Annotated in this window: 40 protein-coding genes and 1 pseudogene (1 of these 41 running past the window's edge); 11 read left to right on the plus strand and 30 right to left on the minus strand. The window is 46.5% G+C overall.

Annotated elements, in window-relative coordinates; genetic code table 11:
- Positions 1–487: 487 nt before the first annotated feature.
- Positions 488–931: a DMT family transporter gene (locus ACYQ2M_RS17800; RefSeq protein WP_459917723.1), complete on the plus strand. Its 444-nt coding sequence runs from the start codon at positions 488–490 to the stop codon at positions 929–931.
- A 229-nt stretch (positions 932–1,160) separates the two neighbouring features.
- On the opposite strand, the gene ACYQ2M_RS17805 is transcribed toward ACYQ2M_RS17800, so the two are convergent.
- Both ACYQ2M_RS17805 and ACYQ2M_RS17810 read right to left on the minus strand, forming a co-directional pair.
- Positions 1,161–1,976, minus strand: coding sequence for a glycosyltransferase (locus ACYQ2M_RS17805; RefSeq protein ID WP_459917724.1), 816 nt, complete (start codon positions 1,974–1,976; stop codon positions 1,161–1,163).
- Complete coding sequence (locus ACYQ2M_RS17810; RefSeq protein WP_459917725.1) at positions 1,976–3,856, minus strand: sulfurtransferase; 1,881 nt, start codon at positions 3,854–3,856, stop codon at positions 1,976–1,978. The genes ACYQ2M_RS17805 and ACYQ2M_RS17810 overlap by 1 nt, the downstream gene beginning before the upstream one ends.
- Before the next feature lie 175 nt (positions 3,857–4,031).
- Between ACYQ2M_RS17810 and ACYQ2M_RS17815 the strand changes: the two genes are divergently transcribed.
- On the plus strand, positions 4,032–5,324 hold the full coding sequence (locus ACYQ2M_RS17815) for an MptA/MptB family glycosyltransferase (protein ID WP_459917726.1): 1,293 nt from the start codon (positions 4,032–4,034) through the stop codon (positions 5,322–5,324).
- Positions 5,325–5,424: 100 nt separating this feature from the next.
- On the opposite strand, the gene ACYQ2M_RS17820 is transcribed toward ACYQ2M_RS17815, so the two are convergent.
- On the minus strand, positions 5,425–6,261 hold the full coding sequence (locus ACYQ2M_RS17820; protein ID WP_459917727.1) for a hypothetical protein: 837 nt from the start codon (positions 6,259–6,261) through the stop codon (positions 5,425–5,427).
- A gap of 307 nt (positions 6,262–6,568) precedes the next feature.
- Here ACYQ2M_RS17820 and ACYQ2M_RS17825 point away from each other — a divergent pair, with 307 nt between their 5' ends.
- A complete protein-coding gene (locus ACYQ2M_RS17825; protein ID WP_459917728.1) occupies positions 6,569–7,459 on the plus strand; it encodes a sulfurtransferase in 891 nt (296 codons plus the stop codon).
- 32 nt (positions 7,460–7,491) lie between these two features.
- Here ACYQ2M_RS17825 and ACYQ2M_RS17830 read toward each other — a convergent pair whose 3' ends face one another.
- A complete protein-coding gene (locus ACYQ2M_RS17830; protein WP_459917729.1) occupies positions 7,492–8,982 on the minus strand; it encodes a glycosyltransferase in 1,491 nt (496 codons plus the stop codon).
- Between the two features lie 144 nt (positions 8,983–9,126).
- A complete protein-coding gene (locus ACYQ2M_RS17835; RefSeq protein WP_459917730.1) occupies positions 9,127–9,846 on the minus strand; it encodes a TVP38/TMEM64 family protein in 720 nt (239 codons plus the stop codon).
- A gap of 262 nt (positions 9,847–10,108) precedes the next feature.
- Here ACYQ2M_RS17835 and ACYQ2M_RS17840 point away from each other — a divergent pair, with 262 nt between their 5' ends.
- Both ACYQ2M_RS17840 and ACYQ2M_RS17845 read left to right on the plus strand, forming a co-directional pair.
- Positions 10,109–10,339 carry a hypothetical protein gene (locus ACYQ2M_RS17840; protein WP_459917731.1) on the plus strand — a complete coding sequence of 77 codons (231 nt, stop codon included), beginning with the start codon at positions 10,109–10,111 and terminating at the stop codon, positions 10,337–10,339.
- A 70-nt stretch (positions 10,340–10,409) separates the two neighbouring features.
- Positions 10,410–10,970: pseudogene (locus tag ACYQ2M_RS17845) on the plus strand (DsbA family oxidoreductase); the annotation flags it as partial.
- A 53-nt stretch (positions 10,971–11,023) separates the two neighbouring features.
- Here ACYQ2M_RS17845 and ACYQ2M_RS17850 read toward each other — a convergent pair.
- The 13 genes from ACYQ2M_RS17850 to ACYQ2M_RS17910 all read right to left on the minus strand — a co-directional run bounded on the left by ACYQ2M_RS17850 (position 11,024) and on the right by ACYQ2M_RS17910 (position 30,380).
- Positions 11,024–13,288: an ATP-binding protein gene (locus tag ACYQ2M_RS17850; RefSeq protein ID WP_459917732.1), complete on the minus strand. Its 2,265-nt coding sequence runs from the start codon at positions 13,286–13,288 to the stop codon at positions 11,024–11,026.
- Positions 13,285–13,923, minus strand: a complete 639-nt coding sequence (locus ACYQ2M_RS17855; RefSeq protein WP_459917733.1) for a YfiR family protein — start codon at positions 13,921–13,923, stop codon at positions 13,285–13,287. Before ACYQ2M_RS17855 ends, ACYQ2M_RS17850 begins: the two co-directional genes overlap by 4 nt.
- 50 nt (positions 13,924–13,973) lie before the next feature.
- On the minus strand, positions 13,974–16,136 hold the full coding sequence (locus ACYQ2M_RS17860; RefSeq protein ID WP_459917734.1) for a TonB-dependent receptor plug domain-containing protein: 2,163 nt from the start codon (positions 16,134–16,136) through the stop codon (positions 13,974–13,976).
- 441 nt (positions 16,137–16,577) lie between these two features.
- Positions 16,578–16,901: a hypothetical protein gene (locus ACYQ2M_RS17865; protein ID WP_459917735.1), complete on the minus strand. Its 324-nt coding sequence runs from the start codon at positions 16,899–16,901 to the stop codon at positions 16,578–16,580.
- A 199-nt stretch (positions 16,902–17,100) separates the two neighbouring features.
- Complete coding sequence (locus ACYQ2M_RS17870) at positions 17,101–17,919, minus strand: cytidylate kinase family protein (protein WP_459917736.1); 819 nt, start codon at positions 17,917–17,919, stop codon at positions 17,101–17,103.
- Positions 17,920–18,057: 138 nt separating this feature from the next.
- Positions 18,058–20,664 (minus strand): molybdopterin-dependent oxidoreductase, encoded by a 2,607-nt coding sequence (locus tag ACYQ2M_RS17875; RefSeq protein WP_459917737.1) that lies wholly within the window; start codon positions 20,662–20,664, stop codon positions 18,058–18,060.
- Positions 20,665–21,082: 418 nt separating this feature from the next.
- Entirely contained in the window at positions 21,083–21,901 is an 819-nt protein-coding gene (locus ACYQ2M_RS17880) for a 4Fe-4S dicluster domain-containing protein (RefSeq protein ID WP_459917738.1), read from the minus strand.
- Positions 21,901–24,510 carry a molybdopterin-dependent oxidoreductase gene (locus tag ACYQ2M_RS17885; RefSeq protein ID WP_459917739.1) on the minus strand — a complete coding sequence of 870 codons (2,610 nt, stop codon included), beginning with the start codon at positions 24,508–24,510 and terminating at the stop codon, positions 21,901–21,903. Before ACYQ2M_RS17885 ends, ACYQ2M_RS17880 begins: the two co-directional genes overlap by 1 nt.
- 95 nt (positions 24,511–24,605) lie before the next feature.
- On the minus strand, positions 24,606–25,907 hold the full coding sequence (locus ACYQ2M_RS17890) for a TRAP transporter large permease (RefSeq protein WP_459917740.1): 1,302 nt from the start codon (positions 25,905–25,907) through the stop codon (positions 24,606–24,608).
- Positions 25,904–26,386: a TRAP transporter small permease gene (locus tag ACYQ2M_RS17895; RefSeq protein ID WP_459917741.1), complete on the minus strand. Its 483-nt coding sequence runs from the start codon at positions 26,384–26,386 to the stop codon at positions 25,904–25,906. The genes ACYQ2M_RS17890 and ACYQ2M_RS17895 overlap by 4 nt, the downstream gene beginning before the upstream one ends.
- 283 nt (positions 26,387–26,669) lie before the next feature.
- Positions 26,670–27,716: a TRAP transporter substrate-binding protein gene (locus ACYQ2M_RS17900; protein WP_459917742.1), complete on the minus strand. Its 1,047-nt coding sequence runs from the start codon at positions 27,714–27,716 to the stop codon at positions 26,670–26,672.
- An 86-nt stretch (positions 27,717–27,802) separates the two neighbouring features.
- On the minus strand, positions 27,803–28,135 hold the full coding sequence (locus tag ACYQ2M_RS17905) for a 4Fe-4S dicluster domain-containing protein (protein ID WP_459917743.1): 333 nt from the start codon (positions 28,133–28,135) through the stop codon (positions 27,803–27,805).
- Between the two features lie 10 nt (positions 28,136–28,145).
- Positions 28,146–30,380, minus strand: a complete 2,235-nt coding sequence (locus tag ACYQ2M_RS17910) for a molybdopterin-dependent oxidoreductase (RefSeq protein WP_459917744.1) — start codon at positions 30,378–30,380, stop codon at positions 28,146–28,148.
- Positions 30,381–31,109: 729 nt separating this feature from the next.
- On the opposite strand from ACYQ2M_RS17910, the gene ACYQ2M_RS17915 reads away from it, so the two are divergent.
- Entirely contained in the window at positions 31,110–32,687 is a 1,578-nt protein-coding gene (locus tag ACYQ2M_RS17915; protein WP_459917745.1) for a sigma-54-dependent Fis family transcriptional regulator, read from the plus strand.
- A gap of 476 nt (positions 32,688–33,163) precedes the next feature.
- On the opposite strand, the gene ACYQ2M_RS17920 is transcribed toward ACYQ2M_RS17915, so the two are convergent.
- From ACYQ2M_RS17920 to ACYQ2M_RS17930, 3 genes are all read right to left on the minus strand, one after another.
- Positions 33,164–33,394: a tautomerase family protein gene (locus ACYQ2M_RS17920; RefSeq protein WP_459917746.1), complete on the minus strand. Its 231-nt coding sequence runs from the start codon at positions 33,392–33,394 to the stop codon at positions 33,164–33,166.
- 484 nt (positions 33,395–33,878) lie between these two features.
- On the minus strand, positions 33,879–34,736 hold the full coding sequence (locus ACYQ2M_RS17925; protein ID WP_459917747.1) for a 4Fe-4S dicluster domain-containing protein: 858 nt from the start codon (positions 34,734–34,736) through the stop codon (positions 33,879–33,881).
- Between the two features lies 1 nt (position 34,737).
- A complete protein-coding gene (locus ACYQ2M_RS17930) occupies positions 34,738–37,785 on the minus strand; it encodes a molybdopterin-dependent oxidoreductase (RefSeq protein ID WP_459917748.1) in 3,048 nt (1,015 codons plus the stop codon).
- A gap of 229 nt (positions 37,786–38,014) precedes the next feature.
- Here ACYQ2M_RS17930 and ACYQ2M_RS17935 point away from each other — a divergent pair, with 229 nt between their 5' ends.
- From ACYQ2M_RS17935 to ACYQ2M_RS17950, 4 genes are all read left to right on the plus strand, one after another.
- Positions 38,015–39,574, plus strand: coding sequence for a sigma-54-dependent Fis family transcriptional regulator (locus tag ACYQ2M_RS17935; protein WP_459917749.1), 1,560 nt, complete (start codon positions 38,015–38,017; stop codon positions 39,572–39,574).
- A 171-nt stretch (positions 39,575–39,745) separates the two neighbouring features.
- Complete coding sequence (locus tag ACYQ2M_RS17940) at positions 39,746–41,608, plus strand: GNAT family N-acetyltransferase (RefSeq protein WP_459917750.1); 1,863 nt, start codon at positions 39,746–39,748, stop codon at positions 41,606–41,608.
- Between the two features lie 3 nt (positions 41,609–41,611).
- Positions 41,612–43,462, plus strand: a complete 1,851-nt coding sequence (locus ACYQ2M_RS17945; RefSeq protein ID WP_459917751.1) for a cache domain-containing protein — start codon at positions 41,612–41,614, stop codon at positions 43,460–43,462.
- 25 nt (positions 43,463–43,487) lie between these two features.
- Positions 43,488–44,864, plus strand: coding sequence for a sigma-54-dependent transcriptional regulator (locus ACYQ2M_RS17950; protein WP_459917752.1), 1,377 nt, complete (start codon positions 43,488–43,490; stop codon positions 44,862–44,864).
- Between the two features lie 180 nt (positions 44,865–45,044).
- On the opposite strand, the gene ACYQ2M_RS17955 is transcribed toward ACYQ2M_RS17950, so the two are convergent.
- The 9 genes from ACYQ2M_RS17955 to ACYQ2M_RS17995 all read right to left on the minus strand — a co-directional run bounded on the left by ACYQ2M_RS17955 (position 45,045) and on the right by ACYQ2M_RS17995 (position 55,758).
- The gene (locus tag ACYQ2M_RS17955) at positions 45,045–46,277 is read right to left on the minus strand and encodes an amino acid ABC transporter substrate-binding protein (RefSeq protein ID WP_459917753.1); all 1,233 of its coding nucleotides are present in this window, start codon (positions 46,275–46,277) and stop codon (positions 45,045–45,047) included.
- Between the two features lie 553 nt (positions 46,278–46,830).
- Complete coding sequence (locus tag ACYQ2M_RS17960) at positions 46,831–48,048, minus strand: iron-containing alcohol dehydrogenase (RefSeq protein WP_459917754.1); 1,218 nt, start codon at positions 48,046–48,048, stop codon at positions 46,831–46,833.
- Between the two features lie 50 nt (positions 48,049–48,098).
- On the minus strand, positions 48,099–49,577 hold the full coding sequence (gene mftF / locus ACYQ2M_RS17965; RefSeq protein WP_459917755.1) for a mycofactocin biosynthesis glycosyltransferase MftF: 1,479 nt from the start codon (positions 49,575–49,577) through the stop codon (positions 48,099–48,101).
- A 156-nt stretch (positions 49,578–49,733) separates the two neighbouring features.
- Positions 49,734–50,744, minus strand: a complete 1,011-nt coding sequence (gene mftC, locus ACYQ2M_RS17970) for a mycofactocin radical SAM maturase (protein ID WP_459917756.1) — start codon at positions 50,742–50,744, stop codon at positions 49,734–49,736.
- Positions 50,738–51,028 (minus strand): mycofactocin biosynthesis chaperone MftB, encoded by a 291-nt coding sequence (gene mftB, locus ACYQ2M_RS17975; RefSeq protein WP_459917757.1) that lies wholly within the window; start codon positions 51,026–51,028, stop codon positions 50,738–50,740. The genes mftC and mftB overlap by 7 nt, the downstream gene beginning before the upstream one ends.
- Positions 51,006–51,233 (minus strand): mycofactocin precursor MftA, encoded by a 228-nt coding sequence (mftA, locus tag ACYQ2M_RS17980; protein WP_459917758.1) that lies wholly within the window; start codon positions 51,231–51,233, stop codon positions 51,006–51,008. Before mftA ends, mftB begins: the two co-directional genes overlap by 23 nt.
- 470 nt (positions 51,234–51,703) lie before the next feature.
- A complete protein-coding gene (locus ACYQ2M_RS17985; protein ID WP_459917759.1) occupies positions 51,704–53,116 on the minus strand; it encodes an aldehyde dehydrogenase family protein in 1,413 nt (470 codons plus the stop codon).
- 152 nt (positions 53,117–53,268) lie between these two features.
- A complete protein-coding gene (locus tag ACYQ2M_RS17990) occupies positions 53,269–54,204 on the minus strand; it encodes a SphA family protein (RefSeq protein ID WP_459917760.1) in 936 nt (311 codons plus the stop codon).
- 258 nt (positions 54,205–54,462) lie between these two features.
- Complete coding sequence (locus ACYQ2M_RS17995) at positions 54,463–55,758, minus strand: MFS transporter (protein ID WP_459917761.1); 1,296 nt, start codon at positions 55,756–55,758, stop codon at positions 54,463–54,465.
- Between the two features lie 1,531 nt (positions 55,759–57,289).
- Here ACYQ2M_RS17995 and ACYQ2M_RS18000 point away from each other — a divergent pair.
- A protein-coding gene (locus ACYQ2M_RS18000) for an oxidoreductase (RefSeq protein WP_459917762.1) crosses the window boundary here: on the plus strand, positions 57,290–57,671 show its 5' end (the start). It continues 1,568 nt past the right edge of the window; 382 of the gene's 1,950 nt are visible here — the first part of the coding sequence; its start codon is at positions 57,290–57,292; its stop codon lies beyond the right edge, outside the window.

Raw genomic sequence — 57,671 nt, forward strand, 5'->3', positions numbered from 1 at the left:
TGATCATGTGATTGCCATGTTTGTGGCAATTGGAAAAGGCACGAAACAGGCATGGTCACGTCCGGGGCAACTCAGCCTCAATGATGTGGTCATCAAAAATGAGTTTGAGTCATAACTTAACAAGGCAAACACAGTTTTGCCGTTGATGAGAATAGATTTAGGGAGCCGGTATTCCGGTATTGTCAAAAATTTTTTTGAATAGCAGCCGGCGTTTAAAGGCTAAGCAGGCATTGTCACCCCGAGTTATTGAGAACGTACCTTTGCTTTTATCAACAGCCTGTGTTTAAAGGTAAATTTAAAATGGAAAATTGATCCCTCCCAAAGACTTAATGGGAAACGTATCGGACAGTTTTATTTGGGGGTTGTCATGAGATGGGCCCCCTCTCCATATGGCTCATCTTATGATAAACCCTTTTTATTTTTAGGGGCTTGCAAGGTAACTTGTAAACCCGGTTGGCTTAGGCTGAGTCGCATAAAGGATATTGCCATGAAAATGTTTTTATTATTATTCGCCCTGGTGGCCGGGATGCTGGTGCCGGTCCAGGCCGTGCTGAATACGAAAATGGGACGGGCCTTGGGAGATCCCGTGTTTGCGGCATTGATCTCCTTTTCCGTTGGTACCGTTTCTCTGTTTATCTATGCGCTTGTGGTCCAGATAGATCTGGGCATTATCCGGCAGGCCACGGGCCTTCCCTGGATGGTATGGGCCGCAGGTTGTCTGGGGGCTGTTTTTGTGGCCGCCACCATTATTTTGACCCCCAGGCTGGGGGCAGCTCTGACCTTTTCTCTGGTGGTGGCCGGGCAGTTGTTAATGGCGGTTATCATGGACCATTTTGGTACGTTCGGCATCCAGACGCAGCCGATGTCCTGGATGCGCCTGGCTGGCATTTGTCTGATTACCACCGGGGTGGTGTTGATACGAAAATTTTGATGTGGAAGTTTTTGGGCAGCAAGAAATATGGCTTAACTCACCCTAAAGCGTCAGTGGGCGCATTGTTGTGGACACAGAAGATCTATACAGCTTTTTGCCGATAAAGTCGCGGTTCATGGAGATGTACATGTACGAAAGACGCTGGTAATATCCCCGTTGCTGGCCCAGAATGAAATTGATCTGGGCCAGCTGTGAAAATATCTCGGTGAAGTTTTTTGGAGATTTGGCATTACAAAGACATTTTTGTTTTGCCGTAGTAGATACGATAGAACAAAGCGGGGTCGGTTTTGCCCCCAAGTCGCAGTATCAGGTACAGAAAAAAAAGGCCGATAATCAGGCAGGCGTTACCTGAGCCCTTTTTCTGCCAGCGTCGAGGTGACACCTGGGCTTTTCCGTTCAGGTAGACCCGCTGTCCAAGAGAGCGCAGTCGGATGGCAAGTTCCACGTCTTCCATGAGGGGAATGGCCGGGAACAGGTTCCTTTGCATCACCGGTTTTCGTCGGAAAAATTGTACCTGGTCTCCGAAACTGATGCCTGAGATTTTTACTCTTGCATGATTTAAAATTTCGATGATCCGACACCGGAAACGGGTGGAGCGATCGGAATCGTCGGTGTCGAACCGACAACCGACGGCCCCCCCGATGACTTTTTTCCTGGTACGCAGAATTTGGATAATTTTATAAAAAATTCTGGAGGGAACCCGGGTGTCGGCATGGATGATGACCGCCACATCCCCGGTGGCTTTTTCCAGGCCCGCCCTGATTTGACCACCCCTTCCACCCCCTGCCCAGAACGGGGCATCCATGACCAGGTACCGGGCACCTGCCTTTTGGGCTATGGTCAGGGTCTCATCCCAGGATCCGCCGTCCACCACGATGGCTTCTTTGACCCAGGGCGAAGCAAGTATCCGTTCAAGGCAGGGGCCAAGGTGGCTGGCCTCATTGAGTGTGGGGATAACCACAGAGATACTACGACAACTAAAGTCGGCAGGGAAGGCCTGATAAATAAACGCTTCAGATCTTCCCATGCCGGACAATTTTGGCATTAGAATTCACCATACTCAACGGGTCTGCCGGAGGGGTCCTGACACCAACCGGGGGTGAGACTGTCGGCACAGGCGTCTTCGTCGTTCGTGTACTCGGTGCTCCAACCTTCCCAACCATCGGAAAAGTTCTTCACATTGGAAAATCCCATGAGATGGGCATGGAGGAAGCTTAACGCAGACCGGTAACCGCTGCCACAATAGAAATAGACATCCCTGTCAAATTGGCCTGCTGTCATTCCTGAACTTATCCCAACAGACTCCCACAGATTTTTTACTTCAGTAAAGCTTCGGAGACTTCCGTCTGGATCGGTATATTCCAGGGTGTAGTCATCTGCGTCATGGGCCCATACGGCATTGGGTATGCGGCCTTTCTGGACCACGTAATTGTAGCCTGAAATTTCTCCTATGTATTCGGGGTAGCTGCGTACATCGGCGACCACAACGGTGTCTGTATCCTCGTATATTTGGGCCATCTCGGTCACGGTGGCCAGGTGTTCGGGGCAAACCGTTCCGGTGAATTCTGCAACGGGGACCGCTTCGTTGATCTGGGTTTCTCCGTCGTAGCCTGCATTGATCCAGGCGGAGTAACCGCCGTTCAGGTAACGGACATCCTTGACTCCGGCATAGGTCAATATCCACCACAGGCGTGCGGCAAAAATATTGGAATCGCTGTAAACGATGACGGTGGTATCTTCGGTTATCCCCATATCTGCCATGGCGGCATGCAGCTGGTCGTCGGGCAGCAGGAACCATCTCGGATAGTCATTTTCGTAAATATCGGAATTGGAATGGATAGCTCCGGGGATATGACCGTTCTTGTATGTATCTGCCCATTCCAGGGTGCCCCACTGGGTTTCAAAGATCATGTATTTGTGGTCCCTGTCATAATCATAACCCGCAGGTGCCGCAGTGGTGCTGCCCGGGGCATGATATTCCATCACCTGTTTTATCCAGGCTGGATAGACCAGTTTCTGGTACTGGGGCAGCGTTTCCATGGGAAAGGCTGCAGGGTCAGATCCAGCCCATTCACTGATGGAGCCGTCGTAATTGCTGGCCTTGTCATACCCCAGGAGGCGGAACAGGAAATAGGCAAAGCCACTGCGGATACCAATGGTGCAGTATGCAGTTACTTCCTTGTCTTGGGTAATCCCCCTGGATTCGAACAGGTCTTTCAGATTTTCATAGGGCAGAACAGTCTTGTCCTCGCTGAAATACCAGGCGTAAGGGATCTGAACTGCACCGGTAATATGACCGCCTCTGGCTTCTCCATACCTTTGCCATCCGTTAAATTCCTCGTCCTCCCGGGTGTCCACCATGGCAAAATCACTGTTGTTCATATGCGCTGCAATGTACTCCTTGCCAGAGGTAATGCCTGTATTTAACTGGGCTGTAAATACAGAAGCGGGCCGTGTATTTGCCTCTATCTGGGCGGTGTTACCGTCAGCCAGCCATTTGTCCCAGCCGCCGTTGAGTATTCTGACCGATGGGCATCCCAGGACTTCCAGCATCCAGAACAGACGTCCGGCACCGCCAAAGGAAGCGGTGGTGTCATCATAGATGATCATGGATAAGGTCCGGGTCAGTCCCATCTGGCCCAGGGCCTGTTCAATCTGCTCCGTGGGAAGGAGATTGCTGTCCGTGCCCAGGAACTGCTGCCAGGGAATGCTGATGGCTCCGGTTATATGGCCCTGGTAATAGGCATCGGTGGACCTGGTGTCAAGGATGACGACTCCGGCCTGGCTCAGATCGTCTGAGTTCGCCAGCAGATTTGCATTTGGATAACTTTTCTGGGTGACACTGGAACTGTTGCAGGCCATGAACAGTGCTGATAATATAAGCACCACAGCTCCTGCCAGGACCATCCGTTGTTTTTTGTTCATCAGGATTCTCCTTCCATGATAATGTTATAGTTTTTTTTACAATAATAATTGTGTCTTGGTCATCACATGGGCCGTCCATTGACAGGCCCCGGGTATTTTGCTAACAGCACCACCTACCATGATGACAATAGAGATAAGACAACAAGGCCGTTGCGGGTGGATAGGAATCCGATTAATGATACCGGTGACCATCGGTCTCCTGTACGCCATGCTGGCCATGGAACCGGATCTCTCCATGTCTGTTGCCATGCTTGTGGGTATCAGTGGGGTCATTGTCATCCTCCTTGCACTGGATCAGTATTTGATCGATCAGGGGATACATTGCTGGGCTCCGGGCCTTGTACTTGGTTTTGCCCTGGTTTTCAGGCTTATGTTTATCTGGCGTGCTCCGGTCTTGTCTGATGACATCTATCGTTATCTGTTTGACGGTCTCATGGTGCTCCATGGAGTCAACCCCTACAGCGCAGCCCCGGATACAGCTCGACTTTTCACCCCGGCATTGGTTGATCTCCTGCCCCTGGTTAACCATTCTCATCTGGTGACCCTGTATCCGCCAGTTGCCCAGTTCGTGTTTGGCGCAGGCGCGGCCCTCGGCATCTTGATCGGCCCCCTGGTGGGCATGAAATTGGTGCTTTCGGCCATGGACATGGGGTCGTGCATTCTCCTGATCGTTCTGCTCAAAGAGTTGGGCCTGCCGATATCAAGGGTGGCTCTCTATGCCTGGAATCCCCTGCCCATTCTGGAAATCGCTGGATCAGGCCACGTTGACGGTGCTGCCGTCTTTTTTGTCCTTGGTGCCCTTATCCTGGCAATCCAGCCTGGGAAGGGCGTTTTTTCCGGGGTATTCATGGCCTTGGCCGTTCTGACCAAGTGGGTACCCTTGATGTTTGTTCCCTTCTGGCTGCTCCTGCTAGCCGGTAAGACACGGGCAATGGCCCTGGGGATATTTGGTACTTCCGGATGTCTGATGGCAGCCCTGTTCTGGCCTGATCTGACCAACGGCATGACAACCCTGGGTCAGTATCTCCGTCACTGGGAGTTTTCAGGACTCCTGTTCCGGGCATTCCGGAATCTGACCGGTTCTGGTGAGATGGCCCGGATCTGGCTTATGGTGCTGTTTGCCAGCACTTCAGGTGTGCTGCTTTTAAAGCATTTCTGCCGGCCCAGGAATCCGGAATATACAGTTGTCTGCCTGGCAACTCTGGGCGGCGCATACCTGGTTCTATCCCCCACGGTCTATCCATGGTATGCCCTTTACCTGGCTGTCTTTCTACCCATGGTCCCGAACCCTGCAGGTTTAGTTTTTGCATGGTCGGTGATGCTCTCCTACCGGGTTCTCCTGGTCCGGAACCTCACCGGTTTGTGGGTAGAGGATGATCTCACACCGTTGATGATTGTGGTGGCTCCGGCAGTGATGTTGATTGGTAACTCGCTGGTGAATGCCATCAACTCTGGTCGAAAAAAATGAATGGGTGGCGGTATAATGCCATTTTCATTGTGTCCGCCAGGACATGTGAATTATTGGGAAGATATGCTGGAAATTGCCGTTCCAAGCATGGCATCGTCTGTTAATAAGAGACGATCATGGATAGGCTGAAATTCTCGCCTGCAGCCGTGTTTTTTCCGTAGATGTCCTTTCTGTATCCCAGCTCCAGGCTGAATGGCTTGGATAATTTGACCCCCAGGGCCAGATCCAATTTTCCAAGGTCATAGTCAAGGGTTGTGGTTGGATTACCCGTTGGATCAACCTGGAGATCAGCGTTATCCATGCCGGTAATGCCGTCAAGTTTCACCCGGCTGTAAATGATCGGGGTGATATCCATACCCAGTTCCACCAGGTAGCGAAATTCATCAGCCGGTTCTTGGGCTCTGAAGCGATATCCGGCCTCAATATTAAAGTAACCCGGTATGAAGGGATACAATGATCGGCCGTATAGAATTCTCAATTCCGTATCGTACTGACCGTTGCCCATGGGAACGGCATCCGTGTCATCATAGAATTCCGGGACTTTGATGAGACCCTGGATAGACATCACGCCAAAGTCCCCGGACAAGAAGCGGTATTTCAAGCCCAGGTCCAGATCGGAAAATCCCCGGGTCCTGGCAATCTGGAGATCGTCTTCGGATTTCAGCTGTTTGACGGCCACCGATCCCAGGATTGTCAGATTATCTAAAAGACCGTATTCCATGTAGTAGGTGATGTTGGTGTCTGAAAATTCACCATGATCAGGAAAGGATTGCCTGCTTCCTGAATCATTGAATGCCTTGTCTGCGGTATATGCATTGCCCGATAATTTGTGATATACGACTCCTTTGTCTGCGGTCCAGGCCCCTGCATAACAGGAGCCTGCTGCCAGACCCACGATTATCAGGGCTAACAATAGCCATTTCCCTGTGATTTTCATGAACTTCCCCCATGATTTTGTATTTAAATAATTGAATAAAAAAAGCTGAAATATACGGACAAATCAACCCTGGGTCCAATCGTTTGTTCATATTCATAGTTCTCATGGTATTTTAAATTTCGATATGCATACCTTTCTGGTGGGTATCGTGTTATGTCCGGCATTGTCTGTTGCGATTGGGTTCCTGGATTTAATGGAAACTATCAATTGGACGTCGCGTCTTGTTTGGGATAAAATTATTGATTTAGCTCTGGTAGCAGCTGGGGAAAATCAAGGTAGTAAATCAAGGCAGGAGAAGTAACCAGGCATGAAAACAAAAACGAGTGAACCGGTCAGCATGGGCTGGATCGGGAGGGGTACAGGACTGTTCCTGCCCCTTTTCATCATGATAGCAGTTGCGCTGACCAGCTCGGAGGTGTGTCACGGGGTGGAGCTGCAACGTATTGACGTCCAGACCTTGAGCCAGAACAGGGCCGATTGGATCCTCCTGGATGCACGGCCCATGACGGTTTGGAAAAAGGCTCATATCCCAGGGGCATACTCTTTTTCCTGGGAGACTCATACCCGGACAGATGCACAGAAGATCCCGTACCGGGTTCAAGAACCGGAGATTCTGGCTAAGGCCCTTGGCAGCCTCGGCGTCAGCGTTGATACACCGGTAGCCGTCTATGGTGATGCCGATACGAGTTGGGGTGGGGAAGGCTGGACCTGCTGGACCCTGGCATGGTTGGGTCACCAGGGACCAATTGCCATTGTGGACGGGGGGGTACAGGCATGGACCGGTGCAGGTTTTGCCTTGCTCACCGGCCGGGAGTCTCCGAACCGGGCAAAGGTCGTTTACCTGACCCGTCCAATCTCAACTATGATGGTCTCTGCCCAGGGGCTCCATCAACGTTCCGGAGCCATTCAGCTGGTGGATACCCGTTCCACCCTGGAATGGTTCCGGGGTCGGATCCCCGGAGCCGTACATATTCCATGGGAAGAATTTTTTACCGGCAGGACCCGACAGCCCCTGGAACGGGAATCAGTCTTGGCCCTGTTTACGAAGCATGGAATAACACTGGATAAGCCGGTGATCTACTATTGTTCCGGCGGTATCCGCTCTGCCTACGCATGGATGGTCCATGAGTTGGCCGGTCTACCCGGGGCCTTCAATTTCGAGGGGGGATTTGAAGAATGGAAGATTGTCTATCCTTGATTCCTGGGGTCATTGACCAGTCATTTTCGGTGTCAGCGGGCGTTACTGATCCGCCTATCGTTTAGCAGCCCTTTCACGAGTTCAACCCCGTCATGGGCAATCACGAAAGCAAATCCCAGGGGGAAAAAGCACAGAAAGGGAATGGCTGGCCAGGTTCCCCGCTGCCAGGCAAAAGAAACCGGAACCAGGGAATACAACAATAATGGAAGATTGATTCCCAGGTTCAACAGCACATGGCTGTGGTAGACAGGATGGCAGGTACCAACTTGATTAGCCGTTATCCCGAACTTGGGTGTTCTCCGGAATACACCACCTTTGAATAACAGGCCCTTGATAACCGCCAGGGAAAAATAGGGGGCCAGCCCGATACTCAAGGCAGGAAGCAGGAAGATTGTCCCTATATGTCGTCCCAGACCTTTCCATAATCCAAAAATCATGTAGTAGGCTATAACGGCAACCCCCGTGAGCAGAAACAGGGGCAGGTCAAACCAGAGAATTTCATGTATACCGATTCCGACCCTGTGCATGAGCATTGGGTAAAGGGTTAGCGTTGCAAGAAATCCAAAGATCCAGCAGAAATTTGCCAGAAGATGAGCGGCCGCTTCGATTTTGATGCGGAGGGGCAGGGCTGAGCACACTATTCCGGGAAGCAGCTTTACCCCAGTTTGTATGGCCCCTTTAACCCAGCGCTCCTGCTGGCGCCGGAAATCTGACAGAGTTACCGGAAGTTCAGATGGTACAACGATGTGGTCCACATACACGAATCTCCACCCGGCAATCTGGGCTCGGTAGCTGAGATCCAGATCCTCGGTAACAGTGTCCGATGACCATCCCCCGGAATTGTCAATGGCACTTTTCCGCCATATCCCCGCAGTCCCGTTGAAATTGAAAAACAGGCCCCGTGAATGGCGGACGGCATGTTCAATGGAAAAATGGGCGGAAAGCAGCAGGGACTGGAGGCGGGTCACCCAGGAATACCCGGTATTGAGAAATCCCCACCGGGCCTGGACCAGACCGATGTCCGGTCTGCTAAAATACACAATGGTCTGTTTCAGGAAATCGGGTTTGGGAAAAAAGTCCGCATCAAAGACAGCAATAAATTCTCCGGTTGCCTGTCTCAGACCTTCACCCAGTGCGCCAGCCTTGTAACCGGTACGTTGGGTTCGGTGAACGGTATATATATTTTTTCCCAGACCGGACCAGTAAGCCACCCGTTCTTTCACAATCTGGCGTGTGCCGTCCGTAGAATCATCAAGGACCTGGATTTGGAGCCTATCCTCTGGCCAGTCAAAGACCGCAACTGCGTCAATGATACGTGCTGCGACCAGGGACTCGTTGTATAGGGGAATTTGGACTGTGACTAAGGGCAGGGATGGGTGCCATGATCGGTCTGGATTGATCGTTACCCTGGTGCGGTTGTACCAACACCAGATCATCCAGATACGATGGAACCCGTATAGGGCAAGGCCGCCAATGGAAATAAAATGCACTGCTGTTAATAGGTTAAAAAACATCTGTATCATTGTCCATCCATCTGAAACCTGTATTGAAAATCGCTTCTGTCATGCCATGTCTGAAAGGGGTACCGACCGATCAAGAGGCCTGTTCGGTGCCATCAATTTCCTGTTGGGTCGTCATGTCAGGGATACGGTCAGGGGCAACAGGATTCATAAGCGGTTCCAGGGCTTTTGGGGGGACTGACTGCGGTAAAAGGCAAGTAATTTTTTTATGACCAGCGGGAACAGCCCAAGCAGGGCCAGAGAAACGAGAAATCCGGGGGAAACAATGTTGTCCATGGATTCGATTTGGGACAGCTGACTGCCCGCATTGACAACGATGGCCGTGCCCGGTAGCATCCCCAGTTGAGAGACCCAGTAAAATGTCCATAATCGTATGGGCATAAGTCCCATGGCCATGTTAATAAGGAAAAAAGGAATCACCGGGATGAGACGTAGGGAAAAGAGGTAAAAAACGCCCTCTTTGCGGATGCCTTGATTGATCGTCGTAAGGGCTGCTCCGAATCTGTTTTGAATCCAGTCCCGCAACAGATAGCGTGAGAGCAGACAAGCCAGAACAGCACCGAGACTGCTTGCAAAGGAAATGATGATCGTGCCGGTCAGGGGGCCGAACAGTGCCCCGGCAGCCAACCCCAATACCGCTGCGCCGGGTAGGTTCAGGGCAATTGCCGGGATATAAAAAGCAACAAAGGCAGCGATGACTCTAACCGGATGTTGAACATAAATTTCCTGGTAGCGTATCCGGGAGGCCTTGATAAAGTCCAATGTTAAATAGTGGTGCATCCCTGTGGAAAAAAATAGGATGATCGATCCGATGATCAGGATGACAATAATCCATTTTCCGGTCATTGGTCTTTTGTCTAAACCCATTATCGAATACCTGTTTCCTTGGTCGTGTTTTCGTTTGCAGGCACGTCACAGCCTGAACAGACTGAGTACAATACAAGGGATGAACTCACTATGGCAAATTGTTAGTTTTTATAACTGTGATGAACAAGATAGAAATGCTAAATACCTTCCTATTCATCTGGGAACAGGATAATAAAGGGAGGTGCTTGCTTACATTTTTTATTCGTCGGACAAAAAGACCATCAAAGCCCTTGTCTCTGATGGCATAAAAAGGATTCAGCCCATGAGCATTTTTGGAAAGAACGGATTCGTTAGAAAACAAGAGGTTGCTTTTGCAAAGAAGCTTCTTGCCTGGAAATATGAAAAATCTGGTATGGCTTTGCCAGATGAGAAGACCATATCCGTTCATGCCAGACAAATTGTTGATGATGCGCATATTATAGCAAAAAAAACCGGCGGCAATGTCTTGGAGATTTTGAAAGACGCTGTGCAGGATATTAAAAAGAAAATATAAAAGGAGATTACACATGGCACCATCCCTGGCGCTTGAAATATTTTCTGACTATGTCTGACCCTGGTGTTACTTCATCACCGGGAGTGTTGAAAGACTGAAAAATGAGTACGGTATCCATGTCAAATGGCGGGCTTTTCCCCTGCATCCAGACACCCCACAACAGGGCCGTACCCTGGATGAATTGTTCCAGAAAAAGGGTTTACAGGTGAATGTGGATGAAATGATGGCCCATCTGAAACGCACCGCCGCAAAATTCGGGCTTGAGCTGGGTGACAGAAAGATGACTTATAACAGTCGCCTTGCCCAGGAGATCGGCCTGTGGGCAGAAACAAAAAAAAGAGGGCATCAGTTCCACATGGAAGCCTTCAAGGCCTATTTTGCACAGGGACGAAACATTGCTGACCAAGACGTGCTGTCAGACCTGATAAATCGGTCCGGCCTGGATCCGGAAGAGGGGATGCAAATCATTGAAACCAGAGCGTTTTCAGATGCTGTGGATGCGGACTGGGCGCTTTCAAAGGCAAAGAACATTACCGCTGTCCCAACGTTTTTCATGGGAACAGACCGGCTTGTGGGGGCTCAGCCCTATGAGGCGCTCAAAAAGTTGGTTATGATCAATCACCAAAATTGAGACGGGTGTTCTGCGATGATCAAGTCCCAATGTTGCCTTTGAGGAATCTGTCGTCAATTGTCAAGAACGTTTTGAACCGCCAGTGAAATGGTTTTCGGGGTGACGGGCTTCTGGATAAAGTGGGTATTAAGGTCTGTAAGACCGCTGCGAATAAGGGCATTTTCAGTGTAGCCGGACATTAAAAGCACCCTCAGTCCCGGAGCCAGTCTTTGAAGCGCCTTTGCCAGTTCAATACCATTTTGTTCTGGCATGACAACATCGGTGAGCAGCAGGTTTATGGCTCCCTTGAAGGTATTAAAAACCGTTTCTCCCTGTTTCCCGTTTTGGGCTTCAATAATGGTATATCCCAGGGATGAAAGGGTTTTATTGATCATGTTACGAACCATGTCATCATCTTCCACCAGAAGAATGGTTTCCGTACATTTTCGATTTTCCATGGGCTTCTTGAACATCGCCATGCTTTCTTTATCAGATGTTTCATACACCCGGGGCAGATATATTTTAAAGGCGGTGCCCTGTGAGGGTTCACTGTATACATCAATATCCCCGTTGTTTTGTTTGATGATGCCATACACCGTGGAGAGCCCCAACCCCGTGCCTCTTCCCTGACCTTTTGTTGTATAAAAAGGTTCAAAGATATGTTCAAGAATCTCCTTTGACATCCCCTCGCCGGTATCAGAAACGGTGATGCGGATATAGTTCCCAGGCGTAATATCAAAATGGTAATTCAACGTCGCATCTTCCAGGCTTATTTCCTCTGTTTCAATGGTCAATTGTCCACCCTGGGGCATGGCATCCCTGGCGTTTATGCTCAAGTTCAGAATAATTTGTTCCAGCTGGGATCTGTCTGCTCTGATCAGAAAATTTTCTCCCCCGTGAATAACACGGATGTGTATATCTTCACCCAAAAGGCGACCGATCATTTTAATGATATTGTCGATTTCTTTCTTAAGATTGAGGGTTTTCTTTTGAACGATCTGTTTTCTGCTGAAGGCCAGCAATTGCTGGGTTAACCTGGCTGCTCTATGTCCGGATTCCAGGATGGTGGCAATGTTTTCATAAAGGGGATTTGTTTCATCAATGTCCGGCAAGGAGAGTTCCGCATAACCAATGATGACACTGAGAATATTGTTAAAATCATGGGCCACGCCACCGGCAAGTCGCCCCACGGATTCCATTTTTTGGGCCTGGTGTAATTGGTTTTCCAGCCGGGTCTGCTGCTTTTCAGCCTCAACCCGCTGGGTGATGTCCCGGTCAATCCCCCGATATCCGATCAGTTCATCTTGATTGTCGTAAACGGGGTGAGCCGATGTTTCCAGATAAATATCATCACCGTTCTTATGAATATTGATGCTCATCTCGTTGGTGCTGCTTTTTTTTGAAGAGACAAGGGCTTTGAAACGTTTTTCTGCCCCAGGTTTCAAATCGTCGTGGACAAAATCCGTAAAAAGTTTATGGACCACCTCTTCAGGGGTATAACCTAAAATTTTTGTCACGGCCGGACTGGAATAGGTAAATTTACCATCCAGGTCACATTCCCATACCCAGTCATTGATATTTTCAACCATCTCACGAAATTTTGTTTCACTCTGCCTGAGTTTTGCAATGGCCTCATCCCGTTGTTTCTTTCGCTGCGAAACATGGTCCAGCATATTGTTGAAACCAGTGCAAAGATAGCCGATTTCATCATTTTTCCCCTGGGGGGCACGGATGGAATAATCCGTTTGGGTGGTAATGGTTCGTGTGATGTCTGCAAGCTGGGTAATGGGGCCAGATATCTGTTTTTGAACACAGATGGCCAGAAAGACGGCAAGGGCCAGAATTAACAGGGTTCCGGGGAAAAGCGTCAAGTAGAAGGATCGGGTTTTCTGGATCATCTCATTGGTGAGCGCTTTAATCACAATGGTACCGTAATTTTTCCCCTGATACACCACAGGAACAGCAATGTGAAAGGTGTTCCCCATGAAATATCCATCATTATAATCCGGGGCTTCAGTTGGGGGGATCTCGTTGTTGCGGTTAAAAAAGGAAAATATGCTGCCGAATTTATCATACAGAGATGCCGACTGGATATATGCCACATGTGCCATTTTGTTCAGAATATCTGTGGCACCCGGCCGGTCTTCAAAAATCAGGGGAGAAACGCAATATTCACCTACGACTTTGGCATTTATTAGTATATTTTGTACTAGTTCTTTTTTTAAGCTCTGGTATTGCAACCATCCGCTCAACATATAGACGGGAACGATGGTCAATATGGCCACCAGCAGAATAATGGCAATGAGTTTTGTTCGAATGGAAACAAAAAGAGAACTCATTGGCTCTTTTCCTCCATGGTTTTCACGATACGGGCCACTTTGAGCAGTAAATAACTGATGTTCAGGTTAGATGCCGAAGCGGCTTCATTGTTGATTTCAAACCGAATTTGTTCATTCTCAACATACATGTTTATGTGAACGCCCCAGCTTGCATAGCCTGTATTGTCCGAAATTGTGAGAATCGGAAAGTTTCGTGAATAATTCACAATATTTGACAGAGATTGACGGTTTGTTTTTCCGATGAAAAGCATGTGACATCCGGCAATTTCAAACAGGTTATTCAGCAACCGAACTTCAACGGGTTTTCCTTTGATGGGTTGCCGGGAAAAAACGGTCTGGAGGATATCATCAAAGGGGTTGGGACCGATAACGCCGATGATAAAATGCTGATTTTTATCTTTTTCAATGAAAGGTTTCGGCCATTGAATGAAGCGGGTAAAACGCTCCATAAACACCGATTTTAAAAGGTATTCGTTCTGTTTTGATGGCTGTGCCAGGGAGGGTGTCACGGAAAAATAATTATCTCCGTGAATGGGTACAAGGCTGTGGGCTGCCATCAATATAAACAGTAAATATCTGACTTTTATCTGCAATAATCGAATGGGTGTTGACAATTGACAGGGTAAACATGCCATAAGACCGCCCATATTCAGGCGTCTGCCGGGGGAGTAATGGTTAAAAAAAATCAAAACCGAAATTCCAGTTTCATGCCCAGGGAAACCGGCTCTTCAATGAATGAGGCCTGGCGGGGATATTGTCGGGACAGATCTTCATAAAATTGTATGGCATAGCGAACATGATTCCAACTGACCAGATTCATGGCATACAAGGTTAATTCTGCAGGGGGATTACAGGGAAGTCTCCAGGAAAAAGAGGTGTTCAATGTAAAAGAGGGTTTGCCGTAACCGTGATCCGTCAAGGCATCATAAATATCATTCATCTCTTCTTTTGAGGCGTCATTGCCATATGCATTGTGCACATTTTTGAACATGTCCAGCAGGTCAATTTGATTTTGTCCCCAGGAAAATCGTCCATTGATGTGTGATTTCAGGGTGGATGACCACATATGATGCCAGAAGAATTTAATGGTGTGGCTGGGAAAATTGTTAATGCGGTTTTCTGCATAATTATCAACAGGCATGGGGGCACCATCAGGATTTGTCAAATCTGCAGGAATGATAATCTCGGGATCATAATCCAGTTGATGGGTCCAGGCGTATGTGAGACCTGTGGTATTTTTTTCCCCTTTAATGGTCAGCCCTGCTTCAATGCCGCACAGTTTGAGACTTCCCACCACATCAGCCCCTGATTCCGTCCAGGAGACTTCGTCCAGTATATTATAATAAAAATTGGTATTTAAATTCATATTTCCAAAATTATGCTCGTACATGAGTTCATAGTTGAGCAGGGTTTCCGGGTCCGGTGGTTCCTGGCCATTGTAATGCATGGTGTAAAGTTCAGGGAAATTGGGAATACGAACGGATCTTTGCCAGACAAGGCGTACAATGTCTTTATCCGTTATGCTGGAGATAATGGCCAACCGGGGGGAATAATACCAATTTGTATAGTCATTTTTATCTGCTCTGCCGGAGAGAAGTACATGGAAATAGGGGTGGAAGGCCAGATTGGCTTCGGTCAGAATGGAATAGGAATTGGATTTGAGATGGGGCATCACCGTTGAGACCTCGTCTCCGTATGTCTGGTAAAACTTTGAATCATCCGTGAGAACGGCAAAGCGGATGGGATTTCTCATGTTAAGAACAAAGGTATTATCCTCCTCTCCCCATTCCGGCAGCCAGTACTCATGGGAGTAGATGCCGCCCAGGGCAAAACGAAATTTTTCATTGAGTTCATAATGCAGCATTGCTTTTGCATTTATTTCATTCTCGGAAAAGGAGTTGTTGTATTGGGTGATATCTTTCTGGGGCTGATTTATCCCCTGGTAACCGGCAATTTCCCTGAAAGAGATGGAGTCAAAACCAATGCGGGTTTCCAGAGAAAGGCGATCTGAAAAGGAGTGGGTTTTCTCCAGTTCAATCACAGCACTGCGGGTGCGTGAGCCTGCAAATTTGTCGCCGTCGGCATAAGCGGTTTCCTCGGACAGTCTTTGCCAGCTGTAAGAGGAATATCTGCACCATAGATGCCAGTTGTTCAAAAAAGAGAGGTTGAGATGGAGTTTGACCTGGGGTGCGTCGATGAAATCAGACAGGTAGGACGGTTCATTGGATCCCAATCCTTTGTTTCCCCAATGGTCTGACATAAAGCCGAATCCATACCCATGGGCGCGATCCACGTATAACCACTTCGTGTTATTTTCTCCATCGGAACGGCTGTAACTGCCGTATAGATAGCATTGAAATTTATCGTTTTCATATCCCTGGGAGGCATAGACGGTTTGATATCGGTAACGGGCATTTGCTTCAATGCCTGCCTGGCTTCCCTTGCTGGTTCTGGCAGTGTGGGTGATAATATTGATAACGCCCCCGATGGCACCGGAACCGTAGGTGACAGAGCCGGGGCCCCGGATGATTTCAATTTCTTTGATATCGTTCATGTCCCGGTTGAAAATTTCCACCAGGGCCCCATCCTGGGTTTTAAAATTCATATTTTTACCGTTGACCAGCAACAGATAGTGATAGTTCTGGTCCCCCAGAACGCCCCTGAAACCAAACCGGGGACCATTCATATGGTTCACAAAGGTGGCACCAGGCACATACACTTCAATGAGATCCATGATGTTTCTGGCCGGTGTTCGTCTGATGTCTTCGGTGGTTATGAGTGTTCTTGCAACCGGTGCCTTTGCTGCGGACATACCTGTGATGGTTCCGGCCTGGATTCGGACGTTCATTAAATCTTCCAGGGGCAGAGAAAACAAGTGTTCCGAATCATGTGTTGTGGGGGGGGGATGTGAGAAATGATTCGAATGGTCTGGTAACGGGGCGGCATTCAGCCGTGCTGGCCTGAAATTGGATAAACATACCATTCCAGATGCCAGGATCACAAAAAAGAAGCTCTTTGGAGATATCTTTTTCCATTTATGTCTTTTCATGATCTTCGCCGATTGTATTACCGCTTTTATAATGATGTGTGTGAAAAAAGTTGGTCGGTGCGTTTGAATCTGCGTTCTGTTGGTGTTAAAAATTGAGGAATCCACCACAGAATGTGTTGGAAAAGTGATCTTGAATTTTTTACGAACCCATCATAAATAAAAGAAGTTATGAAATTATTTCATTAGATACATGATATATACAATGGGCTCAAAAATGCAAGCATATTTAATTTTTTGCGGTTAAATATGCTGATTGTAACGAATCTGCCGGGTAATCTTTACCTTGCGTTTGACCCGGCCCATATCATTTTTGATATAAATCCATTCCCCGTCGTAAATCTGGAAAATACCGGTGGGTGTTTCAAATCCCGGTTGACCCGTTCTTCCCCATAAAGGTCTACCCGTTCTTCGGTGGAATAGAGGTAGGAGGAGACCATGGGAGGGCCGGGCAATGACATTTCCGCCGGGAACATCTATGTTGCCGGTGATGGTCCAGAGGCAGATAAGGGCGTGGGCCACCGATGTCCCGCCCTGTTCCCTGGGCAAAAATGACTGCTTCGGCACCGAAATTTTCCTTGATTTCCTTCATTCTCGATTCACAATAGTTGCTTAGAGATGGGTGGGCGAAGTTGGAACCAAGTCCGAAATTTCTAATTTGGCCTTTAATGTTTTTGGGGTCTGTGGGATACCCTTCACATTTGCCGTTGAGAAATACCTCGGGGATGCGCAGGCGAGGGATAAGATCTGGAAAATCCACCTTGGACTATGAACGCCAGATGGAACCAATCCCTGCTTCATTTTTTACTTGTTTTACGCCGTCTACGCTTTGGGTGATAGCAGTGAGTTCCTTTAATTGTTCTTCGGAACGGGCTACACCAGTTATGGTAACAAGACCATCTTTAGCAATGGTCTCAACATTAGCCGTACTTGTCAGCTTGTTTTTTGTCAACACAGACCAGACCAGGCTACCAAGAAACTCATCTTTAAAGGCCATTTGGGACAATTGAGTGGCTCTAAAATCTTCAGAATTGATGATTTTCAAGACGGCTTCTTCCGCGCTTTTTACACTGATCCTTCCCATGTGCAGGACTAAATCATATAAAAATGGATCCCGCCAATCAAAACCGAACATGCACTGGGTCCATTTTGTTATTTTTTTATCCCCCTTGCTTATCAATTCAACGATCTGATCATGGGGCAGGGATAACTGTTTCATGGCTTCCTTTATCCGATATTCTTTATCAGCAATAACCAGTATGCGGAGTACATGTGGTATGCGTTTGATCAACGCCTGCCCGGCAAAACCATGGTAAATAAGATTGTCTTGTTCATTGCATCGTTTGAGGAATGTGGCCCTGATCAGATTATAATGAGCACCCTGCTTGTCACGATCCTGTTGCCATATCCTTGGAGGCTCTTCCATGGTTTCAATAAGTTTGGTTTCAGGAAAATCAAAATCTTCGGAAGCTGCTAAGATGAGATCTCTCCTCCTAAGGCATGGATATCCAAGACGGCTGGCAATACTTTCGGCTATTTTTTCCCCGTTGCTAAAGGATGTCCTGGAAAAGGTTATAATTGTCATCTTTTCTCCTTGTCAATGATCCGAACCGGCATTCAGCTGTTATCGGTATTTGTCAGGTGTAACTGATATCATCGCGTATAGTACTGAAGTACATTTCATAACCTAGGAGATGGTCAAGAAGCACCACCTGTGGTTTGACTAAACAGTATCCTTCACAACCCAAGCATCAAGTCGGAGACCGGCGGACGCTTCATATTTTCTTTCAAATGATTCTGGATAATCTTTCCGCCATTGATCCATCTCTTCTCCACTTAATAGTTCAACCTCTACAAGATAACCGCTTGTGGCCTGTCCGACACAGTTTTCTGATATTATTCCATCCGGAGAGATGGTGTTGATGGCTCCTCCGCGATCAATCTCACCGATCTTGATGGCATCTGCCCGGGCCCCATGATCAATGTATGCAACCCCGGGACGAAGACGTTCAGTGACAAAGGCACCCGCAAGCACAATGCCACGCTCATTGAAAATTTTGATAATATCGCCATGTTTAATGCCTCGTTTTGCGGCTTCTGAGGGATGGAGCCACAATGGCTCGTATTTATAACCATCGTAGCCCGTTACTTTACAAGTCCCAACCTCTCGGGTCCAGGTTATGTCATCACATTGGGAGTGAACCCGCCAGCGACCATGGTTGGACATGAGAAGCAAAGGGTATATTTTTGCCCGATTGCTGGAAATACGTTCATCGTGCATAACACTTTTTTCTACCCACCTGGGAATTGGAGAGCGTTCTTTGTCATCTGGAAAATGGAGGGCCAGCGCCTTAGAATAAAATTCTAATTTTCCACTGGGAGTGCCCAGTCGATGTTTTTCAGGGTCTTCGTAAAATTTTCGAAAGCCCGGTGGGTCATCTTTCCAATCCTTGGCGGTATTGTACATCCAATATTTTTTTTCTTTTAATTGTTCCCATTTAACAATTTTATCTCCCCCCATGTGGTGCCAGATTCTCTTTTGCATAGCTTTTACGGACAGGCCCTGGGTCATTTCCTCGGCAAGTCCGACTTTCCTGGCCACTTCACAGACAATGTCAAAGTCACTTTTGGACTCTCCAATGGATTCAATGGCTTTGTCTTGAATCATAATATTGGGCTGTGGAATTCCCTGCCGAACGTTGGTAACAATATCATCGACCTCCATCATGGTATTGGCCGGTAAAATGATATCTGCATAGAGACAGTCATTTTCCAGCCATGGGTGCTGGGCCACGATGGTTTCTATCTTAGGATTTCTCATGGCCATTTCCGTTTCATTACCACCGTTCCAGCAGGTAATGCGACACGGTGTGTCTGTCCAGATCATATGAATTTCACTTCCGCCTTCCTCTTTGGGGATGGGGTAAGTGTATTTGTTGAACTGATCCTGAACCATCCCCTCAATGGAACCGGTACCATGAAATGTAATGGGCTCATCCGATTCAATGGCTTTGTGAACAAGGCATTTGGGTAATCCCTGTTTCTGCCAGGCCGTAATGGATGACATAACCGGAATGGAGAGACGCTCCTCAATATCAGGATTCCAGATTCCCCCCGTTAAATTATCCCTTCGTGGCATTCCGAAATAGGTCAGTTGCAGCTGATGAACTCCGGGTGCGCCAAGTCCCTGCATACCGAGGAGGATGACCTCCAGACGCGCATTTTCATGGGAAAACGGGCCCCTGATAAATCCGCCGCCAAAGTAATGCGCAATGGAGCTTATTTTTTTTGCAAACTCCCTTGCAAGGGCCTTTATGGTCCATTGGGGAACCCCGCATTTTTTAGTGGCCCAGTCCGGACTTTTGGGCACACTGTCCTCCTTTCCCAAGACATAATCGGAAAATTTATCCATACCCACCACATGTGTTTTCACATACGCTTTGTCATAAAGCCCTTCTGTTATCCACACATGGGCAATGGCCAGCTGAAGCGCTGCATCGGTATTGGGCAGTATGGGTATCCATTTGTCAGCATGCACTGCCGCACCATAGTTCAGGTCCGGGCAGATATAAATCTGTTTCATGCCAATTTTAGACCAGAAATAACAGAGACGGCTGGCAAACTGTCCGGTAAACCCCCAGGGTGTAGTTTCAGGATCACACCCCCAGAAAAGCATCATTTCTGTATGTTCCGTGGCATCATTCACCGTATTGGCAGCGGGCCACATATTTCCCTGGACACCTTGTCCCCAAACGTGTTTAGCGCCCCAGTACCAGCCTTCCCAGCTGTCCGGATTTCGCACCTGCAGGGTAAATCCACCCATATATTCCAGAAGTGTCCCGGGGTGACCATGGGGAGTATGAATGCTCTTGCACTCGCCATGACCATCCCCTTGCATCAAGATTCCGTGAATACCATATTGTTGATGAATGCGTTTGATTTCAGCGGCAATCAGTTCGGCTGCATCATCCCATGAAATCCTTTTATATTTACTTTTTCCCCTGTTTTGAGGGTTTCGTTTTCCTTTGGGATCCCAATCCACCCGTTTTAGGGGATAGAGTATCCGGTTCGGGGAATAGACGCGTTTTTTGTATGCCAGTGAAAAGGGTCCCGGAAGGGATTTCCAGCCAGGTTCAATGGATTTTCCATTTTTTTCCATTTTCCACTGACGAACCTCTTCCTTTTTATATTTCCATCCATAGCGCATAGGCCGGATGCGAATAATCTTGCCGTCTTTTACATCCACCATCCCTTCTGCACCACCACCAAAAAAACCACCCAAGCCAAGGCTTCGGAGAACTGTTTTGTCTTTAATTTTTATCTCTGACATAATTTAAAAAACTCCTGGAGAGTTGGAAGTGGATTGAAATTCAGGCTTAAGCATAGCGTGCAATCTGTTACCATGGGGTTAATTTTACGATATAAAAAAATGACTGAGTCCCCAAAAAGGCAGATGTTGTGACCAAACCTCGTTAGTTGCATTATCATTGGAGATCTTCGTATGCATAATTTGGCGTTGATACGCCAATAACACAAGGCTGACTCCATCGGTATCGCATACAGTTCGGAATCATGGACAAAAGACCCCAATGCATAATATTAGTCTTTCATTATTTGTTGTGGGCAGACCCAGGCGACGAAATAAGGTCTGCCCGTGTCGGTTTATATGAAATACTCCGCAAATCAGGGGCGTATTTCAAGCTTCGTTGTGGGCAGAGCCGGATCAGAATACGGTCTGCCCGTGGCAGTTATATGGACATGGGAATATCACCCAGGCAGATGTCCTTCCGTGTCCAAATATCATGGATGTTGTGTGTTTTAGCATCTTTTTCCAGGGTCAACGAGTAATTGCAATTATCTCTAAGGCCGTGGAACCAGAAGTCACCCCAGTTGTCCGTTACTTGAGTAAAGGATTCTCCGGTATCATTCTCAGTCAATGTACATAAGGCACCTATGATCACCTCTTTTTTTAAGGGATCATACAAAGTTCCGGCCACAAATTTTTTGGGCAGGTTCTTGTAAAAGACCCTTGATTGGGTTCCCGATCCGGGGTTTAATGTTTCAGCCTCCTTGATAAAATCCTGAAAATCGGCTTCTTCGCCGAATTTAAGGGCTTCTGTGGGGCACTGATCCACACACCGGGGTACGGTCCATTCGGGATCATTGTCCAGGAGATGGGCACAACCGGTGCATTTTTGGGCCAGGTTGAGGTTTTCATTAAAAAATATGGCATCATGGGGACAGGCATCCCGGCACAACTTGCAACCGGTACATTTTTCGGGGTTTATGATCACAAGACCGTCATCTCGTTTTTCTATGGCCTTGGATTGGCACTGTTCAATACAGGGTGCATCATCACAGTGATGGCACATCTTTGGAATATAGGAAACCATGACCTTGGGAACCTGACCCCGTACCTGCTCCTCAATACCGATCCAGAATTGTCCTGTATCAGGCTGGGGCTTTGCATAGGGGGTCCAGTCATTGGCCACATGCTCATCCTTACAGGCAATTTGGCAGCAGTAACATCCATTACAGATTGATAAATCAAGATAAAACGCTTTCATTATTTATTTCCTTCCACAATCCAGGCGTCAAAACAGAGGCCAGCGCCTGGATCATATTTTCTCTCGAACGCTTCTGGATAATCTCTTCTCCACTGGTCAAATTCATTGCCGGTTACCCGTTCCACCTGGACCAGATATCCGCTGACCACATTGCCCACACAATTATCCGACGTAATCTTTTCCGGGGTGATGGTATTAATGGCCCCACCACGATCTATGGCACCTGTTTTTATGGGGTCATGACGGGCACCATGGTCAATGTAACAGACATCAGGGATAACACGTTCCGTAACATAGGCTCCTGCCAGAACAATGCCACGTTCATTGAATATTTTTACAATATCACCCTGTTTTATACCCCGTTTTTTGGCTTCTGAAGGATGAAGCCATAAGGGTTCATATTTATACCCATCCGGTCCCACCACCTTACAGGTGGGGGCTTCCCTGGTCCAGGGAATGTCATCACACTGGGCATGCACGCGCCATCTACCATGGTTGGACATCAGCAGTAACGGGTAAACCTTGGCGCGATCACTGCTCAGACGATCATCATGATTGTGACTTTTTTCTATCCATTTAGGAATGGGCGGACGCTCTTTATCATGGGGAAATGTTTTGGCCAGTGCTGCGGAATAAAATTCAAGTTTACCCGTATCCGTGGGTAAAGGAGAACGCTCAGGATCATTGTAGAATTTTCGTAAGCCGGGCCTATCCTCTTCCCAATCCTCAGCCGTATTGTAACACCAGTATTTTTTCTCCAGAAGCTGATCCCAGCTGACCAGATCTTCACCGCCCATGTATTCCCAGATTTTTTTCTGAAGATCCGGGACTGTCATATCATCGGTAAGCTCCTTCTCATACCCCATCTTTTTACCCACTTCCAGAACAATCTCCGCATCGCTTTTGGACTCTCCAATGGGTTCAATGGCTTTGTCGGCAATCATAATATTGGGTTGCATGATTCCCTGCCGAATGTTGGTGAGAATATCATCAACTTCCATGAAGGTATTGGCAGGCAGAATAATATCAGCGTACAGGCAGTCATTCTCCATCCATGGATGCTGTGCCACAATGGTTTCTATTTTGGGATTACGCATGGACAATTGCGTTTTATGGCCATCGTTCCAGCAGGTTATCCGGCAGGGAGAATCGCTCCATATCATGTGAATCTCACTGCCACCGTCCTCTTTGGGAAGGGGAAATGTATAGCTATTAAACTGATCCATCACCAAAGCATTCTGCGCGCCGGTCCCATGAAACACAATGGGTTCATCGGAATCAATGGCCCTTTGAATTAATGTTTTAGGAATAATCTGCTCCTGCCAGGCCGTTACTGAACTCAAAACCGGCATGGAGAGGCGCTCCTCAATCTCTGGGTTCCAGAAAAAGGTACCAGCCAGGCCTTCGGCCCGGGGCATTCCATGGTAGGTCAATTGATGTTGATGAACCCCGGGGCCGCCAAGCCCCTGCATGCCCAGTAAAATACACTCAAGTCTTGCAGGTTCGTGGGAAAATGCACCTCGAATAAAGCCTCCTCCGAAATAATGGGCGATGGAGGTGATTTTTGCCGCAAATTCCCGGGCCAGGGCTTTTATTGTCCATTCTGGGACACCACATTTTTTTGACGCCCACTCTGGAGTTTTGGGAACACCATCTTCTTTCCCCAGAACGTAATCAGAAATTTTGTCCATGCCCACTGCATGAGTTTCAACATATTTTTTATCGTAGGTCTCTTCGATAATCCACAGATATATAATGGCAAGCTGCAGAGCAGAATCAGTGTTGGGCAATATTGGAATCCATTTATCTGCATGAATGGCACATCCATAGTTGACATCGGGACAGATATAAATTTGTTTTATACCCACCTCTTTCCAGAAGTAACAGAGTCGACTGGCAAACTGTCCGGTAAATCCCCACGGGGTGGTCTCAGGGTCGCATCCCCAGAAAAGTACCTGTTCAGCATTCTCCGTGGTATCTTTAATAATGTTCGCCGCTGGATACATGGCACCCTGTGCACCCTGACCCCAAACATGTTTGGCCCCCCAGTACCAGCCTTCCCAGCTGTCCGGGTTACGTACTTGAAGTGTGAACCCACCCAGGTGATCCAGCAAGACCCCTGCATGGCCGTGGGGAGTGTTAATGGTTTTACATTCACCATGACCATCCCCCTGCAGTAGAACTGCGTTATGACCATATTGTTCATGAATGCGATTAAGTTCCCCGACAATAATGTCAGTGGCTTCATCCCATGAGATGCGAACGTATTTACTTTTACCACGGTTTTGAGGATTACGATCTCCATTGGGATCCCAGTCGACCCGTTTGATGGGATATTTAACACGGTTGGGTGAGTATACTCTTTTTTTATATGACAATGAAAAAGGACCTGGAAGTGATTTCCAGGTGGGCTCAATGGATTTTCCATTGCGTGTCATTTTCCATTGCCGTACCTCTTCTTTTTTATACTTCCATCCATATTGCATGGGACGAACTCTGACGATCTTGCCGTCTTTGACATCAACCATGCCCTCGGCACCGCCACCAAAATATCCAGCAAGGCCAAGCGATCTTAAAACGGTCTTGTCTTTTGTGACAATTTTTTTCATTAGTATAAACACCTTTAATCTATCTGTAATACTGCTATTGCCAACCCCCTGTTTCCAGAATGGCCGACGTTATGATAAAACCCTGTGATTTCATGTTAAGATGACATTAACCCCGGTAGAAAAAGTGTGATTTGAGGAAACGTAATTAGAAAAATAATTTCACAGATGTCAGCAATTAAAAAAGGTTTGAGGCCCCGAAAGATGGTTCCCATGGGCACCCCTGTAATGCCCTTGATAATATAGACATTCAAACCCACAGGAGGTGTAATCAAGCCCATTTCAGTCACCCTTACGACAAGGATACCAAACCAGATGGGATCAAACCCTAAGTTTAAAATCATGGGGAAAAAAACCGGAATCGTCAGTAAAACGATGGCCATGGAGTCCATGATTGTGCCAAGCAGACCCACCACAACTAATATTATCAACAAAATAAAGTAGCGATTCACCGGTAGTTCGCCCACCATTGTGGCCAATTCAAAGGGAAGACGACTCACTGAGAAAAAATAGCCTAATATCATGGCCCCCAACACAATAAGAAACAGCATCCCCGTTGTTGAGGCGGTATTCTTAAGGCTTAATTTAAAAACAGTCCACGTCATTTTACGACGCAATCCAGCAAAACAGAAGGTTCCGAATGCACCTACACCGGCAGCTTCGGTGGGGGTAAAAACACCGGTGTAAATTCCACCAATCACCACGAGAAATAAAACAATCACCTCCCATGTTTTTAAAAGGGACTGCATTTTCTCTTTCAACGTGGCACGTGGGCCTGGAGGTCCTAATTCTGGGTTTTTACGGGTAATAATTACTATGGCAATAATATAAAACACCGCTTCCAGAACACCTGGCACAAAGCCCGCCAAGAACAGCTTTCCAATGGATTGTTCAGTGATAATGCCGTAAATAATCAAAATTACGCTGGGTGGGATTAAAATCCCGATGCTGCCGCCGGCTGCAATGGAACCCGTTGCAAGGCCAGGATCATACTTATACTTTTCCATTTCAGGCATGGCCACTTTGCCAAGGGTGGCTGCAGTGGCAAGGCTGGAACCACTGATGGCCGCAAAGCATGCACAGGCAGCCACCGTGGCCATTGCCAGACCGCCTCTGAAATGTCCCAGCCATTTATGCACCGTACGATAAAGATCTTCGCTCATGCCAGCGGCAAAGGCAAATGAACCCATAAGAATAAACAGTGGTATAACGCTCATGCCTTGATTCGCAAAGCTTGTGTAGGGGACGGTTCGCAGCAATCCTAAAGCCGGATCTATGCCAACAATATAAGCAAAGCCAAGAAAGCCCACTATTCCCATGCTGAGGCCGATCTGCATGCGAATAAATATAAGAAAAATTAAGATACAGATGCCCAGAATACCGACCATTGTTGGACTCATTTTTTTAAATCCTCCGATAAAGCTTGAGATAAATGCAAAAGAAGAATCAGGGCAAATGTTAAAATACCAATGGCAAGGGGAACTGCAAAGGGATATGCGGGTATTAACAAAACGGCTGAAGTCATTTCAGAAACATAACACTCGCCGATGTAAAGAAAGTTTTGCCAGGCAATTAAACTGACAAATATAATGGAAACAGCGGTGGTAAAGAGATCAAAAAAACGTTGTACACCCAAGGGAAAACGCTCCAGAATTAATTCAACGGATACATGAGCTTTTTCATATGCACAATAAACAATACTGAAAGGAACAATAATGGCCATCATGTACTCAACCAGCTCAAAGGCTCCGGCCAGGGGGCGGTTAAACAGATAACGAAGCCCCACATCCAAAGCGGTGAGAAACATCATCATCGCCAGCACAGTTGAACAGATCGCAATCATTATCCCTGTAGCGGTTTTACTAATTTTGGTCAGCATGACCCTCCTTATGAGAAATGGTTACTGATATGATAAGGAAAAACAGCCAATGATCATCAATGAAGATCATTGGTTTGATTTTGTGGTACACCGGCTCAGGTATCACTTGATTTCAGAAGCGCAGCAGGGCTGGTGGTCTGCGTGTGTAAACGCTGGATTCAATTGAGCGGTATTGTGGACTTCTATGATTCTCCGCCATTCTTTATTTGACAGTTTACACTTCCTGGGGCAATCACCCTTACCCCAGAAGTGTAAATTTTTTAGCAAATATGAAGGATACTCGTTATTCCTGGCTTAATTTAACAGCCGTGTCGAGAATTTCTCTGGCATTGGAAACTCCTTTTTGTTCCATTTTTGTAACCCATTTGTCCCATATGGGTTTGCCAGCCACATCAAGCCATTTTTGACGTTCATCATCTGACAGATCTATAATCTCAACACTTTGTCCCTGCTCCTTGATTTTTTCCATAACCCCTTCCCGGGCCGTATCAAAAAAATTGTGTCCCCAGAATTTTGATCCTTCCAACCCACTGACACCCATTATGGCCTCCTGAATATCCTTGGGGAGGCTGTTCCATTTACTCTTGTTCATGGCTATGGAGAAATAGACAGCTGGAAAAGGGGTTTGGGTATAGTATTTTGCTACTTCATAGAGTCTGAAGCCATGGATTGCTTCCCAGGGTGCTCCCATTCCGTCAATGACCCCTTTCTGCATGGAAATGTAATTATCCGGCATGGGAATCAACATGGGAGTTCCCCCCAGGGCTTTTAACATTTCAGTTGGCGGCCCACCGCTCATGCGAATTTTCATGCCCTTCATGTCTTCCAGGGTTTTAACGGGTTTATTGGTGGTAATGAGAATGTAGGGATGGCTTGCAAAAAGCAGCAATATTTTATTGTCAGAAAATTCTTTTTGAATGGAAGGAAATTTTTCATACAATTTCCAAAACACTTCACTGCCTTTTTCAGCTGTTTTAAATGGCAGTGCCGGAAGACTGATAACATCGGCAATGGGCGTCATGCCAGGCCAGTAGCCATGAAAGCACCATCCCAGATCAGCAATACCAAGCTTTGTTGCATTCCAGGCATCTTTACCCTTGGTAAGTGTCTGGCTATAATATGTCTGAATTTTCACCCGGCCGTTTGTGGCTTTTTCCACCTGTCTGGCCCAGGGGGCAATGGCGTTCATGCCGCTCCAACTGGTTTCCGGATTCTGATTGGCAAAACTTAACGTAATCGGTTTGGACAAGCATGGACTGGCAAAGGATATAAAGAGACATAAAACAGATAACACACATAAGGATTTGACTTTATTCACAACTACCTCCATTCATCTGATTGTTTTCGGATTATGTGTTTTCATTACGATCCGGCATTTACCCGAATCGCAATGGGGTGATTAGTTGTAATTTATTATCAGTGTGGAGCGTACAAAACAGTTCGAGGCGTTGTTTCCATTTGTTTGGCCAATTCGTTCAGAGGTCCAAATGACATGCAGAAAGCCTGGCAATGTTTTACGCAAGCTGGCACTTCTCCTTCCTGACATCGTTTTGCACAAAGATCACAGAGTTCTGTCACAAACGGCAAGAAGTCGATTGCCACAGGCCTTGTATCCACGGGATAGACATATTCAGTGACTTTAATACCGCATTTCCCAGCTGGATAATCGTGTTCCTGCTGACAGGCGACTTCACATGTGTGACATCCGGTGCAGTATTCATAATTTATCAACAATCCATTTTTAACCATGAGTTATCTCCTATTCAGCGATTTTTGTTAGCTTGCAAAGGGTTGTTTTATACTGACCACCACCAAAACCTGAATTGCTGTCCTGTGGCCCGGGAATAATTTTGTTGATCTGATAGTCCCATACCCCAAAAAGTTCTGGTTCACTGCCTTTCATTTCCGGCATCCACCAGCCGTGAAGGGTCTGGATCATCTTAGGATGCACCCTCAAAGAGATACGCACCTTGCGTTTGACTTTACCCAGATCGTTTTCCAGATAAATCCACTCACCGTCATAGACATTGTACTCCTTGGCAGTCTCCGGATGAATTTCAACATAGGGATGTGGGTTTTTTTCACGCAGCCAGGGAATCATGCGATGTTCAGAGTGAAAATAGAGATGAGATCGTGCGCCGGTAATCATAATTAAAGGATATTTTTTGTACAATTCAGGCACCTGTGTGGGGCTTTGGGCAGGTTCTCTGAAAAAGGGAAGTGGGTCAATGCCCCAGCTTTCAAAGGCCTTGGAATAGAGCTCAATCTTACCGGTTTCTGTGTTGAATCCAGGTTTACCATCCCCACGCAGTAGGCCTTTTTCATGTCGGTGATACGGCCTGCTGGAGTGTCCTTTGGGCGGCATTGCCTGGGAACCTGACTTCACCAGTTCATCAAAGGTTACGCCAGCAACTGACAGGCGGTCATTGATCAACTCTTTCACCGTTTTATATTTACAATTGGGATTCAGGCGGTTGGCCATTTCAAGATTAATTTCCCAATCGGACTTGCATTCACCCACTTGAATGGTCTTGTGCATTACACCAAGGGGTACCCACCAGGATCTGAAACTGTCCTTTTCCGCAAAGGTGGCCGCTGGTAATACAATATCGGCAAGAGCCATGGTCGTGGGATTATGAAACAGGTCCACAACCACAACAAAATCCAACTTCTTCAGTGCATCATAGTGCAACCTGGCCCGTGCAGCCTGGCCGCCGAGAACATTGGCCGTTTGAATCCAGGCACCTTTGATGGGATAGGGTTTTCCACTATCAATCTGATCAATGACCATATCTGGCTGAGCCCATCCTCGAAAGCCTTTCACCATGGGATAGTCATTACACCCGATGCGCAATTTATTGAGTTTATCCACAAGTTCCTGCCCGTAAAGCCCCACCAGCTCTTCGGTGGAGTAGGGATAGGTGGTTACCCCGTGGGAAGGCCTGGCAATGACGTTACCACCTGGTATATCAACATTTCCGGTGATGGACCATAGATGAGTAATTGCCTGGGCAACGCTGGTCGCCTCCGGATTCATGTCAATGGGTACACCCCATTGAAGGGAGGCCGGGCTGCTGGTGGCATATAGTCGAGCAGCTTTAACGATAAGATCTTCAGGTACCCAGGTTATTTCAGATACCTTGGACGGAGGATACTCCAGAACTCTCTCTTTGAGTTCGTCAAATCCATAGGTCCATTTTTCTACAAACGCCTTGTCATACAGCTCTTCGTTGATGATGATGTTGAGCATGCCAAGGGCCATAGCTCCGTCGGTTCCCGGGCGAATCTGCAAATGGTACTTCGCCCGTGAAGAAGTCCAGGTATGTCTTGGATCCACTGAAATAATCTGGCTTCCTTTTTTCATGCAATCCACAATCCAGTGGCCAAAAAAACCATCCGAACAGGTGGGGGGTGGGTTTTGTCCCCATACGAGAATCACCTTGGGAACTTCCCATTCCGGATCATCATATCTTTTTTCTGAAAATTGAGATGCATCCATGACGGCAAAATCTCCCATGGTCGCCTTCATCCCCCCAAGCCTGGGAGTGTAGCACGACTGCCCGGAGAGCCCCAGTTGTACCCAGTTGGGACTGCCGTAATTATACGCCATGAAGGAGATGGGTCCACCCACATCTCTACCTGTACCCTGGGCAAAAACAACGGATTCCGCACCGTGTTTGGCACGAATATCTTTTAGTCGTGTTTCACAAGTATCAAAAGCTTCGTCCCATGAGATCGGTTCAAATTTTCCTTCCCCTCTCTTACCCACCCGTTTCAGGGGAGTGGTAATTCTATCCGGGTGATATGCATACTGTTTGAGTGCCAACACCCTGGGACATGAGCGCCCCTGATTAAAAGAAGCATTTTCATCTCCTTCAATATTGACAAGCTTTCCATCCTTGACATAGAGTTTTTGTCCACAGGCACCATGACATCCTGCACCAGCCGACCATACTGTCGTTGGAAAAATCTGTACATCGCTGCTATTGCGCATTATCGTTCTCCTTATGTTATTATTATTCCTTTGATCCACCGTTTATTAAACAGCTCACATTTTGTTAGATAGTGGGTTAGATCAGCATAAATTCTATTTTTTCAATTTGGTTCATGCCCTTGAACGGATAGGACAATATGACTCCATGAATTTTGGGATGTATGTCTGACGTATTGGCCAGTCCGTCTTCCAAAGGATCGTTTCAGGTGATATAAAATTTTGAACTCCTGAGAATAAAATAGATGTTTCGGACGTTTTTTCACAATAGAGAGCTCAAAATTTATGCCAGTATTGAAATTACATGTAATTAATTATATTCAAAATTGATGCCAGTATTGAAATTACATGTAATTAATTATATTGTGCTGATATCAAAGGGGAATAAAGGTTTGACAAAAGCTATTGTATAAGATAAGAGTTGGGGTGCTTATCCCATATTTCGGGTTTCGCACGATATATCGGAGTCGCTTTGTCGAAAAAAATACCCACCAATTCGAGAAGGCTCATGTTGCATTTTGGGGTCTTTTGTCTATTATGCCGAAATGTTTGCTATGTCGATGGGGTCAGGCTTGTGTTATTGGCGTGACCAAGGCCAATTTATACATACAAAGATCTTCAATGATAATGCACATAAACATAACGCAAGCCTGAGCCTATCCATATAAGACCCTGAAATACAACATGAGCCTTCGTGACAAGGTGGGTGAACGTTAAATTGGAATGGGGACGATGATGATAAAGGAGATAAACAGAGTTGGTGCAGTTGAGGAACGGCTTAGATTTGAAACAATGCTTGCTGAACTATCCACAAGATTTATCAATTTAGAAGCCACTAAAATTGACACTGAAATTGTATGCAGCTTGAAACAGATTGTTGAGATTTTGCGAATTGACAGAAGTAGTGTCGCTGAATTCAACAGTGACAAAACCAAACTGAGAGTCACCCATGCCTATGCCGCACCGGGCGTTCCCAGAATGCCGGACATTGTTATCAACAAGCAGTTGCCATGGTATAAAAAAATGCTTTACAACGGAAGAGCCCTGGTAATTGACTCACCGGATGACCTGCCCGATGAAGCGTGGGCGGAAAAGGCCCATTTCTCACAAAATAAAATCAAATCATCAGTACTTATTCCACTGGCCGTTGCGGGTACTTTTTTAGGAGTGCTGGGATTTGTATCTGTGCTCTCCCACCAGCAATGGAATGATAAGCTTTTGCAGAGATTCAATTTGCTTGGTCAGGTTTTTGCGAATGCGTTAATGCGGAAAAGAGCAGAAGAAAAACTATACAGAGCTTTTGCTGAAATCAACCAGTTAAAAGAGCATCTGGAGGCTGAAAATACATTTTTAAAAGAAGAGATAAACCTTCAGCATGCCCACGGGGAATTCATCGGGCAGGGTCCCTCCATTAACAAGGTGCTGGCACAGGTGGAACAGGTGGCAGTAACGGATTCCACCGTACTGATATTAGGAGAAACCGGGACCGGTAAAGAGTTATTGGCCCAGGCCATTCACAATCTCAGTCGGTGTAAGAATCGTACCATGATAACGCTCAATTGTGCAGCGCTGCCGTCCAATCTGGTTGAAAGTGAACTGTTTGGACATGAAAAAGGTGCCTATACCGGCGCACAATCAAAACGAATCGGCCGTTTTGAATTGGCCCATGGTTCATCTTTGTTTCTTGACGAAATAGGGGAGTTACCCCTGGATCTACAATCAAAATTACTTCGTGTCCTTCAACAAAAACAGTTTGAGAGGCTTGGTGGCCATGAAAGCATCATATCGGACGTGCGGATTATTGCAGCTACCAATAGAAACCTTATGCGTGCCGTTGAAACCGGTGAATTCAGAATGGATCTTTACTATCGATTAAACGTATTTCCCATTACCATTCCGCCACTTCGGGAAAGACGTGAAGATATTCCTTCTCTGATCTGGTTTTTTGTGAAGTATTTTTGTGAAAAAATGGGAAAAAAAATTGATTATATAAGTAATCATACAATGAAAATTCTGCAGGCCCATCATTGGCCAGGCAATGTTAGAGAGTTAAAAAACATCATAGAACGTGCCGTTATTATTTCACCGGGAAACAAACTAAAAGTTGAAATAATACAAAATCCAATACCCTCAGATGGTGCCAATATGACACTTAATGATGTCCAAAAAGAGCATATAGTTAAAGTTTTAAAACGAACCAATTGGCGAGTCAGAGGGCAAAAAGGTGCTGCAGAAATTTTAGATATGAAACCATCTACTCTTGAGTCAAGAATGATGAAATTGGGGATAAAAAGGCCCTCTAAATATTGACGCTTATTTCCGATAAGCCCCTGCTCAATCTTCCAATGGGAGGCACCCGATTAATAGCATACCATTTATTGATACTCAAGGAGACAGCATTTTTTAGAAACACACGGTTTCCATTTCTGACTATCAACCCCCGGCAGCCGTATTGGAAAGATTACATTTGTTGATTCTCTGGATATCACTGCTTCCACAGGTTGAACACCTCACAGCCTTTTCTTCCTTTGGGCCATGGGGAACCTTGATGGAGAAAACGTTTAAACATGTTTGGCATTTATATTCCCAATGCAACTCTTTTGAGTGGATATTCTCTTTAATATTTTGGGGTGAACAGTACTTGTTGTAGCACTTGCTGCATAGTTCATGTCCATTTAATATGTCGTGTTCACTATTACGTTCGATGGTAATGTGGCATTTGTTGCACTGCATTGTCTATTTATCCTTTGGCGAAAAAAGTTGATTTTAAGATCAAAAGGATAACACTAAAGATCCTTAGTAAATATATTTAATAATTCCAGTGAGCCCGCCTCCCCTCCAAAGGACCAATTTTTATCTTGAATTTCTTCAATAACTACCCATATATTCTGTTTTAACTCATTTTTTCTGTCCTCTCCTATTACACTGGTCATAACATCGGTTATGCCAGATTGAATTTTTACTTTCTGCTCGTCCGTTAATAAATCTTTAATCACTTTTACCGATACAAAGGCCATATATAATCCTTCCGTGATAAAACAAAATACGGTTTAAGAGACTTCTCATGAATAAAAATATCCATTTTTTGGCATCCTTCATATGACCCAAAAAGTAATTTGCACTTTTGGGAAACAATAGTTTTTGCTATCTCCCCGAATTGCGGGCTTCTAAAAATAAGTTTATGAGTATGAACGTTTGTTCTTGGAAAAACAAAAGTTGAAGTCATCTATTATAAAATTTTTACACGATATTTCGTGTTGTCTCCTGAATATCATAGCGATAATATTTTGAACACTTTTTTATGATGAAAACGGTACACTTTACGAGTGTTGATTTGGATGTTTAGCTTAAAAATTATTAGCTCTCGATCATAATTTGTTGGCATTCATGAAATTTTTTAAAATACTACCCGGCGTTTAAAGGAAAAGCAAGCTTTACTACACTGAAATGTTGAGAGGTTGTAAGCCTTATAGTTAGGCTGTTTGTACATTGGCAGCTGTTTTATAAAAAACCGATCTCAATCCAGGTGGTTTCAGCAAAACCACTTTTGCCCATCATGTAGCTTATCTCTTTTAATGGCTCATCCTCCCGGGCTATCACTATGGTATAAGAACCGCTGTTAAGTGGAATATTCTCAAAACGATAGTCTCCAAATCCATCGGTGGTGGTCTGGGCCATTTTTTTTTCGTCTTTAAAAAGGCTCACAGTGAGATCCGGTACGCATTCTTCAATTCCTTTTTCCCGGGTGGCCACGCTGCCAGCAATGAACCCTTTATAAAAGAGATGGCTGTTTTTGTAATAGACCACACCTCCAGTTCCATTGGTGGTACCTGCCGGATTCTCCAGAGCATTGTCTGCAATAAAGGCTGCCATCTCTTCCGCCTCCAGGCAATGAAAGGTCAGTGCTTCTGTGGGACAGGCCTGAACACACCGGGGTGCCTTCCACCCATCATCCAGAAGATGGGCGCACAGAGTGCATTTCTGGGGGATCTGATTCTCCTCGTTCCAGAAGATGGCGCCATGGGGGCAGGTTTTTACCAGGTCCTTTTTCCCCCTGGCCCGGCGGGGATCAATGATAACGATGCCGTCCTCTCTTTTGATGACTTCTCCATTGTGGCTGTGCTGCACACAGGGGGCATCTGCACAATGATAACAGGGCTTTGGCAGGTAGGCCACACTGATATTAGGAAAGGTTCCCTGCTCTTTTCTCAGTATATTCATCCAGCGATGACCGTGGCTGGGCTGGGCCATGGTAACGCCTTCCCAATCGTTGTCCACGTGTTCATCCTTGCAGGCAAGAAAGCAGTTGTTGCAGTTTTCACATTTTTCAATGTCGATGACCATGCACCATTGTTTCATTTTATTTATCCTCTCCATGGGTTGAGCCGTGGGTGTGCGATTTTTCTGATATTTTTTTCTCCCAGAGCCTCACCTCAATAAGGCAGGAGTTGGGTGCCGATGAGTGGGATTTCTTAATGATTCCTTTTCCCGGCGTCAACAGGTTTATGCAGCCGCCGATGTCCGTGGAGTTTCCTGGTTCTCCCAATGGGTTGTACTGGGCAGATCCTTCACAGGAGTGCACTACTCCAGGCGGTATCCGTTCCGTTACCTGGGCCGCGCACACCACGCTGCCCCGGTCGTTGAACATTTCCACCAGCTGGTGGTTTTTAATGCCCCGGTACCGGGCATCCAGGGAGTTGATGCGAACAATCCAGTAATAGTGTCCATCAATGAGGACCCGATGATCTTTTACATCATTGATGTGCCCGTCCTTGGCGTCAAACATGGTGTGAAAACTGTACCGGGGATGGGGGGAGATCATCTGCAGCGGATATTTTTTTAAAATTTCGGTGGAGCGAGGTCCTTCCCAGGAGGTGATATATTTTGAGATGACGGGCCGTTCGGGATCATCCGGTGCAAACCGTTTAAGGCTTGAACATTCAAATTCCAGTTTTCCCGTCTGGGTCTGGAGGCCTTCTCTCCATTTGCCGCTGTAATCCGCCGGTAACGGGGAGAGTTCCGGTACATCCTTTTTCCGCCCTTCGGCAAACCAGCGGTAGGATACCGGTGCCCTGAGTTCTTCCTTGGGGGGCGGCACCACATAATAGCCTTTTTTAAGAAATTTTTTCCAGGTCATGACAGTGGGCATGTCGCTGGCATCAAAAAGTCGTTTGCACCATTCAAGCTCGGTTTTACCTTCGGAAAAGGGTGCTCCAAGATCCATGCGTTGGGCCAGCTCCAGAAAAATCTGATAATCGGATTTGGATTCCCCTAATGGTTCAATGCATTTGTGCTGGAAGGTTATCACCCGGTGGTTCCACTGGGTAAACTGCTGGTGGCTGTAACCACCGGAATTGGCGGTTTCTCCGATGTCGTACCGTTCAAAATTGGTACAGGCAGGAAGGATGATATCAGCAAATTTGGCTTCCCCTTCAAACCAGATGGACTGGTTCACCACAAATTCCAGGTTGTCACTTTTATAGGCCCTGGCATACCGATTGGATTCGGGCATGGTACCAAAATGAGACCCACCGTATTTATAGTACATCTTAACAGGCGAGTAGCCTGGTGCCGGGTATTTGAAATTTCTAAATTGGCCTTCAATGTTTTTGGGGTCTGTGGGATACCCTTCGCATTTGCCGTTGAGAAATACCTCGGGGATGCGCAGGCGGGGGATGAGCTGGGCCACGGTGTTCATGGTGGGCAGCTGGGGCATTCTTTGGTACAGATTCATGCTCAGAGCTGTTCCGTAAAGGTCTCCGGAAAGACCACCTTCGGCATATCCCGGGAAAAAGAAATTGGTGTCCACCGGGGTGCCCTGCTGGAGGCATCCCAGATTTACACCGGGTTTGCCAAGGCCCTGCATGGCCATGAGACACACCATGGATCTTGCCCATTCAATGCCGGTGGCACTTCTGCAGGCTCCCCCGAATCCCACAAGTCCCCCCGGGGAGAGATAGGTTTTCTTATTTCCCCATTGTCTTGCAAGGGCCCTGACATCCTTGGCCGGGACATGGGTTTCGTTTTCCTGCCATTCCGGGGTTTTTTCAATGCCGTCCTCTTTTCCCATAATATAATTTTGCCAGATTTCAAATCCATTGGTGCGGGTGGCCACATATTCTTTGTCGTAAAGATCTTCGGTGATCCATACATGGGCAATGGCAAGGCCCATGGCATTGCCCGTATCCGGCAAGGGGGCAAGCCATTTGCCGCCCAACAGGGCCGCGGTGTGGTTGTAATAAGGATCAATGTGTACCATTTTAATGCCCAGCTCTTTGGCCCATTGACGTCGGATGGTGCCTTCAAAGGCGCCGTACACCCCACTGGTGCTTTCGGGATCACTGGACCAGAAAACAATCATCTCTGCTTCTTTCAGACAATCTTCGATGGTACCATAGGTGTCGGAACCTCCGTTTCTCATGCTGTTGCCCCAATGGTGCATGGCTCCCCAGTACCATCCTTCCCAGGAGTCGGGGTTGTGGGCCACGGGACTGTAACCGATGGTGTTCATGAAACGGTTGCGGCTGCTCAACCAGTATCCTAGGTTCCCCCAGGTGTGGTGGGAGCCGCTGCCGTTCATGATGGAACCGGGTCCGTAGGTTTGCTTGACTCTCTGGATTTCTCCGGCCACAATATCAAGGGCCTCATCCCAGCTGATGCGCTGGTATCCTGATATGCCTCTGTTCTGACAGTTTCGATCTCCATGGGGGTTAAAATCCACCCGTTTCATGGGGTAAAGCAGGCGATCCGGGGAATAAATAAGGGATTTCAGTGCAAAGACGTAGGGGCTCAAGGTGCCTTTGCGGGGGGGCGTGAACTCTTTACCCCGCGCGGATATGGTCCAGGGCTTTGCATCTTCTTCATCAAATTCAATGGGAATGATGCGGATGATTTTATCGTCTTTTACATGGACGAATACCGGGCCGCCGTTGGTGTTGCTGGTGTAGCGCATGACCCCGTTTTTAAGGGGGGTTCCAAAATCCTTGGGCGAATCAAACTTTTCCACCATGACAAGGGTTTGCATGAACCAGATGGTCAAGTCATCCGGGCCTTTTACATCAATGTGGAAATTTTTCATGGCATGGATCTGGACGTGCAGGTTGTTTCGACGCAGCATGAGATATACGGCGGTGGGGGCATCCAGGAAGGTCATGGTGACATCCACATCCTTAGCCATGTCACTGGTGCTGGAAATGGAGCCGTTTTTTAAATAAAAGGTGCGCCCGATGCTCCTGTCTTTGATTCTTATTCGGGCCGTTAAGTTTTTTTCCTTCAGCCGTTTTCTGAAGATAGGGTCCAGAAGGCCCCTGGTTTTAAGCACCAAGCCCAAACTGAAAAGCATTAGCCTTAACAGATGGGGGCCTGTGACAACGAGCAGCGACTGTATGGATTTTCTAAAAATTCCCATGGTGGTTCTCCTTCCTGGGGGATGTATTGATTTTTTATCTAAATCTTAGCAAAAGTCGTGCCATTGATTTTAGCCTTGTAAAAACAGGTCTTTATGAAGAATATTGATATAGAAAACCGTATTTGGTTGTTTGTATTACCATATATGGTAAATTATGTGTTATATACCCATATATGGTGAAATACCATCGTTCCCCTGAATTTTATTCTCAATACCCAGGATGTTTTTAATGGATAAAGATGTTTTTTTTAGAAAAGCCACCCTGCTGATATGCAGCAGTCTTGACATTGAAGTCGCATTAAGCCGGTGCAGATCCTATATTTCCCAGTACTTACCTGCAGATAAGATATATCTTAACATCTATGAGCCCGGTCAGGGACAGCTTCGCTATGTGGCAAAGGCCGATGCCAACGGGGGTGAAAAGATGGAAACAACCATACAGCTTCCCCGGGAGCTTATTCGTTCCATTGAAAGCGGTGAACGGCTTACCAATTCCATGATCATAAACCATCCTGAACAGGATCCCATGGGCCGTATCATCACCCGGGAACTGAATCTGGGGGAGTATTCATTTATTGCACTGCGTTTGCACATTGAGGTGGAACGTCTGGGGGTGATTGATCTTTTTGCCAAAGGGGCGGATCAATTCACAGATGTCCATCTGAAACTGTTTTCTCTTTTAAAAGAGCCCTTTGCCATTGCCATGGCCAATGCCTTGAAGCACCAGGAACTTCTGAGGCTCCAGGAGCAATTGATCGCCGACAACCGATATCTTAACAGTGAGCTGTTTTCCCGGTCAGGGGATGATGTGGTGGGGGCAGCCCATGGACTTCATGGGGTGTTTAAAAAAGTGGATCAGGTGGCCTATCTTAAGAACACCGTGCTTATTTTGGGTGAAACCGGGGTGGGTAAAGAGGTGATAGCTAATGCCATTCATCGCCTGTCCCCCCGTAGAGATAAACCCTTTATAAAGGTAAATTGCGGTGCCATACCGGAGAATCTCATTGACAGTGAACTGTTCGGTCATGAAAAAGGCGCCTTCACCGGTGCAGTATCCCAGAAAAAGGGGCGTTTTGAACGGGCCCACCGGGGAACCATTTTTTTAGATGAGATCGGAGAGCTGCCGCCCTGGGCACAGATTCGTCTGCTCCGGGTGCTACAGACTCAGGAAATTGAACGGGTGGGGGGCTCCCCGGCCATCCAGCTGGATATCCGGGTGATTGTGGCCACCCATCGAAATCTGAAGAAGATGGTGGAAGCGGGGACCTTTCGGGAAGATCTGTGGTTTCGTATAAATGCCTTTCCCATTGTCATTCCCCCTTTGCGCAACAGAAGATCGGATATTCCCCTTCTGGTGAATCATTTTCTGGAAAAGAAATCCCGGGAGATGGGTATTCATAAAATTCCTGAAATTGCACCGGAGGATCTTGCTCAGTTGATTGAGTGGGATTGGCCGGGAAATGTGAGAGAACTTGAAAATACCGTTGAACGTGCACTTATTCAGCACCGACAGGGTCCCTTACATTTTTTGGACACCGCCATAGAAAATGATGGTCATGAGCTTTATGTGCCGTTGAAAAGAAAATCAAAAGGGGCTACCCTGGATCATGTGGTTAAACGCTACATTGAAAAGGTGCTTACCATGACCCAGGGTAAAATCAATGGGCCGGATGGTGCCGCAGCCATATTGGGTATTCATCCCAACACCCTGAGAAATAGAATGAAAAAACTTGATATTATCTATGGCCGGGCCTATCGCCGGGAAAAAAATATACATTCTTTTCAGTGATGTGCTTCGCATATACAAAGGGTCATTCGTATGATAATCTTTTCAGATTCAGTTCCCAGGTCCATTGTACCGGCGGAACGGCTCAAAATAAAAAGTTGGATGATGGCATAATCATTCTCGGGCAGCAACAACAAACCATTGGATTCCGGGTGAACCGGGAAAGGAGACCTGATGTCAGTGCATAGTAAGGCCTACCAGCATAAGGTGGTGACAGGGGCAGAGGCTACCTCAAAAATTAGAAACGGCAGTCGAATTTACATCGGATCCGCATGTGGAGAGCCCCAGCACCTGATCCATGAAATGGTTAAAAATCGTAATATCCAGGATGCCATGCTTTTTCAGATGCTTTCCTTTACCCTGGGACAGTATCTGGATGACGGGGATTTTCTGGATCGCTTTGCCGTGAAGTTGTTTTTTGTCACAACTCCCATGCAGAAGGCCGCCTTTGAGGGAAAAATTGATTATATCCCCACCTATCTCTCCCAGATTCCCAATTTTTTCAAGAGTAACCAGATCGGCATTGATGCCGTGCTGGTACAGATCAGCCCGCCGGATCGTTTTGGCATAGCCAGCTTGGGTATTTCTGTGGATGTTACCCTGGAAGCGGTGAAAAGTGCCCGTCTGGTCATTGCCCAGGTAAATCCCCGTATGCCCCGGACCCATGGGGACGGATTTATCCATATTGATGATATTGATTATCTGGTCCCCTTTGAAGAAGAGTTACTGCACAACAATAGGGAGGATGTGAACGAAAACACCGCTGAACGTATTGCAGGCTATGTCAAGGAACTTATAGACGATGGGTGCACCCTCCAGGTGGGGTATGGGCATATGCCCTATGCGCTTTTAAAGTACATTGACAATAAAAATGATCTGGGTATTCATACTCACATGATTTCAGATGCCTTTATTCCGCTGTTTGAAAAGGGGATTATCAACAATAAAAAAAAGAATTTCATGAAAGATCGTGCGGTTGCCACTTTCTGTATGGGTTCACGAATTGCCTATGATTACATTGATAATAATATTCAATTTTATTTTGGTACGGCAGATTTTGTGAACACCCCGGGGATTATCAGTAGAAACGATAATTTTGTTTCCATCAGCTCGGCCCTGGAGGTTGATCTCACAGGGCAGGTGTGTTCTGATTCGGTGGGCCGGCAGTTTTTCAGCGGCACCGGGGATCAGTCCAATTTTGTACGGGGAGCTACTTTGTCCAAGGGAGGCTTTTCCATTATTGTTCTGGCCTCAACAGCAAACAATGGTAAAAGATCGCGTATTGTCCCCACTTTAAGTGCTGGTGCCGGTGTGGCCACCCTGCGGGCAGATGTCAATTTTGTGGTCACCGAATACGGCATTGCCCAGTTAAAGGGAAAAAGTATTTACCAGAGGGTCATAGAACTGACCCAGATCGCCCACCCTGATTTTCGGGCCGGGCTAATGGATGTGGCCAAGGAAAATCATTATATTTTTGCCGATCAAATGCCCCTTCCGGCGGAGGATCTTATTTTTTTGGAGGAATATAAGAGTAGACTTACGTTGAAAAATGGAAAATCCATGGCTGTGAGACCTCTGTTGCCATCGGATGAAATTGCCTATCGAAATTTCTTTTACTCGTTAAAAGAAGAAACTGTATTTTTACGTTTTTTCCATTCCATCACCATTTTTTCCAGAAAAATGGCCCAGGCCCATTGGGCCAACATGGATTACCGCAGTTTTATTTCCCTCATCGGTATGGTTAGAAATAAAGGCAATAAAGAGGTGATGGCCATCGGTACCTATGCGGAGCTTGATAAAGACTGGGCAGAGGTGGCATTTGTGGTCCGGGAGGACTTCCATGGCCAAGGCATTGCCGGTCATCTTCTGCAATCCCTTGAAAAAATCGCAAGAGCCAACGGATACATTGGCTTTATTGCCTCTGTTCTGCCCGAGAACCGGGCCATGCTCCATGTGTTTACCAGGTATTATCCCCATGCACAAACCACCACCCATACAGGTGATATTGAGATTCGCATGTCTTTTTTGAATCGGTAAACCATGGTAGGCTCAAATTTCAAATATAATTTTTTTCGTCGGGGATACTATCAAATCTCCATACCGTTAAAGCTGTTGGTTCTCATTCTTCCCTTGGTGTGTATTCCCATCATCCTGGTGGGATACTTGTCGTTCCAAACCTCTGTTTCAAGTGTTACGAGTCTGTCCAAGGAATTGCAGTTCTTTCAGGCAGAAAATGTTGCGCGGGAGATTGATTCCATATTCAAAACTGCCTTTAATGATCTTGAATTTATGGCATTGTTCACTACGGATCTGCTGAAAACATCCCAAGACGACGATGTGCCGTGGGAAGGGGATATCTTTGTTGAAAAAATAAATTTATTAATGAAAAGATATCTCGACAACTCTCTTTATTATTATCAAATTCGGTTTGTGAATGAATCTGAGGATAAGGCGCTTGTAAGTGTTCCGGATACCTTCTCCACAGCCCAGAACGATATGTTAACGGCCATGGATAAAGTAGATTTGTCGAGTTTTAATATTTCCCCCATTGTCAAATTACCGGATCAACCCATTTATCTCATTCATTTATCAAGGCCTGTTTTTGATAAAGCGCAACGATTGGTCGGCGCCATCATTATTGATTTAAAATATTCCATGATCATGGAACTGGTGAAGGCAATTCGTATCGGGGAGAAAGGGTATGCGTTTCTTGTGGATGGGCAGGGTCGTACCATTGCCCACCCCGTATATACCCCCTATGAATATGATTTGACTCGATATAAAGACCCGCGTCTGCTGGAATTTATCATTCATATATTATCGGGAAAAACGGGTTGGAAAGCCTTTCATGATCAGGGAGAAAAGGCCGCAGCCTTTGCGCCTGTGCCCACCATGAACTGGTCCCTTGCTGTGGGTATTCCCATTGATGAATTTAAAAAAGAAGCGGGAATGCTTCGAAGGGATACGATTCTGGTTGTGTTGGGGATGATATTATTTTCCACAATGCTTGTTATTTTTCTATCATTTCGGGTTATTCGGCCCATACGAAATCTTGTCATGGCCACGGAACAGGTGGCTTCCGGGGATCTGAGCCGCGAAATTGACGTTTATTCCAATGATGAGCTTGGGATGCTTACGATATCATTTAATCGGATGATCAGGAGCCTTCGGGATATTCAAAATCAACTGGTGGCATCGGAAAAACTCATTTCCATGGGGAGATTATCCGCTGGTGTGGCCCATGAAATTCGAAATCCGCTCAATGCCATGAAAGGGGCCGTCACCTATCTGCAGCGACGCAGATCAGAGGATGATCTTGTGATTGAATATACCGGTATTATTGTGGAAGAGGTGGAGCGATTGAGTGAATTCGTTACCGAGTTTCTCCTTTTTGCAAGGCAGTCTGAACCCAGAAAATCAGCTGTGGATATTAATGAGCTGATCCGGATGGTGGTCGATTTATTTCAAAGTGAGTTTGAAGATGAAAATATTGATGTGGTTGAAGATCTGGTGCCCTTGCTTCCCATTGTCATGGTGGACTCCCAGCAATTGGAACAGGTTCTTTTCAATCTATTTATTAATGCAGGACATGCAATGCAGGGGGGAGGTGTTTTACGAATTTCAACCCAGGGCCCTTTGGGGGACACCCTGGATAAAAACAATGATCATGAGGCCCAAAATGTTCGGATAAACATTGAAGACAGCGGTACGGGCATTGACGACAAAGATCTTGAATTCATATTCGATCCATTTTATAGTACCAAAGATGCGGGTACCGGCCTGGGATTACCCATCAGTTTGAGTATCATCGAAAATCACGGTGGGCGATTGAGCATTTCAAGTATCAAGGATAAGGGAACCACCATAACCATTGATCTGCCCGTGGGATAAGCGCAGTTCATTTGAAAGGTTGACATTGAAAGAAACCATTCTTGTAGTAGATGATAAAATCAATACACTCAAGGTGATGTGTGCCATTCTGGAGGATGAAGGCTATGTAGTCTTCAAGGCCAAAAATGGTAACGAGGCCCTGAAAATTTTCCAGAAAGAGGAGAGCATAGATGCTGTTCTTGCGGATCTGAAAATGCCAGGTATGGACGGTCTTGAGCTATTTCATAAGCTCAGAAGCATTAATCTACAGTTACCGTTCTTGATCATGACAGCCCATGGCACCATTGAATCTGCCGTGGAGGCCATGAAGCAGGGCGTTTCCAATTACCTTATCAAACCGTTGAATTTTGATGAATTGACCATTGTGCTGAAGCGGGCCATACGTGAAAAGAAAATTACAACGGAGCTGACGGAATTTCGACGGGAAGCCCGTGAAAAGTATGCTGCAAAAAATATAATAGGTGCCCACGGGAGCATGAAACGATTGTTTGAAATGCTGGATACCGTTGCACCCACCGACGCACCGGTGCTTATCTATGGAGAGACTGGCACCGGCAAAGAATTGTTGGCCCGTGCCATTCACTCATCAAGTAGCCGCCATGATCGCCCCTTGGTCTGTATTAATTCCGCCGCCCTTCCGGATAATCTATTGGAAGCGGAACTGTTCGGTTATAAGAAAGGGGCATTTACGGGTGCCGTCACCAATAAAAAGGGACGACTTGAAATGGCTGACGGCGGCACTCTTTTTCTGGATGAAATTGGCCTGATGAGTATGCTGATGCAGACAAAGCTGCTTCGTTTTCTCCAGGAGGGGACCTTTGATCCAGTGGGTGGCGTTAAAGCTCGCCATGTGGATGTAAGGGTCATTGCTGCCACCAACAAAGATCTCAATGAAGAAATCAAGGCACAACGTTTTTTAAGCGATCTCCTGTATCGCATCGAGGTGGTTACAATGACGCTTCCCCCTTTGCGGGACAGGGGAGATGATCTATTGCTGCTCGTTAATCATTTCATTGAAAAATATAATCATGAATATAATAAATTGATTAAAGGAATCGTAGCGGAAGCAGTGGATGCATTGTCGGCGTATAGCTGGCCGGGAAATGTCCGTGAACTTGAAAATTGTGTGGCCAGGTGCGTTATCCTGGCAAAGGGAGAGATGATTCAAACAATTGATCTGCCCGATAAAATCGAAGTCTGGAAAAGTGCCCCGCCGGTGGCCGAGCGGGGTATTATTGGAACCATTCCTGAAAAGGGTGTCTCCTTAAAGACGGTGGAAGGAGAACTCATTGAAAAAATATTGGCAAAATGCAATGGTAATAAATCTAAAACGGCCGCCATGCTGGGAATGAGCAGAAAAACACTTTATGAAAAAATTGAACTGCACAATTTGAAAAAATAGGGGAGTTCGATCATATATTGCATTGGGGAGAAACAGTCGTCCTTATCCGGCTGATTTAAAGGCGATTTCAGTCTGGTTTTGTTTTTATTGGTACAAGATGTGGTGATTAATTTAGTCAATACACATCATATAGATAGTCCAGCTGTCTGAAATATGAAAATCGCGACTTAATCAACAGGCTCATTCAATGCTGTCTTTTACGAGGGGGATTTGTAATTTTGTCGTTGCAAATTCAAAAGGGTAGATGATCTCCTGTTTTCCGTTACGCCATTGCAGGGTCAAACTGGGGTAGCGTGCCACACCTTTGAGATCATAGTTTGTTTTTCCCATCATTGTATTGAATTCGTTCTTCAGGACTGCCGATCGTACCATTGCAGAATTGATGGTTCCTGCCTTTTCTATGGCCTGCCATAGGATTTGGGCAAGGGCGTAGTAGGTACCAATAACCGTTGAATCATAGCCAAACGCCTTATGAAATCGTTCACCCAGCTCACGGGCACCAGGATAGGGAAATGTTTTTGACCAGTGACCGTCACTGAGTACGTTTTGGGCGTCTTTGCCCAGAATTTTGCCGAACTCGGCGGGCCAGGTTCCTTTCCAGCCCTGAAGGTAATTGACGGATAGATGATGTTCCTTCATTTGCCTGATGAACCTGATGGTGTCCGCAAGTGGTGCAAACAGAAAAATGGAATCCACACCCAACTGTTTTATTTTGAGAATTTGTGAAGCAAAATTTTTTCCGCCTACGTGAATGTAAGTATCTAAAATTAAATTATATCCATATTTCTCGGCTTTTTTATGGAGATGGCGATTTAATGCGATTCCGTCGTATGTATCCTCCATGATCACAGCGGTACGTATAGGTCTTTTTTTCTTGGGTAGAGAATGCCATATTTCAAAGGGCATGGACGCGGTTTGTTCCATGTCGAAAAAAAGCAACGTGGACCAGCCGAAATGATGGGCCAGCCAGGGAGGAATGAAACTTGCGGTGGCATGGTAGTAAATTCGGTTGGTTTCGGCAACAACACAACCGGGTATCACACCGTATACGGCGGTATAACCGCTGAGAAGGAAATCAACCTTTTCTTGCTTGATCAGTTTTGTCACCGACGTCACCACCACGGAGGGATTTGACGCATCATCTTTAATCGCCAGGCGAACCGGAAGTTTTTTACCATATTCCAGAATATAGATACCACCGGTTTTGTTGATATCGGCAACCGCGGCTTCATAGGCCCACTTTATTTCTTTTCCGATGGAGGCCGAGATACCGGAAAGGGGTAGGTGGGCACCGATCCGAACTTCTTTTCTCACGGTATCTGTCAATGGCGCACCACTACACACAACGGCGTAGAAAAAAAATACCGGCAGGCAGATGCAGAGAATCCGATTCTCTAACTTGCGAGTTTTCATCTCTTCTCCTTTGAACATCCTTTTATCTTATTTTATAATGTAAGATCAGCCATAAAAAACAGATGAGGTCAAGTTTGTCAAAGGATTTGTTTGAAATAGAGAAACGCACAGCCTGCGGTCCAGCCGAATCTAATTATCAAAATAAACTTTAAAAAAATAGCATTCTTCAAAATTACTTTACACTTTTTCGACCTGTGCCGTTACCAATTGTCCGCAGTGGTTGGCAAGACAAACAGATCAAATTTAGTCTTCAATTGGGAGTATCCCCCATTTACAAGGCTTTTTCCCAAAAAAGCTGTAAATTATTTTGGGGGTCATATGAAGAATACCCAAAAAACAACCGTTGAATTAAAACTTTAAAAAGGGCCCAGGGCACTGGGTGTTACTTCTTGTAACAATCCCAGGTGCCCTATGCTTTTCTATGGAACCGGTCTTAAATAACTTGCCCTTTTCAGAACACGCCACCGTTGAAGGGAAGAATATCCCCAATTTTTAAATGGGTATGTTATTTCGGACTCATTCCTATTCTATTTGCTGCAATAATACATCGGTATCAGATGCAGGATTTCATGATGGTACGTATCTGATCTGCGTTGATGTCCCTGGGGTTGGCTTCCCTGGAGATGTCGTTCATGGACCATTTGATGGTGTGGTCGATGTCCGCATCGGTGAAATCATACTCCCGCAAGGGCCTTTGATGAATGCCCACATCATTGCGCAGGCGAACAATGGCTTCCAGGGTCTGATCCGTTGCCGCCACCGGATTCATGTGTTTAATGTCCAGCCCCATGGCAATACCGATCTCTTTGAATTTCTCCATACTGGAGATGGAATTGAACTGTTCCACAGGCATCATCATCAATGCGTTGGCATATCCATGATGAAGATCTTTCAGGGCGGAAACCTGGTGGGCCAGGCCGTGTACCATGCCCATGCCACCACCGATATTATAGGCCATGGAGGCTATGTATTGTGCCCATGCCATATTTTCCATGGCAACATCATTGGACGGATTGCCGTGGGCTTCACGCAGGTTTTCACTGAGTAACTTAATGGCTTTGATGGCTACCCCGTGGACCACCGGCATGTTCAATCTGCCGATAAAAGGTTCCATGCAGTGACAAAAGGCGTCCATGCCCGTCCACGCCACCAGGTGGGGGGGTTGCATTCGCATCAGTGCCGGGTCATTGATGCCCACGCTGGGTGAAACACCGGGCACTACAAGGATCAATTTATATTTCCACTCTTCATCGTTAATGATGGCAAAGGCGGTTCCTTCTGCACCGGTTCCTGTTGTGGTATTCACCGCCACATGGGGAATGTTGACCAGTTTATATGTTGGAATACGGGTGGTATAATGGGGCTCAAGAAAGGCTGCAAAATCACGCAAATTGGTTTTAGCGCCATCATTTTCCACCATGATACGGATGGCCTTTCCGGCATCCGAGGAACTGCCGCCGCCCACGGATACGATACCGTCACATCCGGCATTAAGATATGCCTGGGTTCCGGCCTTGCATTCATAATCCTTGGGATTGGAGGTAACGCCGTCAAAAATGGTAACGCCGATACCGGCATGCTTCAAGATGCCTTCAACCTCTTCGATGATACCGGTTCCCTTAAGTCCCGTTGTCACAATAAGGGCGTTGGTGATGCCATACATCTGACATTCCTGGGCCACCATTTGATGGGCACCCCATCCCATGACGGCACGGGAATGCTGTTGAACGTATGAGAGGGGAAATTGTTTTCTTTCAATGTTGATAGCCATGTGTCAAGCTCCTTTTTTATTTTTTTATGAACGTTTGTTTTCAGGGTAGATCATGGTTGAACGCTTAGCGGTTGAATGACTATTTTAGGGACCACAGGCTGGAAAAAGCCATGTCTGATGCATGCAACCCATACCCCGCACTGGTAAGAGAGTTGTTCCAGAGAAAAGAAGAAAAGAAAACTCAAGGGATCCAGTTTTGGTTGTTTCACAACGTATTTAACAAGCCCCACACCGAGATGGCCCAGGATCATTCCCATTACTGCTGGGGTGGGGAAAAACACCTGGATGAGCAGGGCAGCCATGAGATAGTAACGGGAGAAAAAAGAAAAAAGATGATAAAGCACACTTAAATTATGCCGTATCCGGGCATAAACTATGGGAAAAAAGCTTAGAATTAGTCCTGCTTTCCGGGTGTTGCGATAGTGTAGGATCGTATCACCTGAGAGAAGGAACGGCACACTAAATCCAAGGGGCGGAAAGAGTAGTGCAGAGATCAGTATCAGTCCCCAGAAAAGCGATGCCATGGCATAAACGGGAAAGGTCTTTACGCGATGGGCATGGACGGATTGCAACAGCGGCTCCGAGGTGCCATATTGATATCTTCTGCGGGCAAAAGACGTCACCTGGTTACGATGTCGATGGAAAACCCGGGCGTCGGGGGTGTATGAAACAACAGCGCCCCTGTCCATGAGGCGCCAGCACAGATCCACATCTTCTCCAACGGTCATCTCCTCCTTGAATCCCCCCACTGCCATGAAAGATGCTTTTCTCACCGCAAAATTGCACGAGGGCAAATAAAAAAAAGCGTTGCCGTTCCGGGAATCGCAGGCGTGATATCCCATATGCAGTGATGAGCACACTTTTTCATATCGATCCAGACGGGTGTGGGTAAGCTGTGCTGAGACCTCCCCTCCGGCAGCGGTAACGCGGGAATCCTCGAATACAGCAGTGAGACGGCGGAGCCATTTGTGATCCACGGTGCAATCCGAATCTAAAAAACAAAGCAGATCGGCACCTGCCTTTTCAGCACCTAAGTTACGGCTGAACGATGCACCCCGTTGTCGCCCATTACAAAGCAAGGTGACCGGGTATTTTTCTGCCACCATGGGGGTATCATCATCTGATCCGTCATCCACCACAATCACCTCCACAAGCTTTTGGGGATAATCTGTTTTTTGCAGGGAGTCCAGACAGTTTTCCAGATCTTCCGGTCGATTCTGCACCGGAACGACAATAGATACCTTTGGAAGGTGTTCTTGTCGTCTCCGTCGCTGTTCCAGCAGAAACCCTTTTTGGACAAGCTGCAGTAAAAAACGTTTAACCTGATGGTGGGTCATGCCTTTGGGTGGATCCTGGTCACACAGGGTCACTGCCTTGTCCTTGCATAATTCCAGAGGTTGGAAAAAGGGGACCCAGCAAACATCCAGTTTTACGGCCCGCAAAGGAAAGGTTGAGACCAGAAAACAGGCATGTCGCTCCTTTTTAAAAGTAACGTTTTTTTGCAGCTTGAATGTCCTGTTTCGGGTCATTACATCTCCTGTTTTTTGCTGTAATTCTTGGGAGTCAATGCCTGTTGAGCTCCTAATTGTATTGTTAAATCAATATTTAGCCATGTTTTGATGAAGTCGGAAGATACTTATTTCCTTATTTTGCCAACTGATGTTGTCAGCACCACCGGTACGGCATCAGCTGGCCAGACATTCCATCAGGCATTCGGGATCTGGTTGGGATAAATCATGGTACATATGATAAGCCACAGCCGGGCATCCCCCCCGGCAGGAATCAAACCGGTGACAGCTATGACATGAGGCCACTTCCAGATTCCTGAAATTTTGAAAAATGGGAGAGGTTTGCCATATTTCATCAAGGGTCTGGGTTCGGATATTCCCCGCCATGAATTGTTCTTCCTGTAAAAAGGCACAGGGATAGACATCGCCGCCCGGTGCAAGGCAACAGGTCATTTTTGCGGCTCCGCACATGTCAAGGCCCAGTCGACGGCGTTTTTCCGAAGTAAGGCTGAAGAAGGAGTCCCCTGTCAATACGCTCGCGTCACCCTGGAGCCAGATGGCAAATTGCTCCAGCTGCTGTTTGGAAGGAGCCAGTTCCTTCCAGCACTCCTTGGCACGTCCGGAGGGACGAAACCGGCTGACGCGAAAAGAGGCGACCAAGCCCTGGGCCATGGTTTTCAATGTCTCCAGTTGTTCGAAGCTTGTGCGGGTTAAAACCGTATTTATGCTGAAGGCAACTCGGTGGTGCTGAAGCCGGGCCATGCCTTCCACCGCACGCTGATAGGTGCCCTTTCCTCTGATTTCGTCATTGGTTGCTTCATCCACACCATCCAGACTGACCTGAAGGAAAATATCTTTCATGGCAGCCAGACGTTCACAGGTCGGATCATCCAGCAGGGTTCCGTTGGTGCTGATACAGGCTATGATTCCCTTGGAATTGGCATATTCCATGATTTCGAAAAAATCCGGTCGAAACAAGGGCTCTCCGCCGCCGATGTTGATTTGAAATACTTTGTGATGTGCCAAGTGGTCGATGAGGGCCTTACACTCTTTTGTGGACAACTCATTGGGATGGGCCGCCCCGGCATCGGACAGGCAGTGGCGGCACTTGAGATTACATCGAAGGGTTATCTCCCATGTTAGGTTTACAGGAGCCCGCAATCCCTTTCGAGCAGCTTCGATCAACATACCAGAACCTCCTTTTTCACCAGTTCATCAAGGGCGGCGGCAAGTTTTTTTTTGATGTCCGGTGTCGCTGTCCGGTTGTTTTCAAGCCGTGTATTCAAGCCGATACCAGATCCGAAATAGTTCGGATCAAGGATGCTGCCTGAATTCAGGAAATACAGCCGGGGCCCCTTGCTGGAGTAAAACAGAAGTCCGCTGTCCTCAGGCCGTACCTGCACCGATGGAGCCAATCGATAGATAGGGTCTGCTCTGTCAATTTTTTTATCAATACACGCCGCAGATGCCATCAATGGATACCTCTTCAATGGTGATTTCAGTTATTGATAGAGCCGCGTCATCCGTGGTTTTTTCTGTAACATTATTTTCAGCACAATCCATTACATCCGTTTTGACATTATTGTTGCTGCATACATCCATTTGTTTTTCTCCCTTACATTGGTGGTTTTTTTTAAGAAAAGAGACTGTTTTATCGTGATGAATTTTGATTTTCATGATTCGATCCCTGCCATGGCAGTTTAATAGTTTGACCATTAAATGCTGTTTTCCATTTTCGGCAGTATCGTTATTTAATCTGTTTTCATAGTAACTTGCAAAAAGAATGCCAATAGTTCCTGTCAATTGTGAGGTGATCTGGATCAGCCTTTTGAAAAATTTTGATGGTCAGTTTGTGAAAAGTGCACTCTCTATCCTACCCTTTGTAATTCATTGAATTAATATGTTTATTTAGTACAAAACCTTGATCTTCGTTGAATGCTCGCTAACCGATGAACTTGATATTTTCGTATTGGTGGTCGAAGTGATGACAAAGCCCGCTTGGCATAATATCACCAGCGGGTTTGGAACACGAACGCCAAGAGAGATGTTTCTTATCTATACATTATATTTATTGACTGTTACTTTATGAAACAGGCAAAAGGCCTTCCGCCTGATGTGGCCAAGGACCTTTGTGCCGAAGATTGATATTATTTTGCGACATTAACCACTTGGATGGTGGTATATGATTTCAAGCCCTCCAATCCAAATTCGGTGCCGATTCCCGACAATTTGATCCCTCCAAAAGGTGCCAAGGGATGAAGTTTACCATGGGAGTTTACCCAGGCCGTCCCTGCTTCAAGCCGCTTGGCAACGGTTTTGGCCAATGCTGAATCATTTCCCCAGACCGAAGCGCCCAACCCTACGTCAAGGCTATTGGCCCTCTGAATTGCCTCTTCAACGGTGCTGTATTTGATAATGGGTAATGCGGTACCAAACTGCTCTTCCTTGACCAGATCCATGTCATCGGTTGCGTCCGCCACCAAAGTCAATGGATAAAAATAGCCGGAACCTGGCAAGGGTGCTCCGCCACAAAGGATTTTTCCTCCTTTTTCTTCAGCGTCTTGCACAAATTCTTTGATCGTATTGAGCTGGGGAGCGTTGTTCAGGGGGCCCATCAGGTTTTTTTCATCCATGCCATCTCCCATGGGAATTTTAAGAACATAATCTGTGAATTCTTGGCATATCTGATCATAATCATCTTCATGAACATACAAACGTTTCAAACAGGCACAGGTCTGGCCAGCATTGATAAAGCATCCCCAGAAGAGAGAATCCAGAAACGGGGTGATATTTGTGCCCGGCAGGATGATACCGGCATCGTTGCCCCCCAACTCAAGAGTAAGATTTTTCAGGTTGGATGCCGACTGTTGCATGATACTCTGCCCCACGCCGATGGAGCCGGTAAAGACGATCTTGTCTATACCCGGATGGGAGGCCATGGCATTGCCGATTTCATAATTGCCTGGTACGATATTGATGACTCCTGGGGGTAGAATACTATTCATCAGCTCAACCAGACGCAGGGTTGAAAGCGGAGTGTATGAGGCGGGTTTGATCACCACGGTACAACCCACCCGGAGGGCGGGCATGATATGCCACGTTGCAATCATCAGGGGCCAATTCCAGGGAGTGATGGAACCGACAACACCGATGGGTTTACGATACATCTCAATTCGCTCTTCCGGAGTGTCGGCGACCAGTTCTTTTTCCAGTTTCAATGAAGCGGTTGTCCGTGTCCAGGCAATGCATCCCCCCACTTCTACATTTGCCCCCATACCGGACTGGCATTTACCCTGTTCCTGGGTGACCAACCTGGACAGTTCTTCCTGGTTCTGTTCAACGAGATCCGCGATTTGATTCAATAGCATTACCCGTTTTTCATCTTCCAAATTAGACCAGCCGGGAAATGCCCTGCGGGCAGCATTTATCGCTTGCTCAAGATGTTCAAGCGTTGCCCTGGGACATTGGGCAAAGGACTGTCCGGTTGCGGGGGAAATGACATCGGAATATTCCGTTGTGTTAATTGATTCTCCATTGATTATGGCAGTATAATTCATCATTTTTTCCAATATTTTATTTATGATTAGAGTAAGTTCTCAATAAAGGCGTTTCATCCCGCCAGCGGCCATACAGCGGAGATGCTTGGTAGTGGCTCAAGTTTGTTGATACAAATCGGAGAACTCACAAAGCTTCTCCGAAGCGTATCCATGGTTTAGAATGATAAGACGATGGATAAAACAACGACTTCCGCTTTGGTTTCATCCTCGGCTTTAATATCATGTAGATATCTCAGATTAAATTGCGCCAACCGGGGTAGCCAAAATAGATTGACCTCGGCACCAATGGCGTATTTAGAACCTTTATCGCTGTTGGCTCCACCATCATAGCGATTTTTATCATCACCCAATTGCCAATAGCCATAGCCCACAAGGGCCGGTCGTATTAACATTTCTTTTGAGGCCTGAAACTGTTTGGCGATACCCCAGTCGACAACAAATTCGTCACCAGGTCGATAATCGGTCTCATCCTGTTCTCCAAAGTAGAGAACTGTACGGGACAAGGCTGAAATACTCCAACTTTTGGCACTGTCCAGGTAATAGGTGGCCCCGGTGGTAACCAATACGTTGTGATATCCGCCGCTGCCGACACTCCCATTTGCGGGTTCGCCACTGTTGTTCCAGTTGCCGGTGGCAAACTGAAACCCGGTTCCAAAGCAGATATCCCAGCGCTCCTTATGCCAACTCAACACAAAGGGTTCGATGAAAATGTCCCCAAGACCAATGTCACTGTCTTCGCTGTTAAAGGCCCCGATTTCCAAATCTGTGGCCACAACCGGAATGATCAAACTCATTCCGTAATCTGCCCCGAAGAGCTTCTTTTGGGTAAAATAGGCAAATCTGTGGGCCTGGGCAAAGACGGTCAGATCGAAGTTGATATCCACGTCATTTCCGTCAGTATCAGTCAACTCATCGGCATTGAGCAGGATATTATATTGTTTGTAATGAAGTCCCGGCGGAGGAAGGCTGGGGCCCATGGCCCCTTCTGTTCCGGGGGTATATCCACCACCGGTTGCTCCGGCCATGGGTGCCCAAAATAAAACCGAGGTTAAGATTGTGATTGCCAATAAAACACGGCTACTTAATTTCATGCTGATTACTCCTTATTGTTTTAGTTTTGCGAAGCTATCTTGACGAATATTAAAAAATATCAAGATCTTAAGTGGTAATCGGGTGGGTTCTCAATAAGTCCGGGCATTCAGGGGGCTCCTTTTGAATGGCACCCGGTGTTTAAAGGATAAGCAGGGTTTCCCATCCCTAATTATTGAGAACTTACATAATCGGGAGTTGCTGTTGTAGGTTTTAAATTGATTGGTTTACAAGCCGTTGACGATTTTTTGGCGTATGTTTCAGGAAAACTTTTTGCCTGGCACATCTGCTGCTGTCACTATTGTGGTCAATGCCGGTTCCAGGAGAGATTTTTTTCGTTTTTCCAACACTATGGGGTTGCTTTCCTTTAAGGTGAAACCAAGTGCGATACTGCTGCCGAGCAACAGTGCGCCAACTCCCATGGTTGCCTGCAAGCCTGAGGTATCCGCCACTCTCCCAACCACAACGGGCATGCAGGAGCCACCAAAGAATTCACCAATTCCGAGGATAAATCCATTTGCGGAGGTTCTCAGATTTTCAACAACAGATTCCATGGGAACAACGCCTGCAACCAGAGGTACCATGGCGGGAATTGCCCCGCCAAAAAGAACATATCCGACAATGCTCAAAGTACTTCCCGGCAGTACGGCCATGAGCAGCGGGCCTACAGTGCAGCAAAAAGAGGTGATGATCAGGATCACCTTACGACCATAAACATCGGAAAGCTTTGGAACCAGAATGCAATAGACAATATAAAGAATCCCCATTACTGAACTGACCCATCCCATCTCTTGGACGGTTAAGCCGGCAATTTTAACCAGGTAAAGAGGGGCAAACAGCATCAGGGTCCAATAACCACCGAACATGCCAACACCGAAGAGTGTGCAAACAATTACGTTGCGGTTTTTTAACATGGCAAAATAACCACCTGCTTCCCGTAGCATTTTTTTTTGTGTAATCGCTTGTTGGGGATCAACCTGGATCTCTTTGACAAAGAAGAGGATAAGAAAAAAGATGATCAGTGTCGGCACGCTGACCAAAAGATAGGTCATTTGCCAGGAAAGATGTTTAACAACCTGAGTCACCATCACCGGTCCAAAAGTTACCGCGATGAGGCCGACACCGGCATTGGTTATGCCGAAATTACGACCAAAGTTTTTCGGACTACAGTGAATCAGCATGGCTCCGAACAGTCCCAGTAAAGGGCCTTCCGTGAAGCCCACCAATGCGCGCACCACAATGAATTGTTCATAGCTTGTGACCCAAACACAGGCAGCTGTAGCTAAAAAGGTGGTGAACATCCAAAACAGCAACCACTGCTTGCGCCCCCCAACTCTGTCCATGATGATGCCGAATATAATGGCAGATGCAGAATAAACGCCTGTATTGATAAAACCCAGTATGCCGATTTGCTCGTTGGTAAGCCCCAGTTCTGGCTGGATAATTGGAAGCATAAAAGCCATCGCCAGCCTATCCAGAAACTCAAACCCGAAGGCAAGGGTCAATATCGTTACAAGGGTTAATTCATACTTGGATTCAAACATCTTTTTTAACATTAGGCAATACCTCCTTCTAAAATGAATTAGTATTTAGTTGTTTTTCGCGCAAGGGCACAGACCAATATCGCAACATCGGCAGGCATGTGCGTCGAGGGTGGATTACAGGTGGTGAAAAGACAATGGACGGTCGCTATAGCGTTAAGTTTATCGTAAGCAGTAATCGTGCCGGTTGACAATATGTTCGTGAAACAGCCGTCATTTTAATGATGAGAGTTAATGGCTTTTTAAAGTTCAGCTTTGTGGATTTTCTCGGTTCTATTATAGGTGGTTATGGGTGTCTTGGGCGGCGAACATATCCAGATCTCCTGTAAAAATATCGGATGCCCATGTACCTAAGATGCAGCCTTGGAATGGCAAGGCATGTCATACCAAGACAGCTTTCATGTGGGAAAAAATCCCATCCTATCTTTTGTCCAGGATATATTTTTTTGTGTGTCCCAAAAACGGGTGTACCATATACCAGTTTCTTATGGCATGGGTGTTACTTTATGTTTCACAATAGAGAGCAGTGTTTCTTAATTACACACAAATAATGAAAATTTTTTCTAAATTTTATTGAGGTCTTTCCAAAAATGAAGGAATTAATATATTGGCATCCTTCATAAAGTACTTTACACTTTTTTAGAGTGTTTCTCATTTGTAGGGCTTTTTTCCAAAAGACTGTAACGTATTTGACTGTACCCTTTTTGCATTATTCTCTCCCTCTCAAGTATTAGAAAAGGCTTGGGGATGAGGGGTTAAACAGGCTCTTTTCCCCAGTTAAATCTAAAAAGGGTACACTCAAAGTAGTTTTGATGTCATATGAAGGATGCTTTGTTTTAAAGAAAATACAGCATTAAAGTACCGCCAACAAAGCCGCCAACGGTCCCGGCCCGGACAGATCCCCCATCGGGGCGGCAGGGCTCCATTATAAAGCTTGGCGTTGTGATCATCCCCTCCTAAAAAAATGTCAATATTGACCGTGTGGACTGATTCATGCATCAGTAGATAGAAAAAGTTTATAACTGCCACGGGCAGACCGTATTCTGATCCGGTTCTGCCCACAACAAAGCTTGAAATACGCCTCTGATTTGCGGAGTATTTTATATAAAAATCGGCATCCTTCATATGCCTCCAAAAGTACTTTACACTTTTTAAAGGGGGACACCGGAAAATGGGCATTTACCTCGTAAAAGTGTAAAGCAGGAATGAAGGATGCCAAAAAATCGTGTCTTTTTGCCCATGATGAATGAGCCTGTTGATTTAGTCACTTTGGGTAAAACAAACGCACAACATCTTGATATTTTGTGGTTTGATATCCAGCATACTGTATCTATGACTTAGTGATCTGTACTAAATCAACAGGCTCTTTAATGCTGATTCAGCCCAGGATCAATCAATTGCCCGGGGTTTTTATGTCAGTTGATGTTGTGAAAAGAACAAGGGAATAAACTGGATCATCAAGTAATGAAATTTGGCAGGCGAATGTCTTTTGTTTGGAGACTCAAAGGATTCAATTATAATTTATAACAAATAAAGCGAAATGCGTATGTATGAGCATCTTTTTTTACCTTTGAAATTAGGGAACACTGAATTACCAAATCGTATTTGTCTTTTGGCCCATCGGACCAATTTTGGCAGGGGCGGTGTTTTAAACAACCGTCATATCGCTTATTACCGGCGACGTGCCCAAGGGGGATGCGGACTGATTATCGTAGGAGAACTTGCTATCCATCCCAATGACCGCCCCTGGGAAAGCATGGTTGAACTTCAGGGTGCTGGCGTTGTCAAGGATTTGCAAAGGCTCACGGATTCGATTCATGAATTTGATACCCGTGTGTTTGCCCAGTTGAACCACCATGGATTCCAGAGCAGCGGACATATTACCCGGAAATGCCTGTGGGGCCCTTCAGCCGTGTCTGACATTGTGT

The sequence above is a fragment of the Desulfocicer niacini genome (assembly GCF_054657595.1).

Coding starts and splice junctions, on each gene's coding strand:
- ACYQ2M_RS17800 (WP_459917723.1), top strand. CDS start 488: ATGAAAATGTTTTTATTATTATTCGCCCTGGTGGCCGGGATGCTGGTG.
- ACYQ2M_RS17805 (WP_459917724.1), bottom strand. CDS start 1,976: ATGCCAAAATTGTCCGGCATGGGAAGATCTGAAGCGTTTATTTATCAG.
- ACYQ2M_RS17810 (WP_459917725.1), bottom strand. CDS start 3,856: ATGAACAAAAAACAACGGATGGTCCTGGCAGGAGCTGTGGTGCTTATA.
- ACYQ2M_RS17815 (WP_459917726.1), top strand. CDS start 4,032: ATGATACCGGTGACCATCGGTCTCCTGTACGCCATGCTGGCCATGGAA.
- ACYQ2M_RS17820 (WP_459917727.1), bottom strand. CDS start 6,261: ATGAAAATCACAGGGAAATGGCTATTGTTAGCCCTGATAATCGTGGGT.
- ACYQ2M_RS17825 (WP_459917728.1), top strand. CDS start 6,569: ATGAAAACAAAAACGAGTGAACCGGTCAGCATGGGCTGGATCGGGAGG.
- ACYQ2M_RS17830 (WP_459917729.1), bottom strand. CDS start 8,982: ATGATACAGATGTTTTTTAACCTATTAACAGCAGTGCATTTTATTTCC.
- ACYQ2M_RS17835 (WP_459917730.1), bottom strand. CDS start 9,846: ATGGGTTTAGACAAAAGACCAATGACCGGAAAATGGATTATTGTCATC.
- ACYQ2M_RS17840 (WP_459917731.1), top strand. CDS start 10,109: ATGAGCATTTTTGGAAAGAACGGATTCGTTAGAAAACAAGAGGTTGCT.
- ACYQ2M_RS17850 (WP_459917732.1), bottom strand. CDS start 13,288: ATGAGTTCTCTTTTTGTTTCCATTCGAACAAAACTCATTGCCATTATT.
- ACYQ2M_RS17855 (WP_459917733.1), bottom strand. CDS start 13,923: ATGGCATGTTTACCCTGTCAATTGTCAACACCCATTCGATTATTGCAG.
- ACYQ2M_RS17860 (WP_459917734.1), bottom strand. CDS start 16,136: ATGAACGTCCGAATCCAGGCCGGAACCATCACAGGTATGTCCGCAGCA.
- ACYQ2M_RS17870 (WP_459917736.1), bottom strand. CDS start 17,919: ATGACAATTATAACCTTTTCCAGGACATCCTTTAGCAACGGGGAAAAA.
- ACYQ2M_RS17875 (WP_459917737.1), bottom strand. CDS start 20,664: ATGTCAGAGATAAAAATTAAAGACAAAACAGTTCTCCGAAGCCTTGGC.
- ACYQ2M_RS17880 (WP_459917738.1), bottom strand. CDS start 21,901: ATGAAAGCGTTTTATCTTGATTTATCAATCTGTAATGGATGTTACTGC.
- ACYQ2M_RS17885 (WP_459917739.1), bottom strand. CDS start 24,510: ATGAAAAAAATTGTCACAAAAGACAAGACCGTTTTAAGATCGCTTGGC.
- ACYQ2M_RS17890 (WP_459917740.1), bottom strand. CDS start 25,907: ATGAGTCCAACAATGGTCGGTATTCTGGGCATCTGTATCTTAATTTTT.
- ACYQ2M_RS17895 (WP_459917741.1), bottom strand. CDS start 26,386: ATGCTGACCAAAATTAGTAAAACCGCTACAGGGATAATGATTGCGATC.
- ACYQ2M_RS17900 (WP_459917742.1), bottom strand. CDS start 27,716: ATGGAGGTAGTTGTGAATAAAGTCAAATCCTTATGTGTGTTATCTGTT.
- ACYQ2M_RS17905 (WP_459917743.1), bottom strand. CDS start 28,135: ATGGTTAAAAATGGATTGTTGATAAATTATGAATACTGCACCGGATGT.
- ACYQ2M_RS17910 (WP_459917744.1), bottom strand. CDS start 30,380: ATGCGCAATAGCAGCGATGTACAGATTTTTCCAACGACAGTATGGTCG.
- ACYQ2M_RS17915 (WP_459917745.1), top strand. CDS start 31,110: ATGATGATAAAGGAGATAAACAGAGTTGGTGCAGTTGAGGAACGGCTT.
- ACYQ2M_RS17920 (WP_459917746.1), bottom strand. CDS start 33,394: ATGGCCTTTGTATCGGTAAAAGTGATTAAAGATTTATTAACGGACGAG.
- ACYQ2M_RS17925 (WP_459917747.1), bottom strand. CDS start 34,736: ATGAAACAATGGTGCATGGTCATCGACATTGAAAAATGTGAAAACTGC.
- ACYQ2M_RS17930 (WP_459917748.1), bottom strand. CDS start 37,785: ATGGGAATTTTTAGAAAATCCATACAGTCGCTGCTCGTTGTCACAGGC.
- ACYQ2M_RS17935 (WP_459917749.1), top strand. CDS start 38,015: ATGGATAAAGATGTTTTTTTTAGAAAAGCCACCCTGCTGATATGCAGC.
- ACYQ2M_RS17940 (WP_459917750.1), top strand. CDS start 39,746: ATGTCAGTGCATAGTAAGGCCTACCAGCATAAGGTGGTGACAGGGGCA.
- ACYQ2M_RS17945 (WP_459917751.1), top strand. CDS start 41,612: ATGGTAGGCTCAAATTTCAAATATAATTTTTTTCGTCGGGGATACTAT.
- ACYQ2M_RS17955 (WP_459917753.1), bottom strand. CDS start 46,277: ATGAAAACTCGCAAGTTAGAGAATCGGATTCTCTGCATCTGCCTGCCG.
- ACYQ2M_RS17960 (WP_459917754.1), bottom strand. CDS start 48,048: ATGGCTATCAACATTGAAAGAAAACAATTTCCCCTCTCATACGTTCAA.
- mftF (WP_459917755.1), bottom strand. CDS start 49,577: ATGACCCGAAACAGGACATTCAAGCTGCAAAAAAACGTTACTTTTAAA.
- mftC (WP_459917756.1), bottom strand. CDS start 50,744: ATGTTGATCGAAGCTGCTCGAAAGGGATTGCGGGCTCCTGTAAACCTA.
- mftB (WP_459917757.1), bottom strand. CDS start 51,028: ATGGCATCTGCGGCGTGTATTGATAAAAAAATTGACAGAGCAGACCCT.
- mftA (WP_459917758.1), bottom strand. CDS start 51,233: ATGAAAATCAAAATTCATCACGATAAAACAGTCTCTTTTCTTAAAAAA.
- ACYQ2M_RS17985 (WP_459917759.1), bottom strand. CDS start 53,116: ATGATGAATTATACTGCCATAATCAATGGAGAATCAATTAACACAACG.
- ACYQ2M_RS17990 (WP_459917760.1), bottom strand. CDS start 54,204: ATGAAATTAAGTAGCCGTGTTTTATTGGCAATCACAATCTTAACCTCG.
- ACYQ2M_RS17995 (WP_459917761.1), bottom strand. CDS start 55,758: ATGTTAAAAAAGATGTTTGAATCCAAGTATGAATTAACCCTTGTAACG.